A 51497-nucleotide genomic window follows, 5' to 3' on the forward strand; every position below is an offset into this window, starting at 1 on the left:
CACCCAGAACCTCGCCCAGCATGGCTCCTCCGAATAAGACACGTGCATAACGACGTCGTTATGCACGTGTCTTACCTCGGAACCCCAGCCTCAGGCAGGCGGCCCCAATCGGTCGGTTACGCTGGAACTACTTCAAGGCCGCAGGATATGTCTCGGGTTAAAGCCGAAACGCTTTGGGGCAGCGACTCAAAACGCGCGGCAATCCGCACAATCTCGTTATCGCCGCCATTTCGCGCAGACTCGCCACCATCGCAAAGGCCATTCCTCAAATCAGGCATCCTCTGCCAAGCAAAGCAGATCATCTAGACACGGATCCCAACCGTTTCGCTCTCTCAGCCATCCTGACCACCTGCGCGCTCGCCGTCGCCGCTGCACTCCGCACAGCAGCGGGGGCCTGGACAGCCCCCCGCCCGATCGCCTCACCCGTCGTGAGCGCACCGATCCGCGCCCTGCCCTGGACACCAGATGTGTTAGCCAGCCCTCGCAGTACCCCTGCGGACCCGCTGACGATCGCCGGTGCCGCCGCCACCATTAGGTTTCCCGAGATGCCGCGAACGATCAGGGGCGTTGCAGCGACGAAGCCCTTGGCTAGGAACACCATGACGAAGAACGGCACGAGCGATCCGATGTTGGTTGCCGAGTTTGGATCACCGAGCTGCGCGAGAAGCGAATTCGCCATGCCGACGACGGTCGAAAACATTGCTGCGATGACGATGGGGTAGAAGGCATAGCTGACCGTCGTCGAGACCCACCTATGGAAGAAATCCTTGGTCGCGTCGAAGAGCGACAGAGCGATCATGATCGGAGCAAGGCCGAGCATGAGGGTCAGCATCATCTTGGCGAATATGAGGACGATGCCGGTCATGAAGCCAAGGAGGCTCAAAAGAATAAGCCCGATGCCGCCTAGGATCGCGCCCGTCATCCAGTTCAAATTGCTGCCGATGGCATTCAGGTACTGGCTGAATTTTTCGATCAGGATGTCGAATTCGCCGGCAAAGTGTGTGGCTCCGGCTCCTCCGCCGCCAACCGAAGACACTAGTGCGCCAGCGACGTAGTCCAAGCCTCCAATGACGGCGTTCGCTACTGCATTGAAGTTTGCCCAGTTGAAGGCGAAGAGCCCTATCAGCATCAGCTTGATCAGGTACCAGAAGAAGCTGGCCCCATCCATGCTGCGGAACTGGAATGCCATGTTGATGCAGACGCCGATTAGCGAAAGCGTGACCATCAGCAGGACGATCGTGCCGGTATTGCTTGCCACGGCCCCGAACTGGGACTCAGCCGCATCGACAAGGAACGCGTCTGCCGTTCCGACCATCCAGCTGACGACGCCCATTACCAGTTGCCTTGAGCTTCGCAGATTGTACGCACGCTCGGCTCGAGTTGCTTCCTTACTTCAATCCAGTCGCGGCGAAACGCTGAATGCTCGGCTTGGCTAAGGCCTGCATACCTTTCATGATACTCGCCATCGGAGCTACCCCAAGCGGGAAAGCGGGTTTCACAGCCGCAGTCGCCAGATTCAGCGATCTCCTCCCAGGCCCGAATTTCGTACAATTCCATCAAAGCTGCTGCCTTGTAGGCTTCCCGCGGATTGATTTCGTCCATCCAGGTCGGGCGCGCCGGACGATCGTTGCAGATCCGGTATTGTTGAGGCGACATATCGACCGTGAGATCGTTTGAGATCGGAGGCGAAGTCTGTGCCACAAGTGGGCCCGCAAGGGCGGCAAGCATGACTGCGAGGATTGGTTTTCGCATCTGGGGGGTTCCTTTTTTACTCAGCGGCAACGGAGGGGCTCTTGTTGCCTCTGCCGTCGACCGTGTCGAGGTTCAAATCAGTGGTTTGGCCCGGGAGAAAGAACTCGGTGATTCCGCGCGCGCCTTCATGGCGGCCTGCCTGAATGATCACGTCGATTGAGCCCTCGATATAATCGAGCATGTCGGCATAGGTCATCGGCACATCGGTTTTCAGGGCGGCGATGGCGAGGCGGCGAACAGCAAGTTGTGGGGTCTCGGCATGCAGCGTGGTCAGCGATCCACCGTGGCCGGTGTTGATTGCCTCGAGAAACGTCATCGCCTCGCGACCGCGGACTTCGCCTAGGACAATCCGGTCGGGTCGCATGCGAAGCGTTGAGGCCAAGAGCACATCGGCACTGCGGGCATCCGTGTCCCGGTCCGCGATCAACGTCACGGCATTGGGCTGCTCGGGGCGCAGCTCGGCCGCCTCCTCGATGGTGATGATCCGCTCTTCGGGCGGGATCAGCGAAAGGATCTTGCGCGCCGCCACCGTCTTGCCGGTAGATGTACCGCCCGAGACGATCATGTTGAGCTTGTTCTCGACGCAAAACCGCAGCGCAGCGTCGATGTCGCCGGACCTCACCACATCACGAAGCGCGGCGTTCCGTTCCCGGCGCAGACCCTCAAGGCTGCGTTCCTTGCCGAAAAGGAATCCGAGTTTGACCTTCTCAAGCGGCAGGGAGGAGAAGAACCTAAGAGAAATCGAGAAACCGCCCTCGACTGCCGGCGGCTGGATCACCTGCGCGCGGATCGGGCGATCACGATATAGGATCGAGACCGAGACGATAGGCTTCTTGGTGCTGAGCGTGGTCGAGGCGGCGGAGGCGATCTGGTTGCCGAGGTCCTTGATCTCGGTCTGGCTCAGCGGGCTGCCGAGACCTCGCATGAAGTGGTCGCCCTGGAATTCGCCCCAGACTTGTCCGTCGGGATTGATACAGATCTCGATCGTGTCGTCGCGCAGGACCTCGGGGCCGAAACGGTCGAGCGACGCTTCCAGATAACTTGCAGCCATGTCAGAAAATCTCGAGGTCACGATCAACCATGACCGTGATCCGTGTACCCTGGTCGACATGTATCACTGGCCGGATCGCCAGATAGTCCTGCATCACGCTTTGCGTGCTATCGCGCAGGTCGGTGCCGACATCACTCGCAACATCGGCCGCCGCCTCGCTGTCGATTTGACCCGCTGCAGCCGCAGGCAGAGCGCCGATCAAGGAGATCAGCGCGGCGGAGCCGAAGCGTTGCGCGAAACGGGTGTCGACAAACCCGGTGGTGCCAGTACGGCCGAGTTCGTCTCCACCGAAGGCGCTGATCTGCACAGTCTGATTGTCGGGCAAGATGATCCGGTCCCATGCCACCATGACGCGCGATTGGGCGAGTGCGACATCGGAGCGGTAGCGCCCGATCAGCCGCGCGCCGCGCGGGATCAGGATACGGGTTCCATCGAACGAATGGACGTCTTCCGAGACGATGGCGCGGATCGCGCCGGGCAGTGTGCTGTCGAGAGCCGTCTCTGTGACAGCCTGAATCATGGTGCCCTGAACAACCGTGTTCGATGGGTTCGCGATCACTTCGGCACGTGTCACCTGCGCAGGTTGTGCGCCCGAACGAACAAAGGCTTCATCTGCATTCAAACGTGCGGCTTCCAGCGTGTTCTCCCTATCCGCACCCGCGCCCATCCCGGAGAATGCGATCATAGGAGACGCGATACGCTCTGCGCGGGCCTCAGCTTCAGCAGCGCGCCGCCTTTCGAGTTCGGCCAGCCGCAATTCTTCTTCACTTGGTCCCAATGAGGTCGGCTCTGGTGGTGCAAGCCGTGCAAGTTCCAAGTCCATGCGGAGCTGATCCAATTCGCGGTCCCGCTCGGTCAGCTGCCGCTCGAGGGCACGCTGAGCCTCGGCGGATGCTTCCTGTAAGGTGGCAATTTGCGCCGTCAGGTCCGCAATAGCCTGCTCCGCCCCGCTATCCGCGGCCTCGGCCGGTCTTGCGCGCAGGTCCTCGAGTTCCGCTCTCAATGTCGCAAGACTTTCCATCAGCGCGAGTTCAGACTCGCTCGGACCTGTGTCCGCAGGCGGGGCTTGGCTGGGCTCCGGGGTAGAAATCGGCGCCAGATCTCCGAATCCGGGGCCGCTGCTCTGGAACTCCTCCGGCGCGGCGGTCGCCATTGGTGCTTCTGCCGACGGCTGTAGGGCAGCCCACGCCAGACCACCTGCTGCGGCGATGCCGACGACTCCAAGGATCGCGGCAAGCGGTGCAGGCCGCTTGTTTGCCTTCGCTTTGCCTGTCGAACCTTCGAGAGCCGCGAGGCGCGCGGCGAGGTCTTCCGTACCTTCGGTCATGATGTGGCCTGTCCTGCGTCCTGGACGCAAATCACCTCTTCGCCAAGGCGAAGGACCCATTGCCGGTTGACGCCGGACACGCGGATGACGCCGTCACTCAAGGCTTGGCTGTTCACCGCGCGTTCCCTGCCGTTCGAATATCGGAAGATGGCGGGCACCGGCGCGTTCCGTGCAAACCGGAAATACGTGAAGGTACCATCATCCCAGATGGCCGTCGGCGTGAACTCTTCTCGGGCGCTGACCGCATAGTTCGCGTTCGGCGCATCGGCCGCAACCGCCCTGGTGGGTTGCACGCGGTTTTCAGGATAGCGGAACTGCACGACATAATGCGGCGTCTCCCGGGCTTCGACGACATGGAAGTAGTAGGAGCGGCGGTTGGTGTAGACGGTGATGTTGGTGGCGACGCCAGATGCTGTCGGCTTGATGGCGAAGGCACGGCCACCCGGGACACCGTCGAATTGAAACCCGACCGTATCGCCGGCGATGATCGAGCGGATGGTTTCACCCTCACCGAATTCGACTGTGGTGACGCGGGTCAGAGTCGTGACGACACGGTAAACCTGGCCTTCAGTCCAGGTCGCGACGCGCACGCGATTGTCATGAGAACCTGGACGGGGCGTAGTTTCGGCCAAAGCAGTCGTTCCCGCGAACGCGAGAATACTGGCGGCCAGCAGCGCAGAGATTGGAGTGCGAGTCATTCGGAACGGTCCGATCGGATGGCATATTGGGTAACGGTGAAACCGAAAGGGTTTTGCCAAACATCGTCGATCGCTCGGGTCCGCTCGGGCCGGAATTCGAACATCAACGTGGCAGTGAACGATCCATCCTGTACCCCCTGAGGGCTGGTCAGGCGCTTTCTGAGCCGCACCTGGGCGCGGTTATCGCCAATAAGGGTGATCGATGCGATCTCAACGGCCATCTCGGCCGCAGCCCCGTAACGCGTCGGCGGATAGCTGTCCTGCCCCGATGTCCACATCGCGCGCATGCTGGCCTCGGCCGATCCGGAAGACTGTGCCAGGACACGGCGGACACGAAGATCGTTGTCGAGCTGGTTGTAGGTTTCGCGGTCGAAAATGTAGCGGTAGATTTGCGCTTCGATCACGGCAGGCCGTTCGGCGAGCGACACGGTTTCAACCGTGGCATTGGGGAGCGCCATCCCGGTCGCGGGATCGTAGGGCACAACCACGGGAGGCGGCGTCTCGACCATCAGCGCGACAGCCGCAGCCGTCAAACAGCCGAATACGCCAAAGCCTGCCCCGGAAATGCCGATCATCCGCCAAAGCTGTTCCCGGCGCAGGGCACCGTAGACAAGTTCCTCTTCCACGAGCTCGCGCGCAGTCATCACCCCTGCCCCACTCATGGCTCAAGATCCGGCAAGGTGAAGTCCATGTAGCGGCGTTCTTCGGCAACCGTGGCGGCGTCGACCACGCCTGCATTGCCTGCGCCTAGGGTTTGGATCGCTTCCAGCTCCCACATCCGGGTCATGGCGATGGCGAGTTCCGCCGTGACGCGTGTGTTATGATCCATCGAGGCTTTGAGATCCTCCATGTCGGGGATCATCTCGACCAGACGTTCCACCCGTTCGAGAGACTGTTCCGCCTCTGCGTGGCTGTTCTGCGCCGCCGCCGACATCACAGCACCTGTGGTGGCCCGCGTGGCCACGCCTTCGGCGCCCGGATTGCCGCTGGTGGCGATCTCGCGGAGTGAATCCTCGTCGAACCCGGCGCTTGCCAGCGCCTGTTCCATCTGCGTGCGCATGGGCCCGGCATTGGGCCCGATGAGCGCGCTCCAATCGCCCGCCTGGATGCCTCGGATCAGGCCGGGGATGTCTTCGAAGTTGGCCTCAAGCAAGGTATCGAGGTCCCCGCCCATGGCAAGTCCGAGGATGCTGCGCGGCCCGGTGAGCGAGGCATACATCTCGTTCAGCTGATCGAGTTGGCTTTGCAGCATGTCCAGTTGCTCCAACGCATTGTCCAGAAGATCGGTCTGGATCCCGAAATCCTGCAGCATCTGCTGAAGCTGGCGGATTTCCTGGGCAATGTTCTGAGTGTCCACCGTGGGCACACCCTGTGCCGCGACAGGTCCGGTAACATTGAGGGCAAGCGCGAGAGCGATGCTACCGGCGAAAAGGGAACGGGGCAGGCGCAGGTTCAACGCAAATCCTCCTGACTAAAATCCATGTATTGCCGCTCGGCAGCTTGCGCTGCCGCCAAGGCGATCTGCTCGGCGCTGAGTGGCTCGGTTCGGGCGGCCTTGATCCGGGTCCGGATTGCGACCAGCCGGGCCAGTTCGGCCCGGGCATAGGTGTTGAGCGCGATGGCCTCGTGGAGATCCTCGGTCTCACCAATGCGGGTGATGATGTCCTGAACCCGCAGGGCGGCGGCACGGACCGAGACCAGCGAATAGTCGCCATAGACCCCTGCGCCGTGGGCCGAGAGGCTGAAACTCGCGTTGGCGAGGAGCACAGGATCGATGGTGCCGAGCGCATCGATGCCGCCCACGGCCGCGAGGTAGCTGTTGTACTGCTGCGGGATCACCACGACATAGTGCTGGGTTTCCGCGAAAGGCGGCACACCGCCATAATCCTGCACATTGCCAGGACCGGCGTTATAGGCGGCGAGCGCATGGATAATGTTGCCATCGAACATGTTCAGCATTTGTGCGAGGTATCGCGCACCGCCGGTGACCTGCAGATAGGGATCGTCGTAATAGGCCGGGTAGATCCCGAGATCGCCCGCGGTACCGGGCATGATCTGGGTAAGTCCGAAGGCCCCTACGGGTGAGCGTGCCCCGATCTGGAAGCGGCTCTCCTGCCAAATCAGCGCCTGCAAGAGACAGCGCCATTGCACGAGCGAAAGACCTGCGCGGCCGACCCCGGACAGACTATGGGTGTCGCGTGCTGCGCGGATGATCAGCTCCTCGATCCCCTCCCTGGCATCGCCGAACATCCGCGCTGCCGCTGGATTGGTGTCCTCGGGCGCATAAAGACTGGCGGCCGCGCTTTCGACGTCGTCTACCGCCCCCTGCCCCGCCTCGAGCCCCGCCACGGTTCCGGCCACGTCTCCAGCGCCAAGCGACATGGCATCCATCAGCCCTTCGAGGGAGGCGAGTTGCTGGCGCTCGATTTCGGCCAGTTCCTCCTCGCGGCTTAGCCGGACCTGCTGCAGTGCCAGGTCCCGATCGGTCTGCTCAAGGATGGCCTGCCGCTCTGCGAAGAGGCGCAGATCGAAGGTCGGCACGCCTTGGGCGACCGCTGGCCCTGCCGTGGGACCTGCCAGTGCAAAGCCGATCATCGAGAGAGGTAGCCAGGTCCGCATTGGCTCAGCCGCCCGCCCCCAAGAGGACGAAATCGCAAGGACTGTCGCGGCGCGTGACCTCCGCCCCCATGGTCGAGATCGTGGCGGTGGCGGTTCCTGCCTGCGCAGGAGCCTCGCGAAAATTGAAGCAGTTGGCTTGCGGGGGGTTATGCTGCGCACAGGCTGTCAGGGTCAGGCCGAGCCCGAGCAGCACTACGCTGCGAATGATGGTACGGGTCATGTCACTCTCCAGAAATCAGGACGTTCGCGATAATCGGCGCCGACAAGCGCTTCGCCCTTCTCCATTCCGCCAAGGATGGTCACGAGCGGGCCGAGCGCGCTGAGATCGGCATCGATCACGACGGAACCACGGTCGTCGCGTACAAGCGCGAGCCGCGAGGCCGAGCCGACGCCCAGAAGCACGTCGAGCTCTTTCTCGGTCAGGCCGAGCATCGCGTAGTCAGCGGCGGAAGCACGAATGTTGGGCAAGAGCACCTGCGTCGGCACCGCTTCCACGATGGTCTTGCCGGTGCGCGTGCGCTCGAGCTGGCTGGCATATTGCGTCATCATCACGACGACGGCGTTCTGCTTGCGGGCGGTCACCAGCCAGTTGCTGAGGCGCTCCGCAAAGTAGGCGTTGTCGAGGGCTTTCCATGCCTCGTCGATGACGATGATGGTGGGCTTGCGGTCCTCGATCACCCGCTCGACCCGGCGGAAGAGGTAGGACAGGACCGCCATGCGTTCCCGCTCGCTCTCGGAATCGAGGATGCCGGTGAGGTCAAAGCCCGCGACGTCTCCATCGATGCTGAAACTGTCCTCGGCATTGGCCCCGAAGATCCAGCCGTAGCGACCCTCGGCCGTCCATTCCTGCATACGCTCGAAGAGATCGCCCTCGTCATCGGTCGAGACCAGCAGCGAGGCGAAATCCGACCAGTTTCGTAGGCCCGCATGTCCTGCGCTCGCGTTCTGGCGCACGACTTCCTGCAATCGGTTGGTCTGAACCGGGGTTAGCGGTCGATCGCGCCGCTCCAAGAGGCTCGCGAGCCAATCAGCAAGCCATGCCTGGCCCCGCATGTCGATCTCGGTCTGGAGCGGATTGAGGCCCGTGGGGCGCCCCGCCCGCACGGTCGAATAGCTGCCGCCGAGCGCGCGGACGGCCATCTCCATGCCCGCGCGATAGTCGAATACGAAGACCCGCGCACCTGCCCGCCGTGCCATGGTCATCAGGAAAGCCGCCAGGACGGATTTGCCGGAGCCGGGACGGCCGAGGATCAGCGTGTGGCCTCCCGTGGGCTCGCGATCCGGCGCGCCCTGTTCGTGGAAGTTGAAGCGAAAACCACTGCGCTCGGGTGTCGGAAAGAGCGTGATCGGCACGCCCCAGGGGACTTCCCGACCTGTCTTTCCGAGCGGGGTGCGGTGAAAGGTGGCGAGATCGGTGAAGTTGTGGTTCGTGATTGCGGCCTTGCGGCTGCGCGCCCCTGTGTTCCCGGGATGCTGCGCCATGAAATGCGCCCGCGCCCCGAAAGCTTCCGAGATCAGGTTGATCCCGGAAGTGGCGGAGATGTTGCGGATTTCGGCCGCGATGTCGTCAAGCGCCGTCTGGGTGCGGGCATAGACGGCCACGGTCATGTGGTGCTCGCCGAAGATCAGGCGTTTGGATTCCAGATCGTCCTGCGCGAGTTCCAGTTCCTGGGCGAGACTGACGGCTCCGTCATTGGCGGCCTGCATTAGCCGCAGCTGCCGCTTGATCCGGCCCGCCATGATGTTGGCGTTGATCGGCACAAAAGAGTGCGTGACCACCATGTCGACGGGCAGATTCAACTCGTCGAGCATCAGGCTATCGGTCTTGGCCGGGTAGTTCTTCACCGCAAAGATCGCCCCGAGCTTGTCGCCGACGGCACCGTCCGAGAGTGCGATGGTCGTGCCGCGGAAGGTGACGCGCGTATTGGCTACGTCCTCGGCGATCACACCGAGGCGCGACCGGGGGAAAAGCGGGGACTCCTCGCCCGTGTTGAGTGAACCGAGGAAGCCCAGAAGCTCGCCGGTGCTTGCGGCCAGCGGGCGGGGCTTCAGCTCATCGAAGGAGGACAGCAGAAACCCCACAACCTCGTCGAGCTTGCGCAAGCGGCGGGTGGTGTCGGCCGCATGTCGCGAGCGAGACGCCCCCAGACCGAAGGGCAGACGGCTGCTCGCCTCGGGGCGCTTCAGCACGGTCAGAGTCAGCGTCTTGTCGCGCAAACTCGCGCGGCCGAGATGCGCGTGCCATCGTTTGTCGACGGCGGCCGCAAACCCTTCGCCCGGAACGGGCGGCAGGGTCACGTCGACCGCTTTCGAGACCTTGTGCAAGTAGAATGAGAACTCGGTCCCGACCTGCGCCACGATGCCAGCCAGCAACCCTCCGATCCGGTCGAGATGCCCGTCCTCGCTCGTGGTGCTGTTCACCCCCTCGAGCCGGATGCATTGCATCAGCTCGTTGCCGCGTGTCCGGATCGTTCGGTCGTTCACGAGGCTCACATAAGGCAGCATCATTGAGAGCCGCTTCTCGCCCTTGACCCATGCGGGTAGCGCGGTCAGCGGATCGATGGCGTTCTCAATCTCATCGGCAATTCCATCACGGGGCATAGCTGTCGCCTCCATGCAGCTTGCGGTTCGTCGTGGGCGGGGTTTCCTGCAGGGTGATCACCAGGACATCGAGGAAGTTCGGATCCCAGTCCGCGGCCTTCCAGAGCGCCGGCCAGGCCAGCCCCGCGAAAACAGCCACCACCCAGCTCTGCACCCAGAGGAACAGAAGCGTCGAGCCGAAGAGCCAGACCATGGCGTACATGATCGGCAAGCCCATCAGCTTGGGTGGCCTGAGAAGGCCGATGAACACGCGGGACTGGTCAGCCATGGCCAAGAACTCCGGGATTGCTCAGGTGGTCCAGATGGCGGCGACGATGGTGGGTGCTGCGGCGATGCCCGCGATTGCAACCACGACCCAAAGCGCCTGACGAAAGTCGAGGATGCCAAAGAGCCAGGAAAGAAACACACCGATCAGTGCGAGCGTGCCAATCACGATGCCCAAGGGACCGGTGATCGCATCGACAATGCCTTGAAGCAGGGTCTGTACCGGCGAGAGGTCGATGCTTTGCGCAAGCGCTGGACCCGCCAGCACGATAAGGGCCGTCGCGCCGAGCGCGACGATCGCCCGCGTGCGGAGCACGCTTTGACGTTTCCTCGATGTCATGAAAGATCTCCTCTGAGCCGCTCAAACACGGCAGTCACACGGGCCACATGCCCTTGGGTTTCTCGAAAAGGGGGGATGCCGCCGTGGCGTGTGACCGCCTCAGGGCCAGCGTTGTACGCGGCAAGGGCCAGAGAACCCTCACCGAACTGGTCGAGCATCATCAGCAAGTAGCGGGCTGATCCGTCGAGGTTCTGCGCAATGTCATGTGGGTCCACGCCGAGGTCGCGGGCGGTATCCGGCATAAGCTGGCCAAGGCCTATGGCACCGACAGGGCTACGTGCAGCCGGATTGTATGCGCTCTCGACTTCGATATTGGCCCGGTAAAGGAGCGCCCAATCAGTGACTGAAAGCCCTGCGCGACGCAGCGCACCATGCCCGGCATACCGCAGAGCCGTGGTCTCGATCGCATGGAGGATTTCTGGGGTGGCGCGGGCGGCGGATCGAGCCGGGATCGCTGTCTCGCTCGTTGCGTCAGGAACGCGAGGTTCTGCGAAGAGAAAAAGGCGCCCGTTTGCCTCTTGAGAAGAGGAAATCAATTGGCCGTCTGGGCCAACCGAAAAGATGAAACCGTCGGCCAGGGCCGGGGGCGCGGAACAAACGCCTGTACCCAAAGCAACGACGAGCGCAGTCGCGCGGTCAGCTGCCTTTGACCGGAGGCGCGGCGTGGCGCTCGCGGCCACCTTCTTCAAGTGGGATGCTAGCGGTCGTACAGCCCATGTCGGCCAGGAAACTGACAAGGCCAACGATGGTTTTGAAGTCGCGGAGCTTGAGGACGCTTCGGCTGGTGACGAGCATCTTATCGTCACGCTCATCAGTGGCGACGGCGCGGATGACCCACGAGCCGTACCAGCTGTTATGGCGCTTCTCTGCTCTCTCCTTGCAGACCACCTCAATGAGGTAGCCCTCGGCGAGCAAGCCGCGCAGTCCGTCTTCTGTAACCACATTCGGGGCTTCTTCAATCATGGCCTTCCCTTGGGTCCTTGTTCTGCCTGGGTGCAGTATCAGGCCCACGGGGTCGCAACACCGTGAGCGATACAAAACAACATTAATGATAGCAAGACAATAATAACGTGTTGACGAAGTTCGCCTTGCTCCGATAACGGTGATAGCCGACAGAATGATAATCTTAAAGGCGGCAAAGGAGTTTTGCCCTGCGGCTGTTTATTGCGCGCAACGCACCGTTGCTGTTCGCGTTCCTGCTTGGAAGCATGCCGATAGCCGCGGCAGCAGATTGCGTACCTCCCGAACGACCGTTCTTGCCTCAGTCGCAAGACGACATGCGTGCCTACGCCGATCTGATCAGAAGCGATTTCGAGACCTACATTGCCGATGTGCAGGACTACTTTCGTTGTCTCGACGCCGAGCGCGCTCGCGCCTTTGTTGAGGCGAGGGAGGTCAGTGATGACTACGCCAGGTTCCTGAATGCTCTCGAGTAAGCGACTACGGGTTTGTGCCGCCAGTAGAAATCAACCGTTAGACCAACGCTCCGTCAGTCTCTAACGCAATGATGTTTTTCAAGCGGGCGATCATGTCGTCACCGCTTGCGACATCCGCGCTCGCACATTCATTGATCGATTAGGATTTCAGCAGTTTGTTCAGACTTCTACGAAGAATGTATGAAAAATTGGCCCACACGTTTTGGTGACTTGCCGACATTTTGTTTCAGCAATACAGCTTCAAAAATGATGTACAGGATTCGGGCCTTTTTTGGGATACTCCAGATTGCCTCCATATTGGTGGCAGTGACCCTGATGCCGTCCAATGCATCAGCCATGGTTTCGTGCTCTGTTGAACAACTCGCCCAGGAGTCTTCAAACGAGCGCCACCATCATGAAACGGACATTCCGGCTGCAGATATCGACCATGGAGCAGACCACTGTGCGTCACATATCTGCGTGGTCGGAGACTTCGTAGGTGCCGAAAGTTGCACAAAGCAGTCCGCTAATGTTTCCCTCCGGTCCTGGGATATTGCGTCCCTAGTCCGTTCGGCCACACCCGAAGGTTTGCGGCGCCCTCCTCGCGCCTGATGCACCTGTAGCCGCAGTTTGACTGCGACCATCTGCATCTGACATTTCGAGGAAATCTAAGTGAAAATTCTGCTTGCGGCATCCTTGCCGCTGTTCGGGGCCGCCTGCTCGGCGCTTCCTGAACTTGAAACCGTGCCAGCGCTTACGGCGGCGGTTACATCGCCTGTGGTCGCGTCTGCGCAACCCGGGCCTGTTGTTGCTTACGCGGGCTACTCGGTCGGAGAACCGGCCGAATGGCGGACGCTGAATGATGAACAACGGGAGGGTGGCGAATGAAACTGCCTCTTCTCATGGGGTCCATGTTGCTGGTGTCCGCCTGCGCCAGTCCTGCCGTTCTTGAGCGCGCAAAACCAGATCGCGCGGGCTTTGGCAGTGTCGAGACGGGTGCACGCCAGGCTCTAGGGGCCACACCGATCTGGAACCTGTCTGCCGCGGACCTTGAGGAAACGCGCAAGAGGGTTCACGCCATGGTGCATGGTAAGACCGTCAGCGCCGACACCGCAGTGCAGGTTGCCCTGATAAACAGTCCCGCACTTCAAGCCAGCTTCGCTGAGCTAGGTCTGTCCTCAACTGACTTATGGGAAGTGGCTATGGGGCCGGTGCCCTCGATCGGTGTGTCAATCTCCGGGTTGGCTGGCGATGTCACTCGCACACTTGAGGCAACATTAATCAACTCCCTGCTCGACGTGGCAACATCCGCACCGCGGACCCAACTTGCGGAGATTCGCTTCAGACAATCCGAACTTGCTGCGCTCGCCGACACGATAGACTTGGCCGTTGAAACCCGCCGGGCCTGGATTGAGGCGGTTGGCGCTTTCGAAGCCGCTGCACTGATCGCTCAAACTCAGGGCACTGCCGAGGCAGCGTCCGAACTTGCTGTGCAACTGGGCCGTACCGGCGCGATGAGCAAGGCCGATCAAGCAAGAGAGCATGCCTTTACTGCTGAGCTTGCCGCCGAACGTGCAGCCGCCCAATTGGAGGCGCAATTGGCCAAAGAAAAACTGCTTCGGCTGATGGGGCTTTGGGGTAGCGACACCACTGTATTCGTGCCGGACTCGCTGCCCGCCTTGCCTGGTGGCCCGCGCGTTGCAGGAAATATCGAACAGCTGGCACTGGCAAACCGCGTAGACCTGGCATCTGGAAAGCTGGAACTCGAGGCGCTCGCGCTGGACTACCGTCTGACCGGGCAAACCCGTATGGTCTCGGACGTCCAGTTGGTGGCTGGTTTCGACCTGGAACGTGCAGCCGGAGAAACCGAGGCCAATCCAGCGCTTGCTCTAGATTTCGAGATCCCGCTCTACGACACCGGTCCGCTGGTGTCGAAGCGTGGCCGCATGGCCTATCTGCAGGCAGCGAACAGGCTGGCCCAGCAGGCCGTCGATGCGCGTTCGGACGCACGCATGGCCTATAGGGCCATCACCGGTCGCCATAGCATCGCGCGGCATTGGCGCGACTCTGTTTTGCCTCTGCGACGCCAGATCGATGACGAAGCGCTGCTGTCCTACAACGGCATGCTGACCTCGACCTTTGAATTGATCGCTGATGCCCAGGAGGGGCTCGCTTCGCGCCTCTCTGCCGCAGAAGCGAAACGTGACTACTGGCTTGCCGAAACAGACGCGACCGCGGCGATTTGGGGCGGGGCAATTACTCTGACCGGAGGTAGCGAAGAATGATGAACCGTCGTCAATTACTGGGCGCGGGATTGACCGCGAGCGCTGGAGCTGTGCTGGCGAACGCCGGGGCCGCGCAAACACGCTTTCGCGATCTGCCCGAGGCCGCCTTTACCGACAGCCCCTATACACAAGTTCCCCCAAGGCCTTCGGATCGGTTCGACTACAACCCCGTTGTAACACTGAACGGATGGTCTTTGCCGTATCGCATGAACGGAGATGTAAAGGAGTTCCACCTCGTTGCAGAGCCTGTTGAAAGGATTATGGCGGACGGGATGATTGCGCGGCTCTGGGGCTACAATGGCCAATCCACCGGACCCACAATCGAAGCGGTCGAAGGCGAGCGGGTGCGTATTTACGTAACCAACCGTCTTCCGGAACATACCAGCGTGCATTGGCACGGACTGATCCTGCCATCGGGAATGGATGGAGTTGGTGGTTTGTCGCATCCCGGCATCCCGCCGGGTAAGACCTTCGTCTACGAGTTCGACCTCATCAAGTCCGGCACCTTCATGTACCACCCGCATGCGGACGAGATGGTACAGATGGCCATGGGCATGATGGGGCTCTTCATCGTGCATCCGCGCGACACGGCGTTCATGCCGGTGGACCGGGATTTCGCGTTCCTCCTTGCGGCCTATGACATCGACCCGGGGACCTACATCCCGCGCGTGGCCGAGATGACCAATTTCAACATGTGGACCTGGAACAGCCGGATCTTCCCGGACATCGATCCTCTGGTGGTCAACAAGGGGGACCGCGTCCGTGTGCGTTGTGGCAACCTGACGATGACCAACCACCCAATTCACATGCATGGCTATGACTTTCAGGTCACCTGTACTGACGGAGGCTGGGTGCCGGAAAGTGCCCGTTGGCCCGAGGTCTCGATCGACATTCCTGTAGGCGCCATGCGCGCCTACGAGTTCGACGCGATTCACGAAGGTGACTGGGCGATCCACTGCCACAAGTCGCACCACACCATGAATGCTATGGGCCACGACATCCCTACATTTATTGGCGCCGACAAGTCCCGCCTGACCCAAATGATCCGCCGCCAGCAGCCTGGCTACATGCCGATGGGCACGGCGGGTATGGCGGATATGGGCGAGATGTCGATGGAGATCCCCGAGAACACCGTGCCGATGATGACCGGATGGGGGCCGCATGGCCCATTGGAAATGGGTGGCATGTTTAGCGTGGTGAAGGTTCGCGAGGGCATCGACCGCGACGATTACAGCGATCCTGGCTGGTACGACAACCCGCCCGGAACACAGGCCTACGAATGGACGGGCGAGCTGCCCGAACATGCATACAACACCAGTCCGAAAACCGTGATCACGCCGCGCGGCGGCGTGCGGCAGGGCTGATGCCAGAGCACAGGAGAAACACGCTCATGAAAACTGCACTTTTGACATTGGGGCTGGCCCTGATTCCCGCCCTCGCAATTGCGGACGCCGGGCACGGCAACGGTCAAATGGCCATCGGCATGCCTGCGATGCATGGCCATGAACCCACGCGAACCATCGATGTGATAATGCGTGAGGACTACGACAAGGACGCACCGTTCGTCTTCGAACCCTCCTCGGAAATGACTTTTTCTGAGGGTGAAACCGTGCGCCTGCGCATCACGAACATGGGTGAGGAAACCCACGAGTTCGTGATGGATTCGATGGCACAAAACGCTGAACACAAAGAGCTGATGGCCAAGTTCCCTGAGATGGAACATGACGACCCTAACGCTGTGCGCCTTGAACCAGGTGAAGAGGCGGAGATCCTTTGGACTTTCAACAAGGCCGGCAACTTCGAATTCGCCTGCCTGCTGCCCGGCCACTATGAAGGCGGCATGCACGGCGCCCTTACTGTCAACTGATCTCAAATCAAAGGAAACCAATCATGACCAAATTTTTGACGCTCGCCGCTGCCCTTCTGATGACCGCTGGAACTGCAATTGCTGCTAGCGATAGTGCCATGTCCTCGGGCACGGTGACCAAGATCGATGCCAAGTGGAACAAGATTACTGTCGACCATGGCCCGCTGGAAAACCTCGACATGCCAGCAATGAAAATGGTCTTCGTTCTCGCCGATCCCGCGATGCTGGAAGGGCTGAGTGAAGGCGCACAGATCAACTTCGTTGCCGACCGTGTGAATGGCAAGCTGACTATTACAGAGCTGGTGCAGTAACTACAGGTCGCGCGCCCTGTCTCGCAGGGCGCGCGATTTCATTCGTCGTCGGAGATCATGAGAAAGTTGCGTCGTCTACGACAGAAAGATCCGCAAGAATTGGACAATCCGGTCGGTGATCGCCAGCACACTGGTGCACGAGAGACGAAAGAGTTTCTTTCATCGACATGAGTTTAGAGATCTTTTCATCAATCTGGCGCAGGTGCACCTCTGCGACGGCCTTTACCTGCGCACTTTCTCGATTGTCATCGTTATAGAGCGCCAAAAGCGTACGGCAGTCTTCGATTGTAAATCCCAAGGCTCGCGCTCGTCCGATGAATGCCAGCTTATGAAAATCGATCTCTCTGAAGCTTCGATACCCGTTTGCAGCGCGCAAAGGTGTTACTAGACCGATATCCTCATAGTAGCGAATGGTCTTGGCCGGCACTCCTGACCGCTCGGCAACATCACCAATGTTCATTTCTGCCTCCTCTCACTCGGCCGGGACGGGGGCGAAGTCCTCCACCCGCCCAGACTCTTGGCGCTCGTCCATCGCCGGTCTTACGCGCCGCAGCCGCAAGGCGTTCGTCAAGACAAAGACCGAGCTAAGTGCCATCGCACCGGCAGCGACGACCGGTGACAGCAGCACGGCGAAACTCGGATAAAGCGCTCCGGCGGCCAAGGGTATCAAAGCCACATTGTAACCAAAGGCCCAACCAAGGTTCTGTTTGATGTTTCGCATGGTGTGTCGCGAGATCTCGAAAGCGTTCACAACGCCGCGAAGATCACCGGACATCAATACGACATCTGCGCTTTCGATCGCCACATCCGTGCCAGTGCCGATGGCGATGCCGACATCCGCGTGGGCGAGCGCGGGTGCATCGTTGATGCCATCGCCAACAAAGGCCAATGTGCCCTGCTGGCGCAGATTTTCCAGTGCCGCCACCTTGCCGTCGGGCAAGACCCCCGCGATCACGTGGTCGATACCAGTCTCTTCGGCAATTGCTTCTGCCGTTTCGCGTTTGTCGCCGGTAATCATTGCCACCTTCAAACCCAGACTGTGCAGTGCGGCAATCGCGGCTCGGCTCGAGGGTTTGACCGGATCGGCGACGCCAATCGCAGCCACCGCCTTGCCATTGATTGCGGCGAAGAGTGCGGTGCGACCTTGCCGTGCGAGCATAGTTTCAGCCTCTGCGAGTTCACCAAGATCGATCCCTTCGCGCTGCATCATTCGGTCAGCTCCGACAACAACCTCGGCCCCGTCAACGATGGCGCGCACGCCATACCCTGTAATCGAAGTAAACGCGCTCGGTTCCGACAGTCTGATGTTTTCCGCCTGCGCGCCGCGCACGATAGCTTCGGCGATCGGGTGTTCTGATCTGGCTTCGACCGATGCGACTGCCGCAAGAACGGTGCAGCGCTCGGCTCCTTCCGCCAGCACAAGGTCGGTCAGCGCGGGACGTCCGGCGGTGACGGTGCCGGTCTTGTCCAGAGCGACAACCTTGACGTCCCCCAATGCTTGCAGAGCATCCCCCTTGCGGAACAACACGCCCATTTCAGCAGCGCGACCGGTCCCGACCATGATCGACGTCGGCGTCGCCAGTCCCATCGCGCAGGGACAAGCAATGATGAGAACTGAGACACCCGCGACCAGCGCATAGGTGAGGGCGGGATCAGGGCCGAATATTAGCCAGACAAGGATCGTCAAGGCGGCGAGGGTCATCACAGCGGGGACGAACCAAAGCGTGATCCGATCCACCAACCCTTGAATGGGGAGCTTGGCGCCCTGCGCATCTTCGACCATGCGGATGATTTGGGACAACGTGGTATCCGCACCAACACGCGTTGCTTTATAGGTCAGACTGCCCGCGCCATTGACCGTACCGCCCGTGACAGGATCACCAGCCGACTTGCCGACCGGCACGGGTTCCCCGGTGATCATGCTTTCATCGACATGGCTTTCGCCGTCCACAACCTCACCGTCCACGGCGAGTCGTTCTCCGGGGCGCACAACAATCAGATCTCCGGTGCGCAAGGCATCGATCTCGACCTCGACCGCATCGCCGTCACGCAAAATACGCGCCGTACGAGCCTGTAGGCCGAGCAGCTTCTCGATTGCAGCCCCTGTTCGCCCTTTCGCTCGCGCTTCGAGCCAGCGCCCGATCAGGATCAGGACCACGATGACCGCGGCGGCCTCGAAGTAGACAGCGCGGACGGCCTCGGGCATCAGCGACGGGAAGAACGTTGCGACAACTGAATAAAGATAAGCTGCGCCTGTGCCGACGGCGACCAGACTGTTCATGTCTGGAGCACCTTTCAGCAAGGCCGGAAACCCTTTCAGATAGAACTGTCGGCCGGGCCCAATGAGCACAGCCGTTGTGAGGATGAACTGGATCAACCAGCTGGCCTGCTGTCCTATGGTATTGTTGATCGCCATATGCACGGCCGGGATCAGGTGCCCGCCCATTTCCATCAGGAAAACCGGCAAAGCGAGTGCTGCGGCCAGTGCCACCCGGCGTGCCAACCCGCGCGCTTCCTCTTCTTTTCGCGAAGTGCGATCCTGTGTTGCCGTGGCCTCGGCCACGCTGGCTGGATATCCGGCTTGCTCGGATGCACGGATGAGGGCCACAGGGTCGGTCATGCCCTCAAGATATGTGATGCGCGCATTTTCCGCCGCAAGATTAACGTTGACCTCCAACACGCCGGGAACCAAGGCAAGTGCCTTGTCGACGCGCCCGACACAAGAAGCACATGACATGGACGCGATGTTCAGCGTCACGGATGCCGTTCGCGCTGGATACCCGAGATCTTTCAGGGCTTGGACCGCATCTTGCAGGTGGGGCGAACCATCCACGCTGAAACGCGCCGTCTCGTTCGCGAGGTTCACCGAGACATCGGATATTCCCCTCAACGCGGCTAGGCCCCGATCCACGCGCCCTACGCATGAGGCGCAAGACATTCCTTCAATCGAGAGCGTCACTTTGGATTGATCTGTCATTTCAGTCTCCTGGAATCCCATTTGACACCCCAAATAGGAGTTCCAGTGACTGGAAGGTCAATACCCAATTTGAACTTTCCTGGCTTCGCTTTAAAAATCTACGGAGACCCTTGACCTTCCCCCCACTGGAAGCCCCATCTGCACTGAACAAGCTGTCACAGAGGAGACATCGACATGAAATTCAACGTTCCCGACATGAGTTGTGGTCATTGCACCAGTACGATCGAAAAGGCGATCAAGGCAGCTGACGCAAATGCGAGCGTATCTTGCGACATTCCGGCCCGCACGGTTTCTGTTGAAGGTGCACTGTCAACAGAACGGCTGACGGCCCTGCTTCGTGAAGCTGGGTACGAAAATACCGTGACTGCCTAATCTATGGGTCATCGCACCCGTCGTGACGGGTGCGATGACCTAGCGATTTCTAGCGACGGATTTGCCTGGTTTTCTGAGGTTCCGCAGATCATGAGCGCGAAGGCAACAGGATGAGAGCACTGCCTAAGAGGCAAAGAAGAATGCCTGCAATGTCCCAGCGGTCCGGTCGGCTCCCCTCCACTAGCCACATCCAGATCATGGACGCCGCTATGTAGACGCCCCCGTAAGCTGCATATGCCCGACCGGCCATTTCGCTTTCTGCGCGCGTCAAAAGCCATGCGAAGAGTGCCAAACTTACCAGACCTGGCCCGACCAAAAGTGGCGAACGATCGAGCCGCAACCATGCCCAGAAAGCAAAACATCCGGCGATCTCGGCAAAGGCAGCAATAAGATACCAAAGGTAAGTCATCTTCTCGCCGCCTCTTTCAGTGGTAGGCCGTGCCTAGGTCTTTTGGTATGTAGGGGCTCCGGCTCATTCGCCTGCATCATTGCTCATCGGGCGTGATGTCAGAACCCACCGCAGAGTGCTAGTTTGCCGACGCCCGCACGTTGTCGACCAGTTCCGTGAGCTTATCGCTCTCCACGAAGCCTGGAACCAGATTGTCGCCGATCACAAATGAAGGCGTGCCACTGAAGCCGAGCGACTGCGTCAACCGCATCGAGGTCGCGATGTGCTCTTCAATTTCGGGGCGCTCCATGTCGGTTTGAAGGCGTTCGATGTCGAGACCAACTTCTTGTGCTATCCTGAGAACGCTTGCCTCTTCCGCCCGGCCGTTCATACCCATTAGGGCCCAGTGGAATGCCTCATACTTGCCTTGCAGCCGCGATGCGAGTGCAGCTTTGGTTGCAAACACTGACCCGTCCCCGAGAATTGGCCATTCGCGATAGACCAGACGCACATCAGGATCGGCCTCCAACAGAGCCTGAACTTCCGGCATAGCGCGTCGACAATATGGGCAGTTGTAATCGAAAAATTCGATAACGGTCACATCCCCATCGGGATTGCCGAGAACCGGTGCATTCGGGTCTTGCTCGAGCAATTGTCGCTGATCGCGCAAGACGGTTGCCTGCGCTTGTGCCTGGGCTTCGGCGTCCTGACGTTGAAGTATTTCGACTGCTTCCATGATGATTTGCGGATTCTCGCGGATAGCCTCATATACAAGTTCCTTGACCCGCGCTTCGTCCAGGTCTGCGGCCTGCACTGCCATTGGAAGTAAGGCAAATGACGATACGAGCATCAAATTTCTGAAAATCATGTCCATTATCCCTCTTGTTCTGCTGCTGTGCGTGCGGCCTGAGCATTGCGCTCTCGCTCTAGCCAGGTCGACTTAATGAAGCCGAGAATGTTCCAAATTTCCTGATCTGTGAGTTTGCCGGCGAAGCCCGGCATGCCACTATCGAAATCTGAGCCCTGTTGTCGCATCAGTTCCGCCCCCCCGAGCTTGGTGTAGGAGAACAAAATCTGGTCACTATGGTGCCAGGTATGACCGTTGCGATCATGCGGCGGCGCGGGCAGGCGGCCATCTGAACCAGGGCTTCGCCAGTCTGGTTGCCCTTCGAGATTGGCGCCATGGCAGGACGCACAGTTTTCAGAATAGAGAGCTTGCCCCAGTTCGATATTGACGTCGTCAAACGGGGAAGAACCCTGGGAGGCATTGCCGCTGAACCACCAGGTTGCACCTAGCCCAATCAGGCCAATGGATGAAATTACCGCCAGGTAAGCTGATCTCATGCGACCTCCAGCCACGTCATCATGCCGGATGCCGCGTGCGAGAGCATGTGACAGTGAAACAGCCACTTTCCCGGATTGTCGGCAACGAAGGCGATCTCGCGAGTCTCGCCACCGAACATCAGCAAGGTATCCCGCAGGGGACCAACTTCACCGCCCTCCAGCACCTCCCGGAAATGCATCCCGTGCAAATGCATGGCGTGGGGGAAGGATGTATCGTTGTAGATCTCCACTCGCGCTGTTTCACCGCGTGACAGGCTAGCCAGTGGCTTCTCGGTCATGCCCACGGTACCATTGAAAGCCCAGAACTGGTTCGCGTCGACCAGTTGGCGGAACGTTTTTCGCTCACCCTCAAGTATGGCTGCGTCAAGGTTGCCCATTGCCCCGCCTTCCATGTTGAGCCTGATGCGTCTCGCCTGCTCCAGTCCCGGCACATCCATATTAGGGTTCGGTGGCAGAACTTGGGGGACATCCCGCACAGCGGAGGCCAAAGTGCCGGTCACGCGAAACTCGGTTTGGGCAAATCCCTGGCCGTCTTCAAGCCGCACCAGATGAGCACTTTCCCCTTCATCCGCAATGACGTCGACAAACAAATCCGCTCGTTGGCCCGGCCCAAGGATGATCGGTTCGCTGATCTCACTCGGCGTCACCAGTGGCATTCCGTCGAACGCCATCACCCACCCCTTTAGACCTGACAGGCCCAAAACAAAGATCCTGGCATTTGCCGCGTTGATCAACCGAAGCCGCATCCGCTCACCCTGGCTCACGTTGAGCGTAGAATTGAAGCTTCCGTTGGTGGCGACAAAGTTGCCACGTCGGCCTGCATGGCTACGATCATGAACGGCTTCAAAATCTGGGTCGAGTTGTGCGGTCTCCGGGTTGAGGAGCCAATCGTCAAGAATAAGGACTTCATCGCGATCAACATCCGGGGCTATCGGTTCTTCGACGATCAACGCTCCGTAGAGCCCACGAGCGACCTGTTCGACGGAGCGATTATGCGCGTGAAACCAAAAAGTTCCTGCATCTGGAACGGCAAAATCGTAGTCGAAGGTTTCGCCTGTGGGGATGGCATCTTGGGTGAGCCCGGCCACGCCGTCCATCGCATTTGATATCCGCACGCCATGCCAGTGCAGGGACGTCGCCTGCGGCAACTTGTTGACGAGCCGACGTTGAAGACGCGCGCCCTGCCGAACACGGATCACGGGGCCAGGAAACTTTCCGTCATAGCCCCAAATCTCCGTCTTGGGGTAGTCCGGAGGGGCGAGTTGTACGGCGCCACTTTGCGCTGTCATCACCTGAAATTCAGGGGTGGCTGCTGATCCAGCCTTAGGGAAGACGCTCAACGCACTCATTGCCAACCCCGATTGAATGAATGCTCTTCTGGTGTGTGTCATTTCGTTCTCGTTTGTTGTGCGAGCCAGTTTTGGCTCACACATTGTCTCTATTGCAGTCACATGTCTTTATTAGCAGCGGCGCCCTCGCCCTGAGCGACCCGGTCGGCTCGAGGTTCGTCACCATCAAGCAAGTACACGGCCATCGCTTCCAGATCATCGGGGGACAAAAAGCGCGTATTGCCCTGCACGACCTCCACCATGCTGCCGCCGAAAGCGTCGCCTGACGGCGTCACGCCAGTACGCAACGCATAGGCGAGGTTGGAAACGGTCCAGCCGCGTTCCGCCAGTGAGTTCGGCGTGATCGAAGGCGCCTTGCTCCCCCCTGGCAATGCCTCATTTCCAGCAAAAACCGCGTCAAGCAGGCGCCCGCCTCCGATATTGCGTGGCGTGTGGCAAGCACCGCAATGTGCTGCACCTCGAACCAGCTCGCGACCGCGGTTCCATTGTGCGTTTTTCTCGTCAATGGGTTCCGTGGGTGGATCGTAGAGATAGGCCGCCCGCCATAGCTTCAGGCCCCATCTCTGATCGAAAGGAAACTTGACATCATGCTCAAGCGCTGCCTCGGCGACCGGTGGCACGGTCTGGAAAGCTGCCCAAAGGTCGGCAATGTCCTGATCCGTGAAATCCGCATAGAACGGATAGGAAAAAGCGGGATAATACGGCTCTCCGCTAGGACTAATGCCCTGGCGAACCGCCTTGGCGAACTGCTCAACCGTCCACCCCCCGATGCCGCTCTCTTTGTCTGTCGTCAGATTGGGCGGAAAAAACGTGCCAAAATCTGTCGCCAGCCCCGCGCCGCCTGCGAGTGCGGCGCCGCCAGCCTCTGAATTGGTGTGGCATGAAATGCACCCGGATACGCGAGCCAAATAGGCGCCGCGCTGGACATCACCCGTTTGCGTGATCGACGCGGGCACCTTGCCAATCGGCCAGATCACAAGGCCGCCGACCACAAGGGCGCCAAGCGCCCCTGCAGCAAAGACCAGTTTTTTCATCCGGCCCATCTTTACTTCGCCTCGTAGCGGAATTTCGCGTGACATGCCGAACATGTCTGGGTCACCATGTTGAATGCCCCATCTGCGGGCATCGAGGCATAGTCCATCATCGGGCTTCCTGACGAAGTTCCCATCATGGACGAAGCTCCCATCATGCCACCGGGGGATTGCGTGCCCATCATAGAGCCTGCATCCATTCCCGCCGCTGACGCCATAAGCCCGTTGTCGGCGGCTTTGGCAAGACCTTCGCTAACCACCTTGAGCTGCTCTGCGAGCGCACTGAATTCTTCCCAATCCGACCAGATCTCGGGCTTTGCTTCCGACGGTTTCCCAGCAGACCCTTCGGGAAACAATTCGGTCATGCCTTCGCTATGTTCGACAAAGACGCGTGCTCCCGCACGAACAGCTTCAGCATCATAGGTGATTTCACCACGCATCATCGGAGCCAGTTCTTTGACCGATTGCCCCATGGCCATCATGCCGTCCATGCGTTCCTTGACGACGCCTTCCGCGCCACCATGTGCAAATGCAGCTGCGGCCATTGTCGTTCCTGCCAAGAGGCCGATCATCAGTTTGCTTTTCATCGTTCCGTATCCTGTATTTCCATGCTTGATAGATTTAATTTGATGAGGCGTGGTTGCCCCTAGGTCAGGATAGGTGTTTGGGAGGCGGGGTGTCCCTTAGGACATTCCGGTTAGAAAAGCTCTGATCTGGATGTTCGCGAGGCAATTGCGACAAGTTGGTCGAAGCTCTCGGAGCTGATAAAATGACAATTACCATATTTTTCGAGCAGTCCGGCCCCGGATCGCAATGCCCGGGGAGAAGATTATCTGCATCTTCCTCATGAGAGGTCTGATGTTTTTGCGCACTTCGTTCGGAAACTTTGGCAGCGACCGTTTCATGGCCAATTGCATCGAGAGATCCCGCCGGGAGAACGACAAATAACGCAATCGAGACCAGCAGGAGAATCTGGATCGCGCTACGGAAGATGTTCAGCCTGACGACCAAAGTCAGTTGATCCCGTTCGCGCGCTGCAGTTCGCGCACGTATCCAGCAATCATCTTCACATCACCTTGGGTGAGGCCTTCAACGGGAGGCATATTGCCAAAATTCCAATGATGAGATTGGACGCCGTTTTGCGCCGCATTCAGGAACGCGGCATCGGAATGGTGGTTCGGCTCGTAGATTTTGTGAACAAGCGGAGGAGCGACCCCATTCTGGCCTGCGGCATTTTCACCATGACAGCTGGCGCATTTTGCCTCGAACGCGCGTTGCCCCATTTGGGCTTGCGGCGAAAACTCAGCGGGAATTATTACATTGGCAATGGGCGCGCCCTGAGGAATGCCGCTCGTGTCCGGCGGAACCATTGAGTGTCCTTGAGCGGTCTGCGCCGGGGCCGGCTGCAACGCTTGCCAACCGACCGCTCCAAGGCCGAGCACGAAGAACCCGCTAACGAACCATCCCCAGAAATTCATAGTGTTTTACTCTCCTGCATGTGATCCGTTCAGATCAACTTAACCTGCGTCCCGACCGGCGTGCGATCGAAGACCTCTTCTATATGTTCGTTGTAAAGGCCGATGCAGCCGTTTGATGATCGACGCCCGATTTTCCGCGTGTCTTGGGTTCCGTGGATCCGGTAGTATTGCCACGACAGATAGAGCGCACGCGTTCCCAGAGGATTGGAGGGATCTCCTCCAGGCACATAGGCTGGCCATTCCGGATTGCGTTCCCGCATTGAAGGGGTCGGCGCCCAACTTGGATTTTCCCGTTTCTCGACAACTTCTGTATACCCGCGCTTCGTCAATTCATCAGTCAAGGGAACAGAGGTCGGGTAAATCCGCATCTCTTCATCCTCTGTCCAGTGTTGGAGCACCTTTGTGACAGTATCCGAAATGATGATGCCCTTCCCGAGACGGTCAAAGTGATCACGCCAATTGTGGAGAACGAACGACGAGATATTGCGTCTTACCACACCAGCCTCTTCCGCCCGAAGAGTGTGGGGGGTCATCAAGAATGCGCCTGAAATTGCAATCAGGCTCCGCCTGTTCAAACTCGGTCTCTCTGCCATTTGTTCGTCCTTGGTTACTCAATTGGACGAGACAGGCATTGCTCAGATGGGGCTGAATCTCAACCGCAACAGGCCGCAAGATTTGTATCGAAGTGTATCCTTGACCTTCCAGCGGGAGATCAAGCTAAACAGGATGCGTTGACCAAAATCAGAGGTGGATTCCATGCAAGAGGATAGCGAGTCAGGTGGCAATCGCCACGGAAAGTTGATGCACTGGGGCATGATGGCTTGCTGTGCTGTCATGCTTCTACCCATCGCAGCTTTCCTGATTGGCGGAGGCACCGTCGCAGGCCTTTGGGCAAACGCTACCGTCTTTGCGCCTCTGGTGCTCTGCGTTGGCGCCCATTTTGTGATGCACAAGATGATGGGGCGTTCATGCCATGGAAGCAAAGAGCACAAGCAGACCGCCCCCCAGCCAGTGCCGATTGAAGATATGACCGACAGCGCCGTCCGGCGGTAAGTCGAAATGAGAACAAGAGCGCGGCTGGCGACTGTCTTCTTGGGAGCGATTTTCGTGAGCGCTTGTTCCGGCGGACCAGTCCTGTGCCCGACAAACCCGCCGCCAACTTTGTCGACAAAGTCACCAGAGCTGGAGCTGCCCAATGGATGTCGTCTGGCAGGGCCTATCTCCAACGGTGTGGGCCAGTTGGATTGTGTAAACGGCCGATCAGGCTTTGTTGCCACTCAAGTTCAAAGCCTGGAGATAGTGCGATGACCATCTGGCGCTCGCCAATCCGTCTTGCTTTCTGCGGTACCCTCGCTGCCGCAATGTTCTGGCTCTTGATCCCCTTTGCTGCAACGGCCGAGGTATCAGTCGCCCACAAGGTCACTGCGGTGGAAGCGCGGCTGATCTCCGCCGAGGATGCCGTTTCCGCCGAAGCTCAAACGCTCTCCGCCGGTCTGGATCTGAACCTTGCTGACGGATGGAAAACCTATTGGCGTTCGCCTGGCGAGGTTGGCATTCCGCCACAGATCGACTGGAGCGGGTCGACGAATGTCGCGGGCGTTGATTTCCTATGGCCTGCGCCCGAGCGGTTCACTGCCTTTGGCATCGAAAACTTCGGCTATCATGATGAGGTTGTCTTTCCACTTCAGATCACCCTGAAGGATCCTGGGGAACCTGTCGAACTCAGAGCAAACGTCAAGCTCTTGACCTGCTCAGCAGTTTGTGTCCCCCAGGATTTTGACTTGGCACTTTCGTTGCCTCAGGGGAACTCAATCGATCAAGTCTCGGCTAATCGTATCGGGGCATTTCTCGCACGCGTTCCGGCGGAAGGAGGAGCGGCAGGCGTGACCGCCGCCACATCCCATATAAACGATGATTTCACCCGCCTAACGATAGAAATAGCTGCCACGACTGCCTTCAAAACCCCGGACGTCTTTCCTGAAATTGGTGATGGCAACACGTTGGGGAAGCCCGACATTCGCCTTGGGGCAAGCGGGCGAACGCTTTGGGCTGAATTCCCAATTCTTGCCTACATGGCAGATACAGACGCGCCGCCACGGGTAACCGTGACGGACGGGCCGGATCACGCCCTCACCGTCACGCCAGATCGGGCAACAACCGCCCCAACTCCCCCTTTCAGTATTGATCGGGTGGTCCCCGGCATTGATCAAGTGATCTGGATCGCCATCATCGCTTTTCTTGGGGGCTTGATCCTGAACGCCATGCCTTGCGTGCTTCCTGTTCTGTCGATCAAGTTATCTTCTGCCCTGAAATCCGAAGGACGCGGCAATGCCCAAGTCAGGGCAGGCTTCTTGGCCGCCGCCGCCGGAGTCATGGTCTTTATGTGGGCACTCGCGGCTGTTCTCTTCGCATTGCAAAAGATTGGCGTTGCCGTCGGTTGGGGGCTCCAGTTCCAGAGCCCAACGTTCCTGGTTCTGATGCTCCTGATCCTTGGTCTGTTCACCGCAAACCTGTTTGGACTGTTCGAATTCTCTTTGCCAGCCGCCCTGACAACGCGGTTGATGAAAGCAGGAGGTACGGCCGGTTATGGAGCGGATTTTGCCACCGGATTTTTCGGGGCGGTCATGGCTACTCCCTGCTCCGCGCCGTTTCTTGGAACAGCTATCGCATTCGCACTTGCGGGGCGGGTGATAGACATCGCTGTCGTTTTCACCTTTCTCGGGTTAGGTCTGGCCAGCCCATATCTGTTGGTGGCCATCGTGCCGAACGTTGTTCGGTTCGTGCCCAAGCCCGGCCGCTGGATGATCGCCTTGAAAGCCGGCCTTGGCATCCTCCTGATGGGTACCGCGGCATGGCTGTTCTATGTCCTGCTCGGCGTTGCTGGATCGCGCGCGGCCCTAACAGTTGCATCTCTCGGTGCGGTTATGCTCTTCATAGCGGCATCGCCCTGGGTGCCAAGATCTCTTCGCTGGCCCTTTGGGCTGGCGCTGGCGGCACTCGCGGTCGCGGCCGCGCCATTCTTGGCAACACCCGCCGCACCCGATGCCCAAGCAGGAAAAATTGCCTGGGTCACATTTGACCGCGGCGATATTGCCCGTCGGGTTTCACGCGGAGAGGTCGTTTTTGTCGATGTAACCGCCGATTGGTGTTTGACCTGCAAAGCCAACAAGGCGCTCGTTCTTGAACGCGACCCGGTTCTTTCGGCATTGAACAGCTCTGGTGTCACGCCGATGCTGGCCGACTGGACCCGCCCAGATGACGCGATCACCCGTTTTTTGGAGACCAACAACCGTTACGGCATTCCATTCAACGCGGTTTATGGGCCGTCTGCTCCCGAAGGAATTATCCTGTCTGAAATATTGTCGACTCAGGATGTTCTTGCTGCTCTGCACGCGGCGCGTCCGGGGGCCGCTCAAGCAACGCTCATCGAGGACGATGTGAAGGTTTCCAGATTTGGAAACACTTTGGAGCAAAGTGCCGACTGAGTAATTTCGCCTAAGCTGCGCATCAAGGACGCCGAGTCAGGCAGCACTTAACGCCCTGATTTAGATCAACCACACCATCTGGATAGCGTGTTATAATCACCTAGGAAGGACTCAAATCATGCGATCAAGGCCACATATCGATGTCAGAAGAGTGTCGCGTATTCGCGTCAGCTTCGTCCTGATATTGATCGGAGCCTTGTTTTTCGGTCTCATTGCCGATGGTTTGCATGCGCATGAGGGCGAGCCTGCCGGGTTAGAGACGCAGATTGTTCAGGTCACCGACGCAAATTCCTCCGTCCACGTTATTCTGGACGCGGATTGCGGAATTCATCCCGGTTGCGCCGCTGCTCTGATCCCTAACGGGCTTGTCAGCGCAGTAGTTTCGAACCGTAGCACGCGAATGGTAATGTCGTGGCGGCAATCGGCGTCTTTCGCCGATGACGAATTCATACACGTCCCCATTCTCTTCTGAGCATTCCAGTCAGCGAGGTAGCGAAGCGCCTCCCTTTCGGCTTTTACGCCAATCGTGACGCTTAGGTTTTTCGACAGGCTCGTAGTCTGGATGTCCGGATTCTGCCTGACCGCGCTCCTCACTTCATTCGCTCCTATTAACCGTGGATCCGCCGGTTTTCTGCCCTCGCCACGGCCACCGCATGATCTCGACCAGATAAAGGTTCCAAAAATGAACATGTCGCCCCGCATCGCCTATACGCTCGCCACTTTGTTCGTGTCAGCACCAGCTTTGGCCGCTCCGCCTACGGTCTTCATTCCAGAGGGCAGCGCCAATTCAGTCCTGATGGTTCAGGCGGAGACTGGAAAAGTCCTGCGTCGGATCAATGATGTCGAGGCGGTCCACGGTCTCGCAGGCGCACCCGGCGTGCCGTATCTGGTCGCCGGCAGCTATTCGGAGATCCCGCGCGAGGATGTCGCGGCGCTAGAAAAGCCCTCCACCGTGTCTGCAGACGATCACGCCGCGCACCACGCACCAAAGGCCGCGCCAATGGGGCCACCCGATGCCGGGATCAGTCTTCTCTCGATTCTGGACGCAAAAAGTGGCGATATCCTGCGTCGGATAGAGGTGCCGGGTGCCGTACATCATACGGCAGTTTCCCCTGATGGACGCTTTGCCGTTGCGACCCATCCGGCAGGTGACGGAATATCGGTGATTGACCTGGCGACTTTCGGCATGACGGCATTTGTCCCGACTGGATCGATGCCGAACTATGCAGCGTTCGGAACTGATCCCAATCTCGTCTACGTCTCCAACACCGGTAACGGAACGATCAGCGAAGTAGACCTGTCGCGGGGTATCGTTCGTCGCAACTTCATTGCAGGTGACACCCCGGAACATACGGCGGTTTCGCCCGAAACTGATCGACTCTTTGTGGCAGACGCGGACGCAGGTCAGGTTCTGGAACTGTCTTTGAGTACCGGTGAAAAGCTGCGGACCTTCGAAATTGGCGGCGAGATTCATGGACTGGGGCTGTCAAATGATGGGGCAACTTTGTTCGTCGCGGGTAGGGGAGAGGACAAACTCGCCTCAGTTGCACTCGCTACCGGGGAAGTGCGCACAGCCACGCTTGCACCAGAACCCTACCACCTGACGGTAATTCCAGGCTCCGACATCCTTTATGTCTCAAGCCGTGCAGAGCCCGTGGTTTGGCTCATCGATACCAGCTCACTGCAAACGCGTGAAACAGTTTCTGTCGAAGGAGAAGGACATCAGATGGTGGCGCTTCCCTGAAGGGCTGCCGATGGGAATGAAAGGCACAGGATCATGGCACAGGACACTCGCCCAACACTTCGTTTTCTGGGAGCCGCCGGAACAGTAACCGGATCGCGCTATCTGATTGAAACCGGGGATCGCCGCATTCTAGTTGATTGTGGCTTGTTTCAAGGCTTCAAATCGCTGCGGGACCGCAACCGCAAGGCGTTTCCGGTACGCCCCTCCACCATTGACACCGTACTTCTGACGCACGCGCATCTCGATCACTCAGGCTATCTGCCTGCGCTGATCCGCGGCGGGTATCGAGGGAAGGTGATGTGTACCGAAGCGACGGAGGAACTCTGCGGCCTGATCCTGCCGGACAGCGGCCATATCCAGGAAGAGGAGGCACGTTTTGCCAAAAGGCACCGATACTCCAAGCACAAGAACCCCAAGCCGCTCTACACGTTGAAAGATGCTCAGGCGGCGCTTGAGCATTTGCACAGAGTTCCCTTCAACAGCACAATCGATGTTGGTGACGGAATATCCGCAGAGTTCATCCCGGCGGGCCATTTGCTCGGTGCGGCGCAGATCCGTATCAGACTGCCGGGAAGGACAATCCACTTCAGTGGCGACCTCGGCCGACAGAACGACGCACTGATGCGACCACCACAACCGTTCTCAGGTGCGGACGTGTTGGTTTGTGAATCCACCTATGGCAATCGCCATCACGCAGCCATCGACGCGGAGGAAGAGCTTCTGCCAATCCTGAAACGTGTTTTCGGGCGGGGCGGTACGGTTCTCATCCCCTCATTCGCGGTTGGGCGCGCGCAGGGGCTTATGTATCACATTGCACGCCTGCAAAACCGCGGCGAGATCCCATATGTGCCGGTTTATCTCAACTCGCCAATGGCGATCGACGCGACCGAAATCTACCACGGCCATCACGAAGAACATCACGTTGCCTGGGAGGATTGCCTTGCGATGTTCCAGATCGCCAAGCGGGTCACTTCGGTCGAGGAGTCGAAGAAGCTGAACACGCAGCATGGCCCGATGATCATCATTTCGGCGAGCGGCATGTTGACCGGCGGGCGGATCCTGCATCACCTCGCCAGCTTCGGCGGCGACCCGCGCAACGCAATCCTGCTGTCGGGCTTTCAGGCTGGCGGTACCCGCGGGGCGGCACTGGCCGCTGGCGCGGACAGTCTGCGCATGTTCGGTCGAGATTTCCCGATCAGGGCAGAGGTGATCCAGCTCGAAGCCTTTTCCGGACATGCCGATGCCGAAGAGTTGCTGGCCTGGATGCGCGCGTCGGATCGCGCGCCGCGCATGACCTATGTGACTCACGGCGAACCTTCTGCCTCGGACCGGCTGCGCTGGCGGATCGAACATGAACTCGGCTGGCCTGCCCGCGCCCCCGAACACCTCGAAACGATCCGGCTGGACAATCCAAAATGACAGAAATCGACAATACGCTCGCCCTGTCCCGCGCGGGGATCGACACTTACCGGCAACCCGTTGTCTTCATGCGCGAAGACTGCCACGTCTGCCGCGCCGAAGGCTTCGCAGCCCTGACCCGGATCGAGGTCACGCTCGGCGACAGGTCGGTGATTGCCACGCTGAACGTGTTGACCAATGGCGACTGGCTGCCCGACGACACTGCCGCCTTGTCGGAAGAAGCCTGGGCCGCCCTGAAGCCCCAACCGGGGGACCGGGCAAGTCTTACGCACCCGGAGCCACCGGACTCCGTCTCAGCGATCCGCGCCAAGGTCTATGGAGAAACCCTTGAGCAGCAAAGGTTCGACGCAATCATTCGTGACGTCCTCGATCATCGTCTCTCCGATCTCGATCTGGCAGCCTTCATCACCGCCTGCGCGGGCGACCGGCTTTCGATTGCGGAAACCATCGCACTGACCCGATCCATGCAGGCGGCGGGCGAAACGCTGGATTGGGGCGGCGCCGAGATCTACGACAAGCATTGCGTCGGGGGGCTTCCAGGAAACCGCACCACGCCGATCATCGTTTCGATCATCGCGGCGGCGGGGCTGATGATCCCCAAGACCTCTTCTCGCGCGATCACTTCCCCCGCAGGCACGGCCGACACGATGGAGGTCATGGCTCCCGTCTCGCTCGACATCCCCGCGTTGAGACGCGTCGTCGAGGCTGAGGGCGGGTGCATCGTTTGGGGGGGCAACCTCGCTCTCAGCCCTGCGGACGATGTTCTGATCCGGATTGAACGGCCACTCGATTTCGACAGCGACGGACAGCTGGTGGCGAGCGTCTTGTCGAAGAAGGCTGCGGTCGGTGCGAAGCGCGTGCTGATCGATGTGCCCGTCGGACCAACGGCCAAGGTCCGCTCGGCGGAAACCGCCGCTGCGCTGGCAGAGCGGCTCCGCGCCGTTGGCAAGGCCATCGGCCTGACGCTCTCGATCCATCAAAGCGACGGGACTGCACCTGTCGGCCGCGGAATTGGACCCGCACTTGAAGCCCAAGATGTCCTTGCCGTGCTACGCCGCAACGAGAACTTCCCTGTCGACCTGCGCGACCGTGCACTCGACATCGCTGGAGCGCTGCTGGACCTTGTCCCCGAGACGGGCAGCGCGGGAGGGCGAAAGGTGGCCGCACAGCTGCTCGACAGCGGCGCTGCCGAGGCGAAGTTCATGGCGATTTGCGATGCACAAGGCGGTTTCACTGAGCCCGGTGAGGCGCGTTATCATGCGGTGATCACCTCCCGCACGGCGGGGCGCCTCATTGCGATTGACAATCGTCGCATCGCGCGCACAGCGAAACTCGCCGGCGCACCGCGGCAGCAGCTCGCAGGGCTGCGCCTTCTGGTCCAGATCGGTGACCATATCGAATTTGGCAAGCCGCTGTTCGAGATCCACGCCGAAACGCTGGGAGAACTGGAATACGCCCGCTCCTATGCCGAGGCGCAATTGGGACTTTGCACAATTGAGGAGGCAAACTGATGACCATTATCGCCCCCTTTCCCGGCATGGAGCCATTGGCGCGCAGAATGGCGGCGACATCCGGTGCCGAAATCCAGCCGGTGGACTTGCACCATTTTCCCGATGGTGAAACCCTCGTGAAGCTCGGCGGCGATCCTGCAGGACGCGAAATCGCCTTCCTCGCCACGTTGCGCGATCCTGATCGGCTGGCGTTGCCTCTGCGTTTCGCAGCTCTGACGGCGCGCGAACTTGGGGCCGCGCGTGTGGGGCTGGTCGCGCCCTATCTTGGCTACATGCGCCAGGACAAGCGGTTTCATCCACGCGAAGCTGTGAGCGCCCCGATCTTCGCGGGATTTCTTGATGAATGTTTCGACTGGGTGATGACCGCTGACCCCCATCTGCATCGCAACCCGAGCCTTTCAGCGCTGTTCCGCATTCCCGCATATCGTGTCGCCACAGCCCCTCTGCTGGCCGACTGGATTGCGGCGAACGTTCCAGAGGCCGTGCTCCTTGGGCCTGACAGCGAAAGCCAGCAATGGGTGGCTGAAGTCGCCAGGCTCGCCGGACGCCCCTACGAAGTGCTGACAAAACATCGCTCCGGGGATCGGCAGGTCGAGATCAGCCTGCCGGGCAGCGCCGTTTTCCGACAGGGGACACCCGTGATCCTCGATGATATCGCCTCGTCCGGACACACGCTGATCCGAACGCTCGAACAACTCGAGCAGGCCGGTGCCCGACCTGCGACTTGCGTAATTATCCACGCGGTTTTCGCACACGGCGCAGAGGAAGCAATCCGCCATGCCGGTGCCGCGCGGATCGTCAGTACCGATACGATTCCACACTCAACGAACGCAGTCTGCGTCGGCGAGCTGTTAGCGACAGAAATGAAAGTTGCTCAATGCGCCACTTGACCTTCCAGTTACTGGAAGAATTAGGTTTGAGGCAATGAGCTAGAAATACGGGAAAGGATCCCCGAATGAACAACCATCACGAACATGCCAACGGATCTGACGATCAAGTTCCTTCTGGCTACGCGGGCACGGTCTTCACTTGCCCGATGCACCCCGAGGTACGCCGCGCCGAACCGGGAGATTGCCCGAAATGCCAGATGCATCTGGTGCCGGAGGGCGAGCCCTCGCAACACCACGCCCATCATCAGCACACGGGCGACGCGGTGGAGCCAAACCACTTGGACTCGGTTCCCAACGACTACACTGGCCCGGTTTATACCTGTCCGATGCACCCTCAGGTGCGCCAGACGCATCCCGGGTCTTGTCCGATCTGCGGTATGGGGCTGGAACTGGAATCGGCCGCCATGGAAGCGGAAGGCCCGAACCCGGAGCTTGTGGATTTCAGCCGTCGTTTCTGGGTGGGGGCCATTTTGACCGTACCGCTCCTTGTGCTGACCATGGGCCCCTATCTTGGCCTGAGCGGGGTGCGCGAGATATTCGGAGAACGCGTCACCCTCTGGGTCGAACTCGCGCTCGGGACACCCGTTGTCTTTTGGTCCGGCTGGCCTTTCCTTGTTCGTGGCTGGAACTCGTTCCGGACAAGGAACCTCAATATGTTCAGTCTCATTGCCATGGGTGTAAGCGCCGCATGGCTGTTCAGCATCATCGCCGTCCTGGCACCGGGCATATTCCCCGATGGGTTCCGGGATGCCGAAGGGCATGTCGGCGTCTATTTCGAGGCGGCGGCTGTGATCGTCACGCTGGTCCTTGTGGGACAGGTGATGGAGCTGCGCGCTCGCGAAGGCACTGGCAAGGCGATCCGTGCTCTTCTGGATATGGCCGCCAAGACGGCACGTATTATCCGCGACGACGGAAGCGAGGAAGAGGTTCCATTGGAACAGGTCCAGGTCGGCGACCGACTACGTGTGCGACCCGGTGACAAGGTGCCGGTCGATGGTATGGTCGTCGAAGGCAGGTCCTCAGTTGACGAAAGCATGATCACGGGCGAGCCGGTACCTGTAGAAAAGGTCGGAGGAGACCCTGTAACGGGTGCCACGATCAACGGAACCGGCAGCCTGATCATGGAGGCGACGCGCGTCGGCGCCGACACGATGCTGAGCCAAATCGTCGAGATGGTGGCCAATGCGCAGCGGTCTCGCGCGCCGATCCAGAAATACGCCGACAAGGTCTCCGGATATTTCGTGCCTGCAGTTATTGGCATCGCCGTGCTGGCCTTCATTGGCTGGGCCATTTGGGGCCCGGTCCCGGCCCTTTCCTATGCTCTTATTGCGGCCGTTGCCGTTCTCATCATCGCTTGTCCCTGTGCCCTCGGCCTTGCGACACCGATGTCTATCATGACGGCGACGGGGCGCGGCGCGCAGGCGGGTGTCCTGATCAGGAATGCAGAGGCACTGGAACGGTTCGAGAAGGTCGATACCCTGATCGTCGACAAGACCGGCACGCTGACGGAAGGCAAGCCGAAACTTGTCGGCGTCTACCCTGAACCGGGTCACGATGAGGTAGAAGTGCTTCGGCTTGCCGCATCGCTGGAACGCGGCTCCGAGCATCCTCTCGCGGAAGCCATCGTACGCGGTGCTGAAGAGCGTGGCGTCGACCTGGCAAAAGCCGACGCCTTCGAGGCGGTCACCGGCAAGGGCGTCAAAGGCACGGTGGACGGGCGGGTAGTGGCGCTCGGCAACGTGAAACTCCTGACTGACCTCGGACTTGATGCAGCAGAGCTTCGGGACAAGGCGGATGCCCGTCGGGATAATGGCGAAACGGTTATGTTTGTCGTCGTCGAGAATGACGTTGCCGGTCTTGTCAGCGTCGCAGACCCGGTAAAGGCGACCACACCGGCCGCCCTGAAGGAACTGCACGCACTTGGGTTCCGTATTATCATGGCGACGGGAGACAATGAGCGTACCGCTAGGGCCGTCGCGTCCAGTCTAGGCATCGACGAGATCCGCGCCGATGTGATGCCGGAAGACAAAGCGAAGATCATCAAGGAACTTCAGGCCAAGGGGCACAAGGTTGCCATGGCCGGCGACGGTGTCAACGATGCACCTGCCCTGGCTCAGGCCGATGTCGGGATTGCCATGGGCACCGGCGCCGATGTGGCCATTGAGAGCGCAGGGTTCACGCTCGTCAAAGGGAACCTCGACGGTATCGTGCGTGCGCGCAAACTCGCCCGCGCGACCATGCGGAACATACGCCAGAACCTGTTCTTTGCTCTGATCTACAACACTGCGGGCGTGCCCGTCGCTGCGGGGATCTTGTTCCCATTCCTCGGGATCTTGATCAGTCCGATGTTTGCGGCCTTTGCCATGAGCGCTTCCTCAATCTCGGTCGTCCTAAACTCCCTTCGGCTACGGCGCGCGCAGATTTGAGGGGAAACAAGAACGATCGCGAGGTCCATCAGACCGTTCAATAAACAGTATTGGGTACAATCCATCGCCGGAGAAGGGGCAACAGCGTTCAGACAATCACCTGCAAACCAAGGAGACCAAAATGACCTACATTTCCAGACAGATGATCTTAGCCATTGCTGTGGTGTGGGCGCTGCCAGTCGGCGCCCAAGACAGCGGGCATATGACAGATAATGGGGCGATGAGTCAGATGATGAGCTCCGGACTGTTCCTGCCAAACATGGATGCAGCCAAGGGGCGTGCGCTGTTCGCCTCGAAAGGCTGTGTCGTTTGTCATTCTATCAACGGGGTCGGAGGCGAGGATGCCCCCGCCCTTGATGCAGCGTATATGGACCTGCCAATGAACCCGTTTGAATTTGCCGCCCGAATGTGGCGCGGCGCGCCGGCGATGGTCGCTGCCCAAGAGGATGAGCTCGGCGGGCAAATTGAATTCACAGGTCAGGAGCTTGCCGATATCATCGCGTTCGTTCACGATTCCGAAGAACAGAAGGCATTCTCTGCCGGCGACATCCCCGAAAAGATTGAAGAAATGATGCACCAAATGGGTGAGGAGGATCACGACTGAAGCGTCAGGGGATATCGCAGTAGAATAAGGCAATGCGTCGAAAGTTTCATTTGCGCCCTAAGATGCCGATCCTATGGCGGACCGCTTCTGCGCCAGCCAAAGTAATCCAAATCCCGCGGCTAACATCGGCAAGGAAAGGAATTGCCCCATCGTAAGCCCCCAGTCACCAAACTGCACAACATACCCAATCGGATTGTTCACGTCTGCGAATTGAGCGTCGGGCTGGCGAAACAACTCTACAAAACTTCTCGCAAAACCATATCCGGCCAGGAAGAGCCCGCAAATTGCCCCTGGTGTCCTAAGCCATCCGCGCCGCCACGCAAGGAATAGGAGAGCGAAGCCAAGCAACAGGCCTTCCAAAAGGGCTTCGTACAGTTGCGAAGGATGCCGTGCGCAAATGTCGGTTATTCCCGGGCATGATTGCGCTGCGTCACCGGGAAATATGACGGCCCAGGGCATGTCCGATGGGCGGCCCCATAGTTCATTGTTTATGAAATTTGCGATCCGGCCCAAGAACAAGCCCGGAGGCGTTGCCAGAGCGAAAAGGTCAGCCATGCTCAGGAGCGGCATACGCTGACGGATGCCATAAACAAGCGCGGCAATGGTTACGCCAGCAAACCCACCATGAAATGACATTCCCCCTTGCCAGACCTTCAGAATTTCTAACGGATTGGCAAGATAGAACCCGCGCTGATAGAACATCACGAACCCTAACCGCCCGCCAACGATCACCCCGATGATAATCCAGGTCAAAAGATCCTCAATTTGGCGCGGTGTTAGCGGGGCGCCCGATGCAGGCCACAGAGCGGCGCGTTTGACCGTGGCAACACAAATTCTCCAGCCGACGAGAAGGCCGATGATATAGGCCAACGCATACCAGCGGAGAGTCAACGTAAACGTGCCGATCTCAACCGAAAATATATCCGGCCCGATATTTGGGAACGGAAGTGCGGACAAAGGCATGGACATTCTTTCTAGTCATTCGGGTGAGGTCGGATCGTGCACATACGCCGTTCGTGCTCTCTCATGGTTTGTTCATCGCGAGTGAAGCTTCCGCGGGCTATTGGCCCGACTGGAGTTCTTCCAAGGACTGCAAAATGACACTTTGGCGCGGGTCTTCGGAGGAAACGGGCACCAATAGCTCTTTGGCTCGACTGTACGCGTTCAAGGCGAGGTCAGTTTCGCCGAGCACCCTGTAGGCCCTGCCAAGACGCATCCATCCATCGATATCGTCTGGTTCAGCCTCAAGGCGTGTTGCCAAACGTTCCACCATGGATCGGATAAATGCATCTCGATCGACATCATCCATCTGGCTGGCCGCTTCGACATCTGCAGCAGTGGGGCCGGGCGAATTGCCTGACATTACTGGAGCATAATCCGACAAACTGATAGGCGCTCGGCCCAGTGCCGCACCTATCCGGTTTGCTTCCGCGACAAATGTTTCCATCCAGGGTGCGAACCCATCCACTTCGTCCAATCGCGTGAGAAGACGATTGTAGGCCTGCTCATTCGCACCCGCTTGCGCAAGCCCGACAGCATCGTAAAAAGTTCCAGCAGGATTGGTCGGATCGAGCTCAAGTGCTCTTGCAATGGCCCGCTTCGCTTGGGGTGTCACGATCCCCTGTTCGGAAACGATGAGAGCTTCCGCATAGATCGAAAACACAGCAGAATCGGCATTCATGGATTGTGTTGCACGCTCGTAGGCCGATGCGGCATCCGAAGCGCGGCCCAATTTCATGAAGGTCTGTCCAAGGAGCATCCAGCCCTCCAAGGCTCCGCCTTCTGAATCCGCCTGCAACCGCTGCAATAGCTTCTGCGCCAACGCTTCGATTTCACGATTTTGCGCGACCTCTGCCTGGCGATCCTCGAAAGCGATGCTGGATAGGTTTGGCGCTCCAGCAAAACTGTAATACCCCGCCGCGAACAGCGGCACAAAGACCGCAGCAGCCATGAGTATGACCCTGCCGCCGCCGTTGGATTCCCCGGTGTTTTTTACTCTCCCCACGGAGAGAACCCGCCGCTTGATTTCCTGTCGCGCCGCATGCGCCTCTGCGACAGAAAGCAGGCCGCGTTCAGCATCCCGATCGACTTCAGACAACTGGTCCTTCAAAACTGCGAGAGTCCTGTCTTCGGCCGGACCTTGCACCAAGGCAGGCTTCCACGCCGAAGCCGCAACAATACCTGAGGCAGTCAAGGCGAGGACTGCCATTGCAATCCATATCATCGGTGGTCCCCTTCGCTGGATGAAGTGAAAATGCGTGCGACCTCGGCCTCCTCGTCATCGCTCAGGTCTGCGATTTTTTTTCTTTTTCGAGAGCCCATCAGGATGCCGCCACCGATCCCCAGAGCCAAGAGCCCAAGGAGTGGGGGGGTAAACCAGAGAGCGTAGGTCTCGGGTTTAAACGGAGGCTTCAGTAGAACGTAATCGCCGTATCTCGCTTGGATGAAAGCAATTGCATCTTCGTTCGTGTCACCCGCAACCAACCGTTCCCGGACCAAAAGTCGTAGGTCGCGCGCAACGCCGGCGTTCGAGCTGTCAATATCCTGATTTTGGCAAACTACGCAGCGAAGCTGCCTGGAAACCTCCCGTGCCCGAGCCTCGAGGATTGGATCGGAGAGGATTTCGTCGGGCTCAACAGCCTGCGCAGACATTGGCATGATGAGTGCCAACACAAGGAAAAAACGACGCATGTCAGCTCCTCTCCTCTAACACACCCGCTTGTCGGAGAGCCTGGCGAAAGGTTGATACAGCCTCTTCACCGACGATCGGGCCGACGTATCGGTAGAGCACCGTTCCATCGCCTCCGACAATGAATGTCTCGGGCACACCCGAAATCCCCCACTCGATCCCGGCACGACCTGAAAGATCCAAGCCAATACGTTCGTACGGGTTCCCGAGATTTTGAAGCCAATTGACCGCGTCTACCGGTTGATCCTTGTAGTTGATCCCGAACAAACGCACGCCATCGCGCTCAACCAAAGCGCTCAGAACCGCGTGTTCGGCACGACAGGGAACGCACCAGGAAGCGAACACATTAACGACGACTGGCGTTGGGTTTCCGAGCAGGTTTTCCCGAGACAGTCCCTGTACATCAAGACCCGGCACCGGCCCGAGAATGAACGAGGGAGCTGGCTGAGAAATGAGAACCGAAGGAATCTCGCTTGGGTCACGATTGGGATTCAGGCCCCACAAGAAAAATCCGCCGACAATCACTGCCAGTACCAAGGGAATAATCGCTACAGCTCGTTTCATTGCTCACTCCGCTGCGACCGGTTTCGTGGATCGTGCCTTGGAGCTTTGGGGTGCCCCGACCCGGAAGCGGCGATCGGACAAGGACAGACTGCCGCCTATGACAAGCATGGCCGCACCCAACCAAAGCAAGCCGACGAATGGCTCATAGAGAATACGCAGAGTCCAGGCACCGCTCTCTTCGGCTTTGTCCAGAGAGGGTTCCGTGATCGAAGCGTATAGGTCTCCCGCCAGGGTTGACCGTATCGCCGATTCTGTTGTCGTACTTTGTGCGACCGGATAGCTGCGCCGTTCAGGTTTGAGAGCCGTCACGAAAGAGCCGCCCCTTTCGACGCGCAGGGTTCCCTGATCCGCAATATAGTTCGGGCCACGAACGCGCTGCACACCTTCAAATGTGACATCAAATCCCGCAATGTTGACACTCGTGCCGGGCTCTACAAATGCGATCTCTTCAGATTTCCAAACCGAAGAGCCAATCATGCCGATCATCAAGACCGCAACTCCCGCATGAGCGAGCGTCATTCCATGCGCCGCGCGGGGCAAATTGCGGGCACGCCGGATGCTTTCCTGGAGCGGAACCTCGAACAAACGAACCCGCAGCGCCCATTCACGTAAGGAAGCAAAAAACAACCAAAGCGCGATGAGGATCGAAAGATATGCCAACACGGGCCCGCCTTTGGCGAAATACCAAATTGCGAGCGTTGCCAGCACCGCCAGCACCACCACGAAGCGGACACGTTGAAGCACTCCGACGAGATCGGCTCGTTTCCAGGACAAAAACGGCCCCAGACCCATGACAAAAACCAAGGGGAGCATCATTGGTACGAACGCGCCATTGAAGAACGGCGGACCGACGGAAATCTTGTCACCAGAAACGGCTTCGAGAAACAGCGGATAAAGCGTACCGAACAGAACCGTGCCAGTCGCTGTAGCCAGGATCAGGTTGTTTAGCAACAACCCTGCCTCTCGACTAATCGGCTTAAACAACCCGCCACCTTCCATCATTGGCGCCCGCCACGCATAGAGTGCAAGTGAGCCACCAATTGAAATCGCAAGCAGGCCAAGAATGTATAGGCCTCGCTCCGGATCCACGGCAAAAGCATGCACAGAGGTCAGCAAGCCAGACCGAACCACAAATGTGCCGAGGAGTGACAGCGAAAACGTCAAGATCGCGAGTAGGATTGTCCAGCTTTTGAACGCGTCACGCTTTTCAGTGACAATCGCCGAATGGAGAAGTGCTGTCCCGAGAAGCCAGGGCATAAAACTGACATTTTCAACCGGGTCCCAGAACCACCATCCACCCCAACCCAGTTCGTAATATGCCCACCACGATCCCAGAGCTATCCCCGCAGTCAGGCTGATCCACGCGGCCAGTGTCCAGGGTCGAACCCATCTTGCCCAGGCTGTGTCGATCCGTCCCTCGATCAAGGCTGCGGCTGCAAACGAAAAGACGATCGAGAAACCGACATATCCAAAATACAGCAGAGGCGGGTGCATCGCGAGGCCGATATCCTGGAGCAGAGGATTGAGGTCAGCGCCATCAAGCGGCGGAGGAAAGACGCGCTCGAACGGATTGGATGTGAAGAGAAGGAAGGACAGGAACCCGACGCTGATCCATGCCTGCATTGCCAAAGTTCGCGCTCGAAGTGTTTCCGGTAGGTTTGAGCCGAAAGCAGCAACCGCAGCACCGAAGATGGTCAGAATGAAGACCCAGAGAAGCAACGATCCTTCATGACTTCCCCAAGTCGCCGCGACTTTGAAGATCATTGGTTTCAGCGAATGCGAATTGTTCGCAACGTTCAAAACAGTGAAATCAGAGACAACAAAAGCGCGCATCAAGGCTGCAAAGGCAAGTCCGACGAAGACGACCTGCCCAAAAGCAGTCGACCGGGCCGAACGCATCCAGAGAAGATTGCCCCGGGCCGCGCCGAAAAGAGGAATAGTCGATTGGACGAGGGCCAACGCCAATGCGAGGGCCAGCACAAAATGGCCGAGTTCCGGGGTCATAGGAGCCTCACGATCTTTAGCAGTGGGGTCGACTGGTGATCACTTTCTCAGTCGTCTAGAGCGGCTTTGCGCTTGCGATACTCTTCTTCATCAATCTCACCGCGCGCGAAGCGATCCCTGAGAATGTCATGCGCGCTCGACCCGGAGGCACGGCCCTTTTCGCTGAACCAGCGAACGGCGAAGAATATCAGCGCAATAATCACGCCCCAGAACACGATCATCATCAGCCCTCCCAGCATTCCAAATCCACCGCCCCACATGTGGCCGTAATAATCTCCGCCGGGGTCCGCCATGGCGGTCGTCGCGAACAGTGTGAATGCTGCGGTTGTGTTGGTAAGTCTAAGCATGTCGGTTTCCTTTTCTGTCATTTCATGTTTCAGCAACTGGCAATCGAATTGTCGCGATAAGCCCCCCGTCCGGGTGGTTCGCCAGACTGATCTCCCCACCCTGCGCACGAAGAATGGACCTTGCGATCGACAGGCCCAGCCCATGCCCGCCGGTTTCCAGAGATCGGCTTTCTTCAAGCCTGAAGAATGGGTCAAATATGCGTTCCAATTCTGCGGTTGGAATCCCCGGCCCTCTGTCAGTGACGGAAATTTCTATTTCCCCCTCGGCTGATATCCAGCCCAGGGTTGCGGACCCGCCGTAGCGCACCGCGTTCTCGATCACGTTTCGCAATGCGCGTCGAATGGCATTGGGGCGCAATCGAACCGTGACTTCGGGGCCGTCAGAGAGCACAAACGGTACGACCATATCCCCCCGCAGAGCTTCTAGGAACGATTGCAGGTCAACATCCTGCATTGGTTCGTTCCCTGAGAGACCTTTCGCGAAGGTAAGGGTTGCTTCCACCATCGACTGCATTTCTTCGACGGTTGCGACGAGACTCTCTCGGGTTTCGTCTTCCTCTACCATTTCTGAATGTACTCTCATTGCGGTGAGCGGAGATCGAAGATCATGTCCAAGGGCCGCCAGAACCCTCGTTCTGTCGGCAACGAACCGTGTCAGCCTGTCCTGCATACGGTTGAAACCAGCGGTCAGCTCCCGAACCTCCTGGGGTCCCCGTTCTGGCAACGCGTCTATGTCTTCTCCACGCCCCAATCGTTCCGACGCCCAGGCCAATCGCCGCAGAGGGCCCAGCAGTCCGGTCATGACAAACCAGCTCACTGCGACCAACAGGGCCATTGCCGTCAGACCAAATGTCAGCATGGAATAAAGCGGCCACTGGATCGGCGGACGCTCAAAGCGCGTACTTACGTTCAACCACTGGCCGCCGGCGATCGAAATTGAAAGGTTCATCTCGATTGCGGACAGTTCACCTCGCATCATGGCCAAGTGCATCTCGGTCATTTCGTGCGAAAGGTTCGGTAGCGGCAGGATCGCGCCTTGGATCTGGTGAAGCTCCACACGAATGTCGCGACTGTAGCTGTCGTTCAGGAGTGCGCGGACGCGGGTTTCAACCAACCCGCCATCCGAATGGTCGCTATGTTGCACAAGCGGCTTCGTCCCGAGGTCAAAGCGAACAAGGGGCGAGTTCGCCGCGCGGATAATTGATGGGCGCAGGTCAGCGGGTGCCTCTTCAATCAAGCGCGCAACATTTGCCGCTCGTCCAGCTGCCTCAAACCCAAGAGCAGCCCGTATGGCGAGGCTTCGTTCATCGGCGAAGAGCCACAGGCTGACAAACTGTGCGATCCCCAACGCGATAATGATGAGAAGAACGAGTTGGACCCGGAGAGATCGTAGGAGCCGCCAGATCATTCGGACACCTCGACGTCGACCGACAGGCAGTAGCCGCCGCTTCTGATCGTCTTGATAATACGTGGACGGAGAATGTCGGGCTCGAGCTTTCGCCGAAGGCGCGAAATCTGGTTGTCAATTTTCCTGTCCAACGGACCAGCGGAAATGCCCTGAGAAAGATCTAGCAACTGATCGCGGCTCAACACCATCCGAGGGCGCTCCAGAAGGACCGTCAGCAGTTTGAATTCTGCGACCGTAAGAGCGGTCTCTTGTCCCGCGTCGTCGAGAAGCACCTGCCGGTCTACATCCAAGGTAAGGTGTGCAAAGCGGACTTTGCGGCCGCTCAGAGATCCGGTGAAGGCCTCTTTGTGCTCGCTTCTTCGCAGGACGGCTTTGATCCTCGCAAGGAGTTCGCGTGGATTAAACGGCTTGGGAAGATAATCGTCCGCACCGATCTCCAAACCGACAATACGGTCCGCATCTTCACCGAGCGCGGTTAACATGATGATCGGCAGTCGCCCTTCGCTTGACAGACGTTGGCAAACGGAAAGGCCATCCTCGCCAGGCATCATGATATCCAGGACCAGTAGGTCGAAGCTTCCGACAGCCAGCTTCGCGTCCATCTCCGCCGCATCCTTGGCAGCGGTTGCTCGCATGCCATTCTTTTCCAGATAGCGGGTTACACTTTTCCGGATCTGTTCATGGTCATCCACGACGAGAATATGTGGCGCGTGTTGCATGGGGCCCTTCTAAAGCATTGGAAATCAGACGGTCAGGTTCCTTTTTGTCGCCAATTGTATCAGCCCCTGTCCATTGCGACAGACGGATACAAATCCACGGGTGTACGTCCTTACATTCAAATGTTTGATGCCAAGTTGTATGAGGTCAAAAGAAGGAAAGGCTTCAAAATGTCCTACTCAACAAAAGTTTCTACCGGTCTTCTGGTTGCCGTTCTCACAGCAGGTGCTGCGCTCGCCGATGACAGCCATCACCAAGCTGCGGGCGGTGAAAGCGTCTCTCCCAATGTACTTGCTCAACCGATGGCAGGGACGGGCGGGCCCGGAATGATGATGGGTGGCGGCATGATGGATCCCAGTCAGATGGCCGAGCATCTTCAGATGATGCACGGCATGATGCGCATGATGATGCAAATGCATTCGGGCATGATGAGCGGAAACGGCAGCATGATGGGACCAAGCACAACCGGTCAAGGTATGTTCCCGATGATGGGGGGCAACATGATGTCAATGTTCGATATGGATGGAAACGGCGCGGTGTCTCCCGAAGAGGCGCATGAGGGCCTTCAGTCGATGCTGTCGGACTATGACGCCGACGGTAATGGCACGCTCTCGATTGACGAATTCGCGTCGCTTCACGCCAAGGCGATGCGCGAGACCATGGTCGATCGTTTCCAGATGCTTGATGCTGATGGCGACGGCCAGATTTCTCAAGGCGAAATGGTCGCCCCTGCCGACAACATGGCACAGGGTATGGCCGCAAATCCCGGAATGATGACGGACGAAGACAACTGAACCCCGTCGTTCAGAAATTCCCCATTCAGGTAAGCCCGTCAACGGTTCGGTGCTTTGGGTTTGCCTGAACAAGATCGAGAGGGCTCAAAATGAGTTATACCTACAACAGACATCTGCCCAATACGGCGATTGATGATGCGGAGATGCGCCTGCGCGAAGCCCTGAAAGAAAAGGGATTTGGTGTACTGACCGAAATCGACGTACAGGCAACAATGAAGAAAAAGATTGACCGCGACATGGATGGATACCGCATTCTGGGTGCGTGCAACCCTCATATGGCATGGGAGGCCATTGGGCTGGAGCCCCGTATAGGATCGATGCTGCCTTGCAATGTGATCTTGCGGACGGTCGAAAACGGCACTGAAATCAGCGCTGTTGATCCAGTGGCTTCGATGGCCGCTGTCGAGAATGAGAAGCTGCACGAAGTCGCCGCGCAGGTGCGCGATATGCTGCGATCTGCGGTTGATAATGCATAAACTAAACTGAGGAGGCAGACCATGCTGAGCCGCCGTCAAACTTTTGGCCTGTTCGCATCGAGCACCTTGCTTGCCTATTCGCCAGCTTGGGCTGACAACCATGACGTATGGGCGCTCGATACTCTCCATGATGCGCTGAAAAGCGATTTGGCAAGGCTTGTGGACATCCGCAGACCCGAGGAATGGCAAGATACCGGCGTCGCGGAGGGGGCGTGGCCAATCGACATGACCCATCCGCGGTTCGGGGAGCGCCTCTTCGACGCCCGCGATCTTGCTGCGGGACGCCCGGTCGCCCTGATTTGTCGGACCGGCCATCGCTCAGGTCTCGTAATGAGCAAGTTGCGTGAAGCGAAAGCTGCCGGCTTTGTTGACGCCGTAGGCGGGATGCTTGGCGCCCCGGGGAGATCCGGCTGGATCGAGCAAGGTCTGCCGACAGTAACAAGAGAAGCCGCACTGGCCGCCCTCCCAAGTGAGCTAGCGTGAGACACAAGCTATACCATGACAAATCGTAGAGCCTTCATCGCCGGCTTGGCTGGCCTGCCGTTCGCCACAGGTCCGCTGGCGGCCATCGCACAGGGGAGTGTCAGGGCGTTGGCTATGCCACCATTGCTCGACGCAACCCGCGATCGGCATTTCCGTCTGACTGCCCAAAAGGGCAAGACCGATTTTACAGGACTGGGCGGCGGTGAGACCTGGGGGTTCAACCAATCCTTTTTGGGGCCTACGCTACGTCTTCCCGCAGGAGCTTCGACGCAAGCACAGATCGACAATACGCTGTCAGAGAAAATCTCGGTGCACTGGCACGGTATGCTGATACCCGGCGAAGTTGACGGCGGCCCACACCAGACCATTGAACCGGGCACGACTTGGTTTCCCGAACTGGATCTGACACAACCACCCGCTACTCTTTGGTACCACTCGCACGTTCATGGTGACACCGGACGACAAGTTCAAAGGGGATTGGCCGGTGTGATCCACGTTGATGACGGTCGGGACGATGCTCGGGGTCTCCCGATCTCATACGGCGTCGATGATTTGACCTTGGTTCTGCAAGACCGCCGGTTCGACCGGCAGGGCCGCATCGATTATGGCCTGTCTATGCCAGATCAGATGATGGGTTTCATGGGCAATGTCATTCTTGTTAACGGTCAGCTAGGCACCCAGGCTGTCGTCCCTCGCGGTATTGTCCGTTTGCGCTTGCTCAACGGCTCGAACGCGAGGATTTATCCCCTATCGTTTTCTGACCGTCGCGAGATGCACCTCATCGCGACGGACAGTGGCTATCTCAATCAACCTGTCGCCATTGAGTCCCTCGTGATCGCTCCCGGCGAACGATACGAAGTCCTCGTCGATTTTTCGGGAGGAGAGGCTGGCACGCTGGTATCCTCTGCAAATCCCAATCAGATGATGGGTGGGATGATGGGCGGCGCGAGCACTGCTGGGGGGAGCTTCGTAGTTGTACCCTTTGGTGTGGATGCGAGACTTCCTGCCCGCATTCTGGAAATACCCGCCGACTTGGGCGGCGTCCTGCCTGACGGTGAGGCCCGATCAGTCAATACACGTCAGATCACACTCGATATGCCAATGGGGATGGGCATGATGATGCGTAGGTCGAATGATCGGTTTGCGATCAATGGGCAGTCCTTCGACATGGGGAGGATAGACTTGTCTCTTTCGAAGGGGGCGACCGAGATTTGGCAAGTCTCCTCAAACATGATGATGCACCCGTTTCATGTTCATGGCGTGAGGTTTCAGGTGCTCGCCGAAAACGGAAAGAAACCAAGCATACAAAATTCTGGCTGGAAGGATACCGTGCTCGTAAATGGCCGAGTCGATATCCTGGTCAGCTTTGAGCAAACGGCAGATCGCGCCAATCCCTTCATGTATCACTGTCACATCCTTGAACACGAAGATGGAGGAATGATGGCGCAGTTCACGGTCACATGATCGTGCAAGCATGGGGATATGGTCGCCTGATTGGTTGTTTGGCGATAGCAACAGTTCTGTCTCTTGCAGGGCGCTGTTGCGCAAATCAGCTGATGATCGCACTTGCCCTTTCCCCGGACACTCTTATCCTGCGGCCACGGTCATCGGGATACCGAGTGCCGTGAAGCGGTTGAGGACCGCCGCGCGGATCTGGACCTCTGCCACTTGGCGGTCAAAGTCCCGCGACATCAACCGCTGGCCGAGCAGCTTCACGCAGTTCATTTTTGTTTCGACCCTGCTGCGGCGGTGATACCCGCTCCAGTTCCGCCAGAGCGCCCGGCCCAAGTGCTTCGATGCTCGCAGGATCTCGTTGCGCGCGCGGGCTCCGGCTGTGTCCGGCTTCCATGGCCTGGCATTCCGTCTCGGCGGGATGATAGCTGCAGCATCGCGCGCGGCGATGGCGTCGTGGCAGGCGCGGGTGTCATAGGCACCGTCGGCGGTGACGGTGGCGATCTCCTCCTCCGCCGGGATCTGGGCAAGCAGGTCCGGCAGCATCGGCGCATCGCCGACATTGCTGGACGTGACCTCGACGGCCCGGATTTCCAATGTTTCCTCGTCGACTCCGAGGTGGATCTTGCGCCACACGCGCCGTTTCGAGCCGCCATGCTTGCGCGTATGCCACTCACCTTCACCTTCCACCTTGATGCCGGTGCTGTCCACGAGCAGGTGCAGCTGCCCCTTCGAGCCGCGATACGGAATGATCACGTTCAAGGTTTTCTGGCGGCGTGACAGAGTGCTAAAGTCCGGCACGGACCAGTCGAGCCCAGACAGTTCGAGCAGGCTCGCCACGAAACCGGTCGCTTGGCGGAGCGGCAGCCCGAGGAGGATCTTGAGGGTGAGGCAGGCCTGGATCGCCGCGTCGCTATAGGCCTGCTGACGGCCGCGACGCCCCGACGGAATGGCTTCCCACTGCATCGAGGGATCGAACCAAACGGTCAGTGATCCCCGCTGCCTCAGCGCCTGATTGTAGCTTTGCCAGTTGGTGGTCTTGTAGGTCGTCTTCGGAGGTCTGCTCATGCTGCCCAGCTAGCATGCCGGATTCACAACATGAATCCTCCCGGATTTGCGCAACAACGCCCTCTTGCAGCTTTCGGTTTTTTTTCGGGCACGGTTTCTCTGAGCAATCTTGGGGTCGCCTTTTCACAGGCTGAAGTGCAGCGCCATATTGAAAATGCCGGAGCCGTTGGCCCCCTCGCGGTTATTGCACTCATGGCCCTCGTGATTGTCGCAAGCCCCATACCGAGCGCACCAATCGCACTTGCCGCCGGGGCTGCATTTGGTCACTATCTCGGAGCCGCCTACGTAGCCATAGGCTCGGAGCTCGGTGCTACAATCGCATTTGTCTTCGCGCGAAAACTCGGTCGAAGCACAGTTCGGCGTTTTTTGGGTAAGTATTCAGAGTTCGGGCTGTTGGGGTCGCAAAAGGCTCTGATGTTATCAGTGTTTGCGTCCCGCCTGCTTCCATTCGTTTCTTTCGATGCAATCAGCTATGTTGCGGGCTTGAGCCAACTTCATCTATGGCGCTTCATGCTGGCAACTTTTGCCGGGATTTTGCCGGCGAGTTTTGTTCTTGCCCATTTTGGAGCTGTGGCCATGTCAGGGGATTGGGGAACGGCTGAATGGATCACGATAGGACTTGGGGTTGTGACAGCACTGCCTTTTGTCTTTTTGACCCTCAAAAATAGAAAGCAGATCGACGATGAATAGCGACTATAAAGCGGGCAGCATTTCTCTTTGGGATGCCGTCGCCATGGGGACTGGTGTCATGATTGGCGCCGGAATTCTGGCACTCACAGGCCAAATTGCGGAACTGGCCGGCCCTACCTTTCCACTTGTGTTCATCGTTGGAGCCATCGTTACAGCCTTCAGCGCTTACACTTACATAAGAATGTCCAATGCCTACCCGTCAGCTGGCGGAATTGGAATGATCCTGCAAAAGGCCTATGGACCAACCGCCGTAGCCGCTGCAGCGGCTTTGCTTATGGCTCTGTCAATGGTCATTAACGAAAGCCTAGTCGCACGGACCTTCGCAAACTATTTGCTCCGTGGACTGGGCATTGCACCAGATGGCTTACTGGTTCCGGCAATAGGCGTTGCTCTCATTATCGCAGCCTATGTCGTCAACATCTCGGGCAACCGCTCTGTAGGCTGGATTTCCCAGTTGCTCGCGGTACTGAAGGTTGGCGGTATCACTCTGTTTGGGATCTCTGCGCTTTGGGCCGGCGGGTTTACTTTTGGCACAACAGGAGATGGAACAGCTTCACAGGGTCTCAGCGGATTTGTTGGTGCCACAGCGTTGGCAATTCTGGCATTCAAAGGGTTCACGACAATCACCAACAGCGGCGCCGAGATAGTGGACCCACACCGCAACATCGGACGCGCGATCATCATTTCATTGGCGGTCTGCGTAGTGGTGTATCTCTTGGTAGCATTTGCGGTGGGAAGCAGCTTGCCGCTTGGCAAGATCGTCGAAGCAAAAGACTATGCGCTCGCGGAAGCGGCAGCACCGTCCCTTGGGGAAACGGGCTTCTATCTGACCGTCGCGCTCGCTTTGATCGCAACTGCATCAGGCGTGATTGCCAGCATCTTTGCGGTATCTCGTATGTTGGCAATGCTGACAGAGATGAAATTGATCCCGCACAGTCATTTTGGGATGTCAGGCGGAGTCCGCGACCATACACTGATCTACACAGTAGTGATTGCGAGCCTGCTGACCATTCTCTTCGACGTTAGCCGAATAGCGTCGATGGGGGCCTTCTTTTACCTTGTAATGGATATGGTTATTCACTGGGGAGTGTACCGAAACCTTAGGGCCGAGCTTTCTGCGCATGGATGGATCATGTGTACGCCTCCGGCGAGGGCCGTCTGACGGGGATTTGGGCGTGATGCTAAGTCCGACCTTATGGTCGACCTAAAGTTCACACCCGAGATCGAGATCCTGGCAGCCGGGGATGTTCCGCGTCG

General features: G+C 58.8%; 54 protein-coding genes. 21 read left to right on the forward strand and 33 right to left on the reverse strand.

What is annotated here, in order from left to right:
• Window positions 1-298: 298 nt before the first annotated feature.
• From ACRARE_RS21600 to ACRARE_RS21665, 14 genes are read right to left on the reverse strand one after another with little or no spacing between them, the layout of a single operon-like run.
• Window positions 299-1333, reverse strand: coding sequence for a TrbL/VirB6 family protein (locus ACRARE_RS21600; protein WP_432658487.1), 1035 nt, complete (start codon window positions 1331-1333; stop codon window positions 299-301).
• Window positions 1333-1752, reverse strand: a complete 420-nt coding sequence (locus ACRARE_RS21605) for a hypothetical protein (RefSeq protein WP_009574168.1) — start codon at window positions 1750-1752, stop codon at window positions 1333-1335. The genes ACRARE_RS21600 and ACRARE_RS21605 overlap by 1 nt, the downstream gene beginning before the upstream one ends.
• A gap of 16 nt (window positions 1753-1768) precedes the next feature.
• Window positions 1769-2803 carry an ATPase, T2SS/T4P/T4SS family gene (locus tag ACRARE_RS21610; protein WP_043872329.1) on the reverse strand — a complete coding sequence of 345 codons (1035 nt, stop codon included), beginning with the start codon at window positions 2801-2803 and terminating at the stop codon, window positions 1769-1771.
• 1 nt (window position 2804) lies between these two features.
• Window positions 2805-4130: a TraB/TrbI/VirB10 family type IV secretion system protein gene (locus ACRARE_RS21615; RefSeq protein ID WP_043872330.1), complete on the reverse strand. Its 1326-nt coding sequence runs from the start codon at window positions 4128-4130 to the stop codon at window positions 2805-2807.
• Window positions 4127-4828, reverse strand: a complete 702-nt coding sequence (locus ACRARE_RS21620) for a TrbG/VirB9 family P-type conjugative transfer protein (protein ID WP_009574160.1) — start codon at window positions 4826-4828, stop codon at window positions 4127-4129. Before ACRARE_RS21620 ends, ACRARE_RS21615 begins: the two co-directional genes overlap by 4 nt.
• A complete protein-coding gene (locus tag ACRARE_RS21625; RefSeq protein ID WP_043872331.1) occupies window positions 4825-5472 on the reverse strand; it encodes a VirB8 family type IV secretion system protein in 648 nt (215 codons plus the stop codon). Before ACRARE_RS21625 ends, ACRARE_RS21620 begins: the two co-directional genes overlap by 4 nt.
• Window positions 5473-5486: 14 nt before the next feature.
• Window positions 5487-6284, reverse strand: a complete 798-nt coding sequence (locus ACRARE_RS21630; RefSeq protein WP_028095516.1) for a type IV secretion system protein — start codon at window positions 6282-6284, stop codon at window positions 5487-5489.
• The gene (locus tag ACRARE_RS21635) at window positions 6281-7447 is read right to left on the reverse strand and encodes a lytic transglycosylase domain-containing protein (RefSeq protein WP_043872332.1); all 1167 of its coding nucleotides are present in this window, start codon (window positions 7445-7447) and stop codon (window positions 6281-6283) included. Before ACRARE_RS21635 ends, ACRARE_RS21630 begins: the two co-directional genes overlap by 4 nt.
• A gap of 4 nt (window positions 7448-7451) precedes the next feature.
• Window positions 7452-7667, reverse strand: coding sequence for a hypothetical protein (locus tag ACRARE_RS21640; protein ID WP_043872333.1), 216 nt, complete (start codon window positions 7665-7667; stop codon window positions 7452-7454).
• On the reverse strand, window positions 7664-10048 hold the full coding sequence (locus ACRARE_RS21645) for a VirB4 family type IV secretion/conjugal transfer ATPase (RefSeq protein WP_043872334.1): 2385 nt from the start codon (window positions 10046-10048) through the stop codon (window positions 7664-7666). Before ACRARE_RS21645 ends, ACRARE_RS21640 begins: the two co-directional genes overlap by 4 nt.
• Window positions 10038-10316, reverse strand: a complete 279-nt coding sequence (locus ACRARE_RS21650; RefSeq protein ID WP_009574151.1) for a VirB3 family type IV secretion system protein — start codon at window positions 10314-10316, stop codon at window positions 10038-10040. Before ACRARE_RS21650 ends, ACRARE_RS21645 begins: the two co-directional genes overlap by 11 nt.
• 21 nt (window positions 10317-10337) lie before the next feature.
• Window positions 10338-10652 carry a TrbC/VirB2 family protein gene (locus ACRARE_RS21655; protein ID WP_043872335.1) on the reverse strand — a complete coding sequence of 105 codons (315 nt, stop codon included), beginning with the start codon at window positions 10650-10652 and terminating at the stop codon, window positions 10338-10340.
• Window positions 10649-11332, reverse strand: coding sequence for a lytic transglycosylase domain-containing protein (locus tag ACRARE_RS21660; RefSeq protein WP_043872336.1), 684 nt, complete (start codon window positions 11330-11332; stop codon window positions 10649-10651). The genes ACRARE_RS21655 and ACRARE_RS21660 overlap by 4 nt, the downstream gene beginning before the upstream one ends.
• Entirely contained in the window at window positions 11289-11615 is a 327-nt protein-coding gene (locus tag ACRARE_RS21665) for a hypothetical protein (protein ID WP_009574148.1), read from the reverse strand. Before ACRARE_RS21665 ends, ACRARE_RS21660 begins: the two co-directional genes overlap by 44 nt.
• A 314-nt stretch (window positions 11616-11929) precedes the next feature.
• On the opposite strand from ACRARE_RS21665, the gene ACRARE_RS21670 reads away from it, so the two are divergent.
• The 6 genes from ACRARE_RS21670 to ACRARE_RS21695 all read left to right on the forward strand — a co-directional run bounded on the left by ACRARE_RS21670 (window position 11930) and on the right by ACRARE_RS21695 (window position 16530).
• Window positions 11930-12088: a hypothetical protein gene (locus ACRARE_RS21670; RefSeq protein WP_169747690.1), complete on the forward strand. Its 159-nt coding sequence runs from the start codon at window positions 11930-11932 to the stop codon at window positions 12086-12088.
• Window positions 12089-12739: 651 nt separating this feature from the next.
• Complete coding sequence (locus ACRARE_RS21675; protein WP_066707477.1) at window positions 12740-12955, forward strand: hypothetical protein; 216 nt, start codon at window positions 12740-12742, stop codon at window positions 12953-12955.
• Entirely contained in the window at window positions 12952-14352 is a 1401-nt protein-coding gene (locus ACRARE_RS21680; protein ID WP_043872337.1) for a TolC family protein, read from the forward strand. The genes ACRARE_RS21675 and ACRARE_RS21680 overlap by 4 nt, the downstream gene beginning before the upstream one ends.
• Window positions 14349-15716, forward strand: a complete 1368-nt coding sequence (locus ACRARE_RS21685) for a multicopper oxidase family protein (RefSeq protein WP_074646437.1) — start codon at window positions 14349-14351, stop codon at window positions 15714-15716. The genes ACRARE_RS21680 and ACRARE_RS21685 overlap by 4 nt, the downstream gene beginning before the upstream one ends.
• A gap of 26 nt (window positions 15717-15742) precedes the next feature.
• Complete coding sequence (locus ACRARE_RS21690; RefSeq protein WP_009574143.1) at window positions 15743-16219, forward strand: cupredoxin domain-containing protein; 477 nt, start codon at window positions 15743-15745, stop codon at window positions 16217-16219.
• Window positions 16220-16242: 23 nt separating this feature from the next.
• Entirely contained in the window at window positions 16243-16530 is a 288-nt protein-coding gene (locus tag ACRARE_RS21695) for a copper-binding protein (RefSeq protein WP_009574142.1), read from the forward strand.
• Between the two features lie 55 nt (window positions 16531-16585).
• On the opposite strand, the gene cueR is transcribed toward ACRARE_RS21695, so the two are convergent.
• Window positions 16586-16990: a Cu(I)-responsive transcriptional regulator gene (gene cueR, locus ACRARE_RS21700; RefSeq protein ID WP_009573646.1), complete on the reverse strand. Its 405-nt coding sequence runs from the start codon at window positions 16988-16990 to the stop codon at window positions 16586-16588.
• A gap of 12 nt (window positions 16991-17002) precedes the next feature.
• A complete protein-coding gene (locus ACRARE_RS21705; protein ID WP_040402909.1) occupies window positions 17003-19507 on the reverse strand; it encodes a heavy metal translocating P-type ATPase in 2505 nt (834 codons plus the stop codon).
• A 174-nt stretch (window positions 19508-19681) separates the two neighbouring features.
• Between ACRARE_RS21705 and ACRARE_RS21710 the strand changes: the two genes are divergently transcribed.
• Window positions 19682-19879 carry a heavy-metal-associated domain-containing protein gene (locus ACRARE_RS21710; protein ID WP_009573644.1) on the forward strand — a complete coding sequence of 66 codons (198 nt, stop codon included), beginning with the start codon at window positions 19682-19684 and terminating at the stop codon, window positions 19877-19879.
• Between the two features lie 88 nt (window positions 19880-19967).
• Here the strand turns inward: ACRARE_RS21710 and ACRARE_RS21715 are convergent, their stop codons facing one another.
• The 8 genes from ACRARE_RS21715 to ACRARE_RS21750 form a co-directional block, all read right to left on the reverse strand.
• Window positions 19968-20288 (reverse strand): YnfA family protein, encoded by a 321-nt coding sequence (locus tag ACRARE_RS21715; protein ID WP_009573643.1) that lies wholly within the window; start codon window positions 20286-20288, stop codon window positions 19968-19970.
• Window positions 20289-20406: 118 nt separating this feature from the next.
• Window positions 20407-21135 (reverse strand): DsbA family protein, encoded by a 729-nt coding sequence (locus ACRARE_RS21720; RefSeq protein ID WP_040402930.1) that lies wholly within the window; start codon window positions 21133-21135, stop codon window positions 20407-20409.
• Between the two features lie 5 nt (window positions 21136-21140).
• Entirely contained in the window at window positions 21141-21611 is a 471-nt protein-coding gene (locus ACRARE_RS21725) for a c-type cytochrome (RefSeq protein ID WP_432658488.1), read from the reverse strand.
• Window positions 21608-23002: a multicopper oxidase family protein gene (locus tag ACRARE_RS21730; protein WP_009573640.1), complete on the reverse strand. Its 1395-nt coding sequence runs from the start codon at window positions 23000-23002 to the stop codon at window positions 21608-21610. The genes ACRARE_RS21725 and ACRARE_RS21730 overlap by 4 nt, the downstream gene beginning before the upstream one ends.
• Before the next feature lie 56 nt (window positions 23003-23058).
• Window positions 23059-23994: a c-type cytochrome gene (locus ACRARE_RS21735; protein ID WP_096807334.1), complete on the reverse strand. Its 936-nt coding sequence runs from the start codon at window positions 23992-23994 to the stop codon at window positions 23059-23061.
• Between the two features lie 11 nt (window positions 23995-24005).
• The gene (locus ACRARE_RS21740; RefSeq protein WP_066707483.1) at window positions 24006-24578 is read right to left on the reverse strand and encodes a c-type cytochrome; all 573 of its coding nucleotides are present in this window, start codon (window positions 24576-24578) and stop codon (window positions 24006-24008) included.
• Window positions 24579-25004: 426 nt separating this feature from the next.
• A complete protein-coding gene (locus ACRARE_RS21745) occupies window positions 25005-25469 on the reverse strand; it encodes a c-type cytochrome (RefSeq protein WP_066707486.1) in 465 nt (154 codons plus the stop codon).
• 29 nt (window positions 25470-25498) lie between these two features.
• Window positions 25499-26062, reverse strand: a complete 564-nt coding sequence (locus tag ACRARE_RS21750; protein ID WP_066707488.1) for a L,D-transpeptidase — start codon at window positions 26060-26062, stop codon at window positions 25499-25501.
• Between the two features lie 241 nt (window positions 26063-26303).
• Between ACRARE_RS21750 and ACRARE_RS21755 the strand changes: the two genes are divergently transcribed.
• From ACRARE_RS21755 to ACRARE_RS21790, 8 genes are all read left to right on the forward strand, one after another.
• Window positions 26304-26522, forward strand: a complete 219-nt coding sequence (locus tag ACRARE_RS21755; protein ID WP_258093609.1) for a DUF2933 domain-containing protein — start codon at window positions 26304-26306, stop codon at window positions 26520-26522.
• A gap of 251 nt (window positions 26523-26773) precedes the next feature.
• Window positions 26774-28954 (forward strand): protein-disulfide reductase DsbD family protein, encoded by a 2181-nt coding sequence (locus ACRARE_RS21760; protein ID WP_009573630.1) that lies wholly within the window; start codon window positions 26774-26776, stop codon window positions 28952-28954.
• A gap of 682 nt (window positions 28955-29636) precedes the next feature.
• A complete protein-coding gene (locus tag ACRARE_RS21765) occupies window positions 29637-30698 on the forward strand; it encodes a YncE family protein (protein ID WP_066707494.1) in 1062 nt (353 codons plus the stop codon).
• Window positions 30699-30731: 33 nt separating this feature from the next.
• Window positions 30732-32117: an MBL fold metallo-hydrolase RNA specificity domain-containing protein gene (locus ACRARE_RS21770; protein ID WP_066707496.1), complete on the forward strand. Its 1386-nt coding sequence runs from the start codon at window positions 30732-30734 to the stop codon at window positions 32115-32117.
• Window positions 32114-33628 (forward strand): thymidine phosphorylase family protein, encoded by a 1515-nt coding sequence (locus ACRARE_RS21775; RefSeq protein ID WP_432658489.1) that lies wholly within the window; start codon window positions 32114-32116, stop codon window positions 33626-33628. Before ACRARE_RS21770 ends, ACRARE_RS21775 begins: the two co-directional genes overlap by 4 nt.
• Complete coding sequence (locus tag ACRARE_RS21780) at window positions 33628-34518, forward strand: ribose-phosphate diphosphokinase (RefSeq protein ID WP_009573625.1); 891 nt, start codon at window positions 33628-33630, stop codon at window positions 34516-34518. The genes ACRARE_RS21775 and ACRARE_RS21780 overlap by 1 nt, the downstream gene beginning before the upstream one ends.
• 65 nt (window positions 34519-34583) lie before the next feature.
• The gene (locus tag ACRARE_RS21785; protein ID WP_009573624.1) at window positions 34584-36944 is read left to right on the forward strand and encodes a copper-transporting P-type ATPase; all 2361 of its coding nucleotides are present in this window, start codon (window positions 34584-34586) and stop codon (window positions 36942-36944) included.
• Window positions 36945-37065: 121 nt separating this feature from the next.
• Window positions 37066-37548: a c-type cytochrome gene (locus ACRARE_RS21790; protein ID WP_009573623.1), complete on the forward strand. Its 483-nt coding sequence runs from the start codon at window positions 37066-37068 to the stop codon at window positions 37546-37548.
• A gap of 57 nt (window positions 37549-37605) precedes the next feature.
• Here ACRARE_RS21790 and lgt read toward each other — a convergent pair whose 3' ends face one another.
• The 8 genes from lgt to ACRARE_RS21830 all read right to left on the reverse strand — a co-directional run bounded on the left by lgt (window position 37606) and on the right by ACRARE_RS21830 (window position 45279).
• On the reverse strand, window positions 37606-38511 hold the full coding sequence (lgt, locus tag ACRARE_RS21795; protein ID WP_432658490.1) for a prolipoprotein diacylglyceryl transferase: 906 nt from the start codon (window positions 38509-38511) through the stop codon (window positions 37606-37608).
• 97 nt (window positions 38512-38608) lie between these two features.
• The gene (ccmI, locus tag ACRARE_RS21800; protein ID WP_009573621.1) at window positions 38609-39772 is read right to left on the reverse strand and encodes a c-type cytochrome biogenesis protein CcmI; all 1164 of its coding nucleotides are present in this window, start codon (window positions 39770-39772) and stop codon (window positions 38609-38611) included.
• Window positions 39769-40239: a cytochrome c-type biogenesis protein gene (locus ACRARE_RS21805; RefSeq protein ID WP_009573620.1), complete on the reverse strand. Its 471-nt coding sequence runs from the start codon at window positions 40237-40239 to the stop codon at window positions 39769-39771. Before ACRARE_RS21805 ends, ccmI begins: the two co-directional genes overlap by 4 nt.
• Window position 40240: 1 nt before the next feature.
• Entirely contained in the window at window positions 40241-40801 is a 561-nt protein-coding gene (locus ACRARE_RS21810; RefSeq protein ID WP_009573619.1) for a DsbE family thiol:disulfide interchange protein, read from the reverse strand.
• A 3-nt stretch (window positions 40802-40804) separates the two neighbouring features.
• On the reverse strand, window positions 40805-42805 hold the full coding sequence (locus ACRARE_RS21815) for a heme lyase CcmF/NrfE family subunit (protein ID WP_009573618.1): 2001 nt from the start codon (window positions 42803-42805) through the stop codon (window positions 40805-40807).
• 47 nt (window positions 42806-42852) lie between these two features.
• Entirely contained in the window at window positions 42853-43152 is a 300-nt protein-coding gene (locus ACRARE_RS21820; RefSeq protein WP_009573617.1) for an SHOCT domain-containing protein, read from the reverse strand.
• Between the two features lie 22 nt (window positions 43153-43174).
• Entirely contained in the window at window positions 43175-44560 is a 1386-nt protein-coding gene (locus tag ACRARE_RS21825; protein ID WP_009573616.1) for an ATP-binding protein, read from the reverse strand.
• On the reverse strand, window positions 44557-45279 hold the full coding sequence (locus tag ACRARE_RS21830; protein ID WP_009573615.1) for a response regulator: 723 nt from the start codon (window positions 45277-45279) through the stop codon (window positions 44557-44559). Before ACRARE_RS21830 ends, ACRARE_RS21825 begins: the two co-directional genes overlap by 4 nt.
• On the opposite strand from ACRARE_RS21830, the gene ACRARE_RS21835 reads away from it, so the two are divergent.
• From ACRARE_RS21835 to ACRARE_RS21850, 4 genes are all read left to right on the forward strand, one after another.
• Entirely contained in the window at window positions 45241-46071 is an 831-nt protein-coding gene (locus ACRARE_RS21835) for an EF-hand domain-containing protein (protein ID WP_081423917.1), read from the forward strand. The two genes, ACRARE_RS21830 and ACRARE_RS21835, sit on opposite strands and share 39 nt — an antisense overlap.
• 89 nt (window positions 46072-46160) lie before the next feature.
• Complete coding sequence (locus ACRARE_RS21840; protein ID WP_009573613.1) at window positions 46161-46547, forward strand: DUF302 domain-containing protein; 387 nt, start codon at window positions 46161-46163, stop codon at window positions 46545-46547.
• Between the two features lie 21 nt (window positions 46548-46568).
• Window positions 46569-47030 (forward strand): rhodanese-like domain-containing protein, encoded by a 462-nt coding sequence (locus tag ACRARE_RS21845; protein WP_009573612.1) that lies wholly within the window; start codon window positions 46569-46571, stop codon window positions 47028-47030.
• Window positions 47031-47045: 15 nt separating this feature from the next.
• Window positions 47046-48494, forward strand: coding sequence for a multicopper oxidase family protein (locus ACRARE_RS21850; protein ID WP_009573611.1), 1449 nt, complete (start codon window positions 47046-47048; stop codon window positions 48492-48494).
• Between the two features lie 123 nt (window positions 48495-48617).
• Here ACRARE_RS21850 and ACRARE_RS21855 read toward each other — a convergent pair whose 3' ends face one another.
• Window positions 48618-49550: an IS5 family transposase gene (locus ACRARE_RS21855; protein WP_038149006.1), complete on the reverse strand. Its 933-nt coding sequence runs from the start codon at window positions 49548-49550 to the stop codon at window positions 48618-48620.
• 30 nt (window positions 49551-49580) lie between these two features.
• On the opposite strand from ACRARE_RS21855, the gene ACRARE_RS21860 reads away from it, so the two are divergent.
• Window positions 49581-50240: a TVP38/TMEM64 family protein gene (locus tag ACRARE_RS21860; RefSeq protein ID WP_432658491.1), complete on the forward strand. Its 660-nt coding sequence runs from the start codon at window positions 49581-49583 to the stop codon at window positions 50238-50240.
• Complete coding sequence (locus tag ACRARE_RS21865) at window positions 50233-51402, forward strand: APC family permease (RefSeq protein WP_432658492.1); 1170 nt, start codon at window positions 50233-50235, stop codon at window positions 51400-51402. The genes ACRARE_RS21860 and ACRARE_RS21865 overlap by 8 nt, the downstream gene beginning before the upstream one ends.
• The last annotated feature ends 95 nt before the right edge of the window (window positions 51403-51497 follow it).

It is taken from the genome of Pseudooceanicola aquaeponti (assembly GCF_050897975.1).
Taxonomy (GTDB): domain Bacteria; phylum Pseudomonadota; class Alphaproteobacteria; order Rhodobacterales; family Rhodobacteraceae; genus Pseudooceanicola.

What these genes read in the sequence shown, in the direction of transcription:
- ACRARE_RS21600 (WP_432658487.1), bottom strand. Translation starts at nt 1,333, where the DNA reads ATGGGCGTCGTCAGCTGGATGGTCGGAACGGCAGACGCGTTCCTTGTC.
- ACRARE_RS21605 (WP_009574168.1), bottom strand. Translation starts at nt 1,752, where the DNA reads ATGCGAAAACCAATCCTCGCAGTCATGCTTGCCGCCCTTGCGGGCCCA.
- ACRARE_RS21610 (WP_043872329.1), bottom strand. Translation starts at nt 2,803, where the DNA reads ATGGCTGCAAGTTATCTGGAAGCGTCGCTCGACCGTTTCGGCCCCGAG.
- ACRARE_RS21615 (WP_043872330.1), bottom strand. Translation starts at nt 4,130, where the DNA reads ATGACCGAAGGTACGGAAGACCTCGCCGCGCGCCTCGCGGCTCTCGAA.
- ACRARE_RS21620 (WP_009574160.1), bottom strand. Translation starts at nt 4,828, where the DNA reads ATGACTCGCACTCCAATCTCTGCGCTGCTGGCCGCCAGTATTCTCGCG.
- ACRARE_RS21625 (WP_043872331.1), bottom strand. Translation starts at nt 5,472, where the DNA reads ATGACTGCGCGCGAGCTCGTGGAAGAGGAACTTGTCTACGGTGCCCTG.
- ACRARE_RS21635 (WP_043872332.1), bottom strand. Translation starts at nt 7,447, where the DNA reads ATGCGGACCTGGCTACCTCTCTCGATGATCGGCTTTGCACTGGCAGGT.
- ACRARE_RS21640 (WP_043872333.1), bottom strand. Translation starts at nt 7,667, where the DNA reads ATGACCCGTACCATCATTCGCAGCGTAGTGCTGCTCGGGCTCGGCCTG.
- ACRARE_RS21645 (WP_043872334.1), bottom strand. Translation starts at nt 10,048, where the DNA reads ATGCCCCGTGATGGAATTGCCGATGAGATTGAGAACGCCATCGATCCG.
- ACRARE_RS21650 (WP_009574151.1), bottom strand. Translation starts at nt 10,316, where the DNA reads ATGGCTGACCAGTCCCGCGTGTTCATCGGCCTTCTCAGGCCACCCAAG.
- ACRARE_RS21655 (WP_043872335.1), bottom strand. Translation starts at nt 10,652, where the DNA reads ATGACATCGAGGAAACGTCAAAGCGTGCTCCGCACGCGGGCGATCGTC.
- ACRARE_RS21665 (WP_009574148.1), bottom strand. Translation starts at nt 11,615, where the DNA reads ATGATTGAAGAAGCCCCGAATGTGGTTACAGAAGACGGACTGCGCGGC.
- ACRARE_RS21670 (WP_169747690.1), top strand. Translation starts at nt 11,930, where the DNA reads ATGCGTGCCTACGCCGATCTGATCAGAAGCGATTTCGAGACCTACATT.
- ACRARE_RS21680 (WP_043872337.1), top strand. Translation starts at nt 12,952, where the DNA reads ATGAAACTGCCTCTTCTCATGGGGTCCATGTTGCTGGTGTCCGCCTGC.
- ACRARE_RS21685 (WP_074646437.1), top strand. Translation starts at nt 14,349, where the DNA reads ATGATGAACCGTCGTCAATTACTGGGCGCGGGATTGACCGCGAGCGCT.
- ACRARE_RS21690 (WP_009574143.1), top strand. Translation starts at nt 15,743, where the DNA reads ATGAAAACTGCACTTTTGACATTGGGGCTGGCCCTGATTCCCGCCCTC.
- ACRARE_RS21695 (WP_009574142.1), top strand. Translation starts at nt 16,243, where the DNA reads ATGACCAAATTTTTGACGCTCGCCGCTGCCCTTCTGATGACCGCTGGA.
- cueR (WP_009573646.1), bottom strand. Translation starts at nt 16,990, where the DNA reads ATGAACATTGGTGATGTTGCCGAGCGGTCAGGAGTGCCGGCCAAGACC.
- ACRARE_RS21705 (WP_040402909.1), bottom strand. Translation starts at nt 19,507, where the DNA reads ATGACAGATCAATCCAAAGTGACGCTCTCGATTGAAGGAATGTCTTGC.
- ACRARE_RS21710 (WP_009573644.1), top strand. Translation starts at nt 19,682, where the DNA reads ATGAAATTCAACGTTCCCGACATGAGTTGTGGTCATTGCACCAGTACG.
- ACRARE_RS21715 (WP_009573643.1), bottom strand. Translation starts at nt 20,288, where the DNA reads ATGACTTACCTTTGGTATCTTATTGCTGCCTTTGCCGAGATCGCCGGA.
- ACRARE_RS21720 (WP_040402930.1), bottom strand. Translation starts at nt 21,135, where the DNA reads ATGATTTTCAGAAATTTGATGCTCGTATCGTCATTTGCCTTACTTCCA.
- ACRARE_RS21725 (WP_432658488.1), bottom strand. Translation starts at nt 21,611, where the DNA reads ATGAGATCAGCTTACCTGGCGGTAATTTCATCCATTGGCCTGATTGGG.
- ACRARE_RS21730 (WP_009573640.1), bottom strand. Translation starts at nt 23,002, where the DNA reads ATGACACACACCAGAAGAGCATTCATTCAATCGGGGTTGGCAATGAGT.
- ACRARE_RS21735 (WP_096807334.1), bottom strand. Translation starts at nt 23,994, where the DNA reads ATGAAAAAACTGGTCTTTGCTGCAGGGGCGCTTGGCGCCCTTGTGGTC.
- ACRARE_RS21740 (WP_066707483.1), bottom strand. Translation starts at nt 24,578, where the DNA reads ATGAAAAGCAAACTGATGATCGGCCTCTTGGCAGGAACGACAATGGCC.
- ACRARE_RS21745 (WP_066707486.1), bottom strand. Translation starts at nt 25,469, where the DNA reads ATGAATTTCTGGGGATGGTTCGTTAGCGGGTTCTTCGTGCTCGGCCTT.
- ACRARE_RS21750 (WP_066707488.1), bottom strand. Translation starts at nt 26,062, where the DNA reads ATGGCAGAGAGACCGAGTTTGAACAGGCGGAGCCTGATTGCAATTTCA.
- ACRARE_RS21755 (WP_258093609.1), top strand. Translation starts at nt 26,304, where the DNA reads ATGCTTCTACCCATCGCAGCTTTCCTGATTGGCGGAGGCACCGTCGCA.
- ACRARE_RS21760 (WP_009573630.1), top strand. Translation starts at nt 26,774, where the DNA reads ATGACCATCTGGCGCTCGCCAATCCGTCTTGCTTTCTGCGGTACCCTC.
- ACRARE_RS21765 (WP_066707494.1), top strand. Translation starts at nt 29,637, where the DNA reads ATGAACATGTCGCCCCGCATCGCCTATACGCTCGCCACTTTGTTCGTG.
- ACRARE_RS21770 (WP_066707496.1), top strand. Translation starts at nt 30,732, where the DNA reads ATGGCACAGGACACTCGCCCAACACTTCGTTTTCTGGGAGCCGCCGGA.
- ACRARE_RS21775 (WP_432658489.1), top strand. Translation starts at nt 32,114, where the DNA reads ATGACAGAAATCGACAATACGCTCGCCCTGTCCCGCGCGGGGATCGAC.
- ACRARE_RS21780 (WP_009573625.1), top strand. Translation starts at nt 33,628, where the DNA reads ATGACCATTATCGCCCCCTTTCCCGGCATGGAGCCATTGGCGCGCAGA.
- ACRARE_RS21785 (WP_009573624.1), top strand. Translation starts at nt 34,584, where the DNA reads ATGAACAACCATCACGAACATGCCAACGGATCTGACGATCAAGTTCCT.
- ACRARE_RS21790 (WP_009573623.1), top strand. Translation starts at nt 37,066, where the DNA reads ATGACCTACATTTCCAGACAGATGATCTTAGCCATTGCTGTGGTGTGG.
- lgt (WP_432658490.1), bottom strand. Translation starts at nt 38,511, where the DNA reads ATGCCTTTGTCCGCACTTCCGTTCCCAAATATCGGGCCGGATATATTT.
- ccmI (WP_009573621.1), bottom strand. Translation starts at nt 39,772, where the DNA reads ATGATATGGATTGCAATGGCAGTCCTCGCCTTGACTGCCTCAGGTATT.
- ACRARE_RS21805 (WP_009573620.1), bottom strand. Translation starts at nt 40,239, where the DNA reads ATGCGTCGTTTTTTCCTTGTGTTGGCACTCATCATGCCAATGTCTGCG.
- ACRARE_RS21810 (WP_009573619.1), bottom strand. Translation starts at nt 40,801, where the DNA reads ATGAAACGAGCTGTAGCGATTATTCCCTTGGTACTGGCAGTGATTGTC.
- ACRARE_RS21815 (WP_009573618.1), bottom strand. Translation starts at nt 42,805, where the DNA reads ATGACCCCGGAACTCGGCCATTTTGTGCTGGCCCTCGCATTGGCGTTG.
- ACRARE_RS21820 (WP_009573617.1), bottom strand. Translation starts at nt 43,152, where the DNA reads ATGCTTAGACTTACCAACACAACCGCAGCATTCACACTGTTCGCGACG.
- ACRARE_RS21825 (WP_009573616.1), bottom strand. Translation starts at nt 44,560, where the DNA reads ATGATCTGGCGGCTCCTACGATCTCTCCGGGTCCAACTCGTTCTTCTC.
- ACRARE_RS21835 (WP_081423917.1), top strand. Translation starts at nt 45,241, where the DNA reads ATGGTCATCCACGACGAGAATATGTGGCGCGTGTTGCATGGGGCCCTT.
- ACRARE_RS21830 (WP_009573615.1), bottom strand. Translation starts at nt 45,279, where the DNA reads ATGCAACACGCGCCACATATTCTCGTCGTGGATGACCATGAACAGATC.
- ACRARE_RS21840 (WP_009573613.1), top strand. Translation starts at nt 46,161, where the DNA reads ATGAGTTATACCTACAACAGACATCTGCCCAATACGGCGATTGATGAT.
- ACRARE_RS21845 (WP_009573612.1), top strand. Translation starts at nt 46,569, where the DNA reads ATGCTGAGCCGCCGTCAAACTTTTGGCCTGTTCGCATCGAGCACCTTG.
- ACRARE_RS21850 (WP_009573611.1), top strand. Translation starts at nt 47,046, where the DNA reads ATGACAAATCGTAGAGCCTTCATCGCCGGCTTGGCTGGCCTGCCGTTC.
- ACRARE_RS21855 (WP_038149006.1), bottom strand. Translation starts at nt 49,550, where the DNA reads ATGAGCAGACCTCCGAAGACGACCTACAAGACCACCAACTGGCAAAGC.
- ACRARE_RS21860 (WP_432658491.1), top strand. Translation starts at nt 49,581, where the DNA reads ATGAATCCTCCCGGATTTGCGCAACAACGCCCTCTTGCAGCTTTCGGT.
- ACRARE_RS21865 (WP_432658492.1), top strand. Translation starts at nt 50,233, where the DNA reads ATGAATAGCGACTATAAAGCGGGCAGCATTTCTCTTTGGGATGCCGTC.